The following is a 43,712-nucleotide window of genomic DNA, read 5'->3' as shown; positions in this document are numbered from 1 at the left end:
GCCCGGACTTGGGCACGGGCAGGGGTATGGACTGGGGCCCGGGCACGGGCACGGGAATGGCCTCGACCCGGGTAACGGCCACGGTCTCGATGCCGGCCACGAGCGCGGTCATGGGCGTGGCCGCGAGCACGGTCACGAACCCGGCCACGGCCGTGAGCGTGGCCCCGACTCCGAACGCGCCGCCGACGCCGAACGCGCCACCCAAGCCGGCGGCTGACCCGGTCCCGGTCGACCCCCGATGCGCCGGTCGACCCCCGGTACACCGGTACCGGATACACCGGTAGCCCTCGCTAGGAGCGTGTCTCAGTAACACAGAAGGGTGCGGCGCGGTGAGGCGCGGGTAGCGGCAGCGTCTGACCGGGCGGGATCGGTGTTCAGCTGACGGGAGTGCCCGCCTCGTCGGACAGGCCGAGGTGGTCCTGAAGCGTACGCCGGCCGATCTCGGTGAGAGCGACGGCGCGGCCGGTGCCGATCCGAGTGATCCAGTCGGAGTCGAAGGCGTGGCGGCACAGGGCGGCACCGACGGCACCGGCCAAGTGAGGGCGGCGTTCGGTCCAGTCCAGGCACGCGCGGACGGGCGGGCGCCGTGTGGCGGGCGGTAGCGCGATGCCGAGACCGGCCAGCCAGGCGATCCCGTTGCCGGTGAGCGTCAGCCCCTGCTCCCAGTCCAGCAGCCCCCGGTCGGTCATCGCCTCGGTGATCGCGACCCCGAGGGCGCCCGCGAGGTGGTCATAGCACGTGCGGGCGCGGGCCAGCGCCCGGCTCCGGTTGACGGCGGGCAGTGAACGGGGCGAATTGACGCTACGAGGCGCCATGGAGGCAAGGGTCTCGATCAGTTGGGCCGTCTCGGGATCGGCGAGGCGCACGTAGCGATGGCGGCCCTGACGCTCCTGGGCGAGCAGTCCTCCGCCGACCAGGAGGTTCAGGTGCTCGGTGGCCGTCGAGGCGGCCACCCCGGCATGGCGCGCCAACTCGGTCGCGGTCCATGCCCGGCCGTCCAGGAGGGCCAGGCAGAAGCTTGCGCGGGTGCCGTCCGCCAGGAGTCCGGCCAGAGCGGCGAGGTCCGGGCCCTCCAGGTGCGCGTCATGGTTTCTCATCGCCGTCCATCATCCACCAGCGATCCTTCGGTGAGGGCCGAAGTGTCTTCACCCTACGGTCGACTCCCATGGACACCGCTACACGCAGCACCACGCCCGGCAACACGTCGGCCGCCCATGTGACCATCGAGCCGAGCATCCTGTACTTCGGCACGCCGGTCGTACTGCTCTCGACGGAGAACGAGAACGGCTCCTTCAACCTCGCGCCGATGTCCTCGGCCTGGGCACTCGGCCACGTCATCGTCCTCGGTCTGGGCCCCGGGGGACAGACCGCGCACAATCTCCGCAGCCGACCCGATCTCGTGGTGAACCTCCCTGAGCCTGCCCAGTGGCCGGCGGTGGAGCGGCTGGCGCCGCTGACCGGACGCACCCCGGTACCCGTGGACAAGCGCGACACCTTCCGTTTCGAGCCGGACAAGTTCGCCGCAGCCGGCCTGCGACCTGAACCCTCCGAGCTGGTCCGGCCGCCCAGGGCCGCCGAATGTCCTATCCAGCTGGAGGCCCGCGCCGCCCGGGTCCAACCCGACGCCTCCGGGGCGTTCCTCATCGTCGAAGCCCAGGTGCTCAAGGTCCACGCCGATCCGCGTATCGTCGTCCCCGGCTCCCAGCACGTCGACCCGGCCGTGTGGAGCCCGCTGATCTACAACTTCCGTCACTACTTCGGGCTGGGCCCTGAACTCGGCCGCAGCTTCCGCTCCCAGACACCCCGGCAGAGCCACTGACCGATCTCGAAGCCGGTAAGCGCATGGGACAAGGGGGCCCGGAATAGGCCGCAACCAGCAGCCTGCCTCCGTTCTGTGATCATTCGTGCGGAATGATGTCGGTATGCGTGATGGGGAGGGCCTGTTCGAGGCCGAGCCGGTCGAGAAGAAGCGGCCACAGGCGCGTGCGGCGGCGGTGGACAAGCGGTTCAGGGCGTTCGACCCGCGCCAGGCGTTGCTGCTGCCGCCGTCGCTGGATGACTGGCTGCCGGAGGACCACCTGGCGCGGTTTGTCGCCGACCTGGTCGACCAGGCGCTCGACCTCTCGCCGATCCTGGCCGACTACACGAAAAGCGCGGCTACCCGCCCTATGATCCGCGGCTGATGGTGCGGCTGCTGATCTACGGCTACACCACTGGCGTCCGCTCCTCCCGGGCGATCCAGCGCAAGTGCGTCGACGACGTCGCCTTCCGGTCCCTGGCCGCCGACCAGGCCCCACCACGCACCCCCCGTCCACATCCCGGACCATCCGGTAAACCGAGTCGCCTACCCACCCCCCTCCTCCCATACGCTTGACCCGTGACCCCCGTCGAGCTCTCCCGCACCGTGCTGCGCGCCATGCGCCATGCCGTCGATGCCGGGGAGCTTCGCGTGGTCGTGCCCGAGGGGGACGCCGGGGTCGAGAGCGTGCGGGTGGAGCGGCCGCGGCCCGGGGGCTGCGGGGACTACGCCACCGGGGTCGCCCTGCGGATCGCCCGTGCCGCCGGGCACTCCCCGCGGCACGTCGCCGAGGTGCTGTCGCCCCGGCTGGCCGCCGAGCCCGGGATCGCCGGGGTCGACATCACGGGGCCCGGGTTCCTCAACATCACCCTCGCGGGCGTCCGCGCCGAAGGCCTCGTGGGAGAGGTCCTGCGGCAGGGGCGCTGCTACGGGCACGTCCACCCCGACACCGGGCAGCTCGCCCAGATCCACGTGCCCGGCGAGCTCCGCGCCCTCGTCGTCGCCGACGCCGCCCGCCGCGTCCTCCGCTCCCAGGGCACCCTCGTCCGCGTCACCTGCGACGAAGCCGTGGTCCCCGCGGAGCTCCGCGAGGCCCTGGAGGTCCTGGGGGTACGTGTCGACGCGTATGGGCGGCCTCCGCAGGCCCTTCCCGTCCTCCGCCCCGTCCCCGTGAAGGCCGAGCCCGTCCCCGTGAAGGCCGATGGCGGAGGCGCCGGCGGGGTGTGCGGAGAGCTCGGGGCCGACGCCACCCGTTGGGCCCTCCTGTATCCCGCCCCCCACGACCACCCCCGCGTCACCCCGGACCAGGGCGGCGACGCGCACCTCGTGCAGCGCGAGAGCAATCCCCTGTTCCGCGTGCGGTACGCACACGCCCGCTCGTGCGCCCTGAGGCGCAATGCCGCCGCGCTCGGGTTCGACCCCGTCCCCGGAGAGGTGGCGGGAGCCGAGGCCGAGGGGCTGCTCGACCAGCTCGACGCGTACCCCGTCGTCCTCGCCGCCGCGGCCCGCCACCGCGCCCCGGACCGCCTCGCGCGCCACCTCGTCGCCACCGCCGACGCGTTCCTCCTCTTCCAGACCGTCACCCGCAGCCCCGTGCTGCCCCGCGGTGACGAGAAACCCTCGGCCGCCCACCGCGCCCGGCTCGCCCTCGCCGAAGCCGCCGGGACGGTGCTCGCCGGTGGCCTGTCCCTGCTCGGCATCAGCGCCCCCGCCTACCTGTGACACCCGCCGAGAGCCGCGTGCCACCCGTGAGAGAGACGACCGAGTCATGAGCCGTTCCGCACACCCCGCCGGGCCCCGCCACGCCGACGTGCTGCCCGAGGGCCACTACTCCGCGCCGCCCACCGATCTGAACGCGCTGGACGCCAAGGTCTGGTCCCGCACCGTCACCCGCGGCGCCGACGGCGTCGTCAGCACCGGCGGCATCGAAGTGACGCGCCTGGCCGAGGAGTTCGGCACCCCGGCGTACTTCATCGACGAGGCCGACTTCCGCGCCCGCTGCCAGGCCTGGCGCGACGCCTTCGGCCCCGACGCCGACGTGTTCTACGCCGGCAAGGCCTTCCTCTCGCGCGCCGTCGTGCGGTGGCTGCACGAGGAGGGGCTCAACCTCGACGTGTGCAGCGGTGGCGAGCTCGCCACCGCCCTGGACGCCGGGATGCCCGCCGAGCGCATCGCCTTCCACGGCAACAACAAGACGCCCGAGGAGATCGAGCGGGCCGTCGCGGCCGGCGTCGGGCGCATCGTGCTCGACTCCTTCCAGGAGATCGCGCGCGTCTCTCACATCGCCGAGCGGCTCGGCCGGCGCCAGCCCGTGCAGATCCGCGTGACCGTGGGCGTCGAGGCGCACACCCACGAGTTCATCGCCACCGCGCACGAGGACCAGAAGTTCGGCATCGCGCTCGCGGGCGGCCAGGCCGCCGAGGCCGTGCGGCGCGCGCTCAAGCTGGACGGGCTCGAACTCATCGGGATCCACTCCCACATCGGCTCGCAGATCTTCGACATGGCCGGGTTCGAGGTCTCCGCCCGGCGCGTGGTGCAGCTGCTCGCCGAGGTCCGTGACGAGCACGGCGTCGAGCTCCCCGAGATCGACCTCGGCGGCGGCCTCGGCATCGCGTACACCTCGGACGACGACCCGCGCGAGCCGCACGAGATCGCCAAGGCGCTCCACGAGATCGTGACGAGGGAGTGCGAGGCCGCGAACCTGCGCACCCCGCGCATCTCCGTCGAGCCCGGCCGCGCCATCGTCGGCCCGACCGCCTTCACGCTCTACGAGGTCGGCACCATCAAGCCGCTGGAAGGGCTGCGTACGTACGTCTCCGTGGACGGCGGCATGTCCGACAACATCCGCACCGCGCTCTACGACGCCGAATACACCGTCGCCCTGGTCTCCCGCTCCTCCGACGCCGAGCCCATGCTGGTGCGCGTCGTGGGCAAGCACTGCGAGAGTGGTGACATCGTGGTGCGTGACGCGTTCCTGCCGGCCGACCTGGCGCCCGGCGATCTGATCGCCGTGCCCGCGACCGGCGCGTACTGCCGCTCGATGGCGAGCAACTACAACCACGCACTTCGCCCGCCCGTCGTCGCCGTGGGCGACGGCGCGGCGCGGGTGATCGTCCGGCGTGAGACGGAGGAAGATCTCCTGCGTCTCGACGTCGGCTGAAGAAAAAGATGAAATAGATGTCTCACGATCCGGACAATGGACAGAAAGTCCGTTCCGGTGGGTGAGACTTGTTCCACCGTAGATGTACGAGAAGTGAGGTCGGATGATGCGTACGCGTCCGCTGAAGGTGGCGCTGCTGGGCTGTGGGGTTGTCGGCTCAGAGGTGGCGCGCATCATGACGACGCACGCCGATGACCTCACAGCCAGGATCGGCGCCCCGGTGGAGCTCGCCGGGGTCGCCGTCCGCCGCCCGTCGAAGGTCCGGGACGGCATCGACCCCTCCCTGGTCACCACCGACGCGACCGCGCTGGTCAAGCGCGGCGACATCGACGTCGTGGTGGAGGTCATCGGCGGGATCGAGCCCGCGAGGACGCTCATCACCACGGCGTTCGAGCACGGCGCGTCGGTCGTCTCCGCGAACAAGGCGCTCATCGCCCAGGACGGCGCGGCCCTGCACGCCGCCGCCGTCGAGCACGGCCGCGACCTGTACTACGAGGCCGCCGTCGCCGGTGCCATCCCGCTCATCCGGCCGCTGCGCGAGTCCCTCGCCGGCGACAAGGTGAACCGTGTCCTCGGCATCGTGAACGGGACGACCAACTTCATCCTCGACGCCATGGACACGACGGGGGCGGGCTATCAGGAGGCCCTCGACGAGGCCACCGCGCTGGGCTACGCCGAGGCCGACCCGACCGCCGACGTCGAGGGCTTCGACGCCGCCGCGAAGGCCGCGATCCTCGCCGGCATCGCCTTCCACACGCGCGTACGCCTCGACGACGTGTACCGCGAGGGCATGACCGAGGTCACCGCCGCCGACTTCGCCTCCGCGAAGCGCATGGGCTGCACCATCAAGCTGCTCGCCATCTGCGAGCGGGCGGCCGACGGCGAGTCCGTCACCGCGCGCGTGCACCCCGCGATGATCCCGCTGAGCCACCCGCTGGCCTCGGTCCGCGAGGCGTACAACGCCGTCTTCGTCGAGGCGGAGGCCGCGGGACAGCTGATGTTCTACGGCCCCGGCGCCGGTGGCGCGCCCACCGCGTCCGCGGTCCTCGGCGACCTCGTCGCGGTCTGCCGCAACAAGCTCGCCGAGGCCACGGGCCCCGGCGACTCCGCGTACACCCAGCTGCCCGTGGGCGCCATGGGCGAGGTCGTCACGCGGTACCACATCAGCCTCGACGTGGCCGACAAGCCGGGCGTGCTCGCCCAGGTCGCGACGGTCTTCGCCGAGCACGGCGTATCGATCGATACGGTCCGTCAGACGGGCAAGGACGGCGAGGCCTCCCTCGTCGTCGTCACCCACCGCGCGCCCGACGCCGCCCTCACCGGCACCGTCGACGCGTTGCGCGAACTCGACACCGTGCGTGGTGTCGCCAGCATCATGCGGGTTGAAGGGGAGTAAGCAGCAATGACCCACCAGTGGCGCGGAATCATCGAGGAGTACCGGGACCGGCTCCCCGTCTCCGCTACGACGCCGGTCGTCACCCTGCGCGAGGGCGGCACGCCGCTCGTGCCCGCGCAGGTGCTCTCCGAGCGCACGGGCTGCGAGGTCCACCTCAAGGTCGAGGGCGCCAACCCCACGGGTTCCTTCAAGGACCGCGGCATGACGATGGCGATCACGAAGGCCAAGGAGGAGGGCGCCAAGGCCGTCATCTGCGCCTCCACCGGCAACACCTCCGCGTCCGCCGCGGCCTACGCCGTACGCGCGGGCATGGTCTGCGCGGTCCTCGTGCCCCAGGGCAAGATCGCGCTCGGCAAGATGGGCCAGGCGCTCGTCTACGGCTCGAAGATCCTCCAGGTCGACGGCAACTTCGACGACTGCCTGAACCTCGCCCGCGGCCTGTCCGAGAACTACCCGGTGGCCCTGGTCAATTCGGTCAACCCGTTCCGCATCGAGGGCCAGAAGACCGCGTCGTTCGAGATCGTCGACGCACTCGGCGACGCGCCCGACATCCACGTCCTTCCCGTCGGCAACGCCGGCAACATCACCGCCTATTGGAAGGGCTACAAGGAGTACGCGGCCGACTCGGTGTCGACGCACACCCCCCGGATGTGGGGCTTCCAGGCCTCCGGCTCCGCGCCGATCGTGCGCGGCGAAGTGGTCAAGGACCCGTCGACGATCGCCACGGCGATTCGCATCGGCAACCCCGCGTCGTGGGACCACGCCCTCGCCGCGCGCGACGAGTCCGGCGGCTTCATCGACGAGGTGACGGACCGTGAGATCCTGCGCGCCTACAAGCTGTTGGCCTCCCAGGAGGGCGTCTTCGTGGAGCCCGCGTCGGCCGCCTCGGTCGCCGGTCTGCTGAAGGCCGCCGAGCAGGGCAAGGTCGACAAGGGCCAGCGGATCGTCTGCACCGTCACGGGCAACGGCCTCAAGGACCCCGACTGGGCCGTCGCGGGCGCCCCGCAGCCGGTCACCGTCCCGGTCGACGCGGCCGCCGCGGCCGAACGCCTCGGCCTGGCATAACAGCGGGGAAACCCGGCAACTCCGTACAGGGGGTGCACAGGGGGCTTACGACACGCATCGTGCGCCTCCTGTGCGCCCTATGTCGCCACAGAACCTTCCTTCGATAGGCTGTACCGAACCCGCCCACCGCATATGCCGCGGTGCCGCCGTCGTCCGCGGCCTTCGGGTGTCCCGTACATGTGGCACGTAGTAGAACCACGCAGCCTCAAGAACACGCAGCTCAAGGAGAGTCATCGAGCGATGGCCGGTCCCGCGTTCCGCGCCGCCGCCGTCCGGGTGCGCGTCCCCGCCACCAGCGCCAACCTCGGTCCGGGCTTCGACGCCCTGGGTCTGGCGCTTGGTCTGTACGACGACGTGGTCGTCCGGGTGGCCGACTCCGGTCTCAACATCGACATCGCCGGGGAGGGCAGCGAGAGCCTCCCGCGCGACGAGTCGCATCTGCTCGTGCGCTCCCTGCGCACCGCCTTCGACCTGCTGGGCGGCCAGCCGCGCGGACTCGAGATCGTCTGCGCCAACCGCATCCCGCACGGCCGGGGCCTCGGCTCGTCGTCCGCCGCCATCTGCGCCGGCATCGTCGCCGCCCGCGCCGTGACCATAGGCGGGGAGGCCCGGCTCGACGACGCCGCGCTGCTCGAACTCGCCACGGAGATCGAGGGGCACCCCGACAACGTCGCCGCCTGTCTGCTCGGCGGCTTCACGCTGTCCTGGATGGACGGGGGAGCGGCGCGCGCGATCAGGATGGATCCCGCCGATTCCATCGTTCCGGTGGTTTTCGTCCCCGGAAAGCCCGTCCTCACCGAGACGGCCCGCGGCCTGCTCCCGCGCACCGTCCCGCACGTCGACGCGGCTGCCAACGCGGGCCGGGCGGCCCTGCTCGTCGAGGCCCTGACCAGGCGCCCCGAGCTGCTGCTGCCCGCCACCGAGGACCGCCTGCACCAGGAGTACCGCGCCCCGGCCATGCCGGAGAGCGCTGCCCTGGTCGAGCGGCTGCGCGCCGACGGCGTGCCCGCGGTGATCTCCGGCGCGGGCCCCACGGTCCTCGCGCTGGCCGAAGACAGTGCGGCCGACAAGGTCGCACGCCTGGCGGGCGAGGGCTGGGCGGCCAACCGCCTGACGCTCGACGCCACGGGAGCGAGCGTGCTGCCGCTTGCGCCCTGAGGCAGAGAACGCAGTGAATTCGGGGTATCCGGATTCGGAGAGGGGGAATGTTTGTTGGATCCGGTAGTGTTAATCTCAAGTCTGCACCCGACCCATCCATGGCGAGGTGCTTTGTGTCCCCGTCCGGGACAACCATTCTTCCGGGAGCCTCCCAATCTGCTTCGTGCCCCGCACTGAGCGGTCCTGAGCACGCTCCGGAACCGGCGTGACCGAGCCGGGTGACACCGCACTTCAGTGGCACCGCACCGGGAATCGCCATCACCAATGAATTCTTCCGCCGCCATGGCGGACCACCGCCCCGGCACGGTCCACAGAACAGCAAGGACCGCCGGACAGCACAACCGGTCGCCGAGCCAGACAGGCCGACGTCCGCTCCAGGGAAGGACCCTTCGTGAGCGACACCACCGATCTGATGGGCGTGACTGCCGACACGCCCGCCACGGACGCCTCTGCGGCGCCTGCCACCGGTGCTTCGGCCGGGTCCCGGCGGCGCCGCGGCACCGGCCTCGAGGGCATGGTGCTGGCGGAACTGCAGCAGGTCGCATCGGGCCTTGGGATCAAGGGAACCGGGCGCATGCGCAAGAGCCAGCTGATCGAGGTCATCAAGGAGGCGCAGGCAGGCGGCGGAGCCCCGGCGAAGAGCGCCGCGGCGTCCGGGGAGACCGCCGAGACCAAGCCCAAGCGCCGGGCCACCTCGAAGGCCCGTACCGGCGAGGACGCCGCCGACACCGCCGCCAAGGCGAGCAAGGCGGACAAGGCGGAGAAGGCCGAGGGCGGCAAGGCCGAGAAGGCCCCCGCCCAGCAGCAGATCGACATCCCGGGCCAGCCGGCCAGCGACGACCAGCCGGCCGGTGAGCGCCGCCGGCGCCGGGCCACCGCCGACGCGGGCAGCCCGGAGACGGTCACCGCCGAGGCGAAGGGCGAGGCGAAGGCCGACGCCAAGGGCGACGCCGAGGGCCGGGGCGGCGACGGCGACAACAGCGCCGAGGGCCGTCGTGACCGCCGCGACCGCCAGGGCCGTGGCCGCGACCGCGACCGTCGCGGCAACAAGGGCGACGACCAGCAGGGCGGCCGCCAGGACCGTCAGCAGGGCGGCCGCCAGGACCGCCAGCGGGACAACGGTCCGCAGGACGACGACGACTTCGAGGGCGGCCGGCGCGGCCGCCGGGGCCGTTACCGCGACCGCCGTGGCCGCCGTGGCCGCGACGACTTCGGCAACGAGCCGCAGGTCTCCGAGGACGACGTCCTGATCCCCGTCGCGGGCATCCTCGACATCCTCGACAACTACGCGTTCATCCGTACGTCGGGCTACCTCCCGGGCCCGAACGACGTGTACGTCTCGCTGGCCCAGGTCCGCAAGAACGGTCTGCGCAAGGGCGACCACGTCACCGGTGCGGTCCGTCAGCCCAAGGACGGCGAGCGCCGCGAGAAGTTCAACGCGCTCGTGCGGCTCGACTCCGTCAACGGCATGGCGCCCGAATCCGGGCGCGGGCGACCGGAGTTCAACAAGCTGACGCCCCTTTACCCGCAGGACCGGCTCCGCCTGGAGACCGACCCGGGCGTGCTCACCACCCGCATCATCGACCTCGTCTCGCCCATCGGTAAGGGCCAGCGCGGTCTGATCGTGGCCCCGCCGAAGACCGGCAAGACCATGATCATGCAGGCGATCGCCAACGCGATCACGCACAACAGCCCCGAGTGCCACCTGATGGTCGTCCTGGTCGACGAGCGTCCGGAAGAGGTCACCGACATGCAGCGGTCGGTGAAGGGCGAGGTCATCTCCTCGACCTTCGACCGCCCGGCCGAGGACCACACCACGGTCGCCGAGCTCGCCATCGAGCGCGCCAAGCGTCTGGTGGAGCTGGGTCACGACGTCGTCGTGCTGCTCGACTCGATCACGCGTCTGGGCCGTGCGTACAACCTCGCCGCCCCGGCCTCCGGCCGCATCCTGTCCGGTGGTGTCGACTCCACGGCGCTGTACCCGCCCAAGCGCTTCTTCGGCGCCGCGCGCAACATCGAGGACGGCGGCTCGCTGACCATCCTGGCCACCGCGCTGGTCGAGACCGGCTCGCGCATGGACGAGGTGATCTTCGAGGAGTTCAAGGGCACCGGCAACATGGAGCTCAAGCTCGACCGGAAGCTCTCCGACAAGCGCATCTTCCCGGCGGTGGACGTGGACGCGTCCAGCACCCGCAAGGAGGAGATCCTGCTCGGCAGCGACGAGCTCGCCATCACCTGGAAGCTGCGTCGCGTGCTGCACGCGCTCGACCAGCAGCAGGCGATCGAGCTGCTGCTGGACAAGATGAAGCAGACGAAGTCGAACGCCGAGTTCCTGCTGCAGATCCAGAAGACGACGCCGACGCCGGGCAACGGCAACGACTAGTCGTCCTCAGCGGTCCGGAAGGCCGCCCCGTCACGGACGTGACGGGGCGGCCTTTTCGGTGCGGAACGAGACCAAAGCGAGACCTTGGCCACACGCATAAGAGATTCTCACGGTCACCGGCAGTAGCCCCGCTCCCCACGAATGCGCAGGTGGGAGGCCAAAAGGCCGAAAAGAGCGGACACGGGGCGTGACCGGCGGACGCCGGGGCGCACACGGACGCCTGTGCAACCCTTCAAGCGGTTTCCACGTCTGACAAGTGAACGACGAACCAAAACCTGGCCCTGAAAGCAGGGGGTAACCGACCGCGAGGACTGAGGAGCACATGGCCGACGAGAGCACGCCGGCGGATCCGGCCGATACGAAGAGCAAGCGCCCGCGCGGCGGTGGCGGCCGACGCCGCAAGCCCCGCAAGCGCAACAAGGTGCTCGTCGTCGGCGCATGGACCGCGGCCTCCGTGGTGGTCCTCGGCGGAGCCGGGCTCGGCTTCGTGTACTTCAAGCTCAACGGCAACATCAAGGGCGTCGACATCAACGCCGCGCTCGGCACCGACCGCCCCCTGGACGTCGACAACGGCTCCCAGGACATCCTCGTCCTCGGCTCCGACTCGCGCTCCGGCGACAACGCCAAGTACGGCAAGGACGAGGGCGCGGCCCGCTCGGACACCGCGATGATCGTCCACGTCTACAAGGGCCACAAGACGGCCAGCGTCGTCTCCATACCCCGCGACACCCTGATAACCAGGCCCGAGTGCGCGACCGAGGACGGCAAGACCGACCCCGGCGGCCGGCGGCAGATGTTCAACACGGCGTACGAGGTGGGCGGCCCCGCCTGCGCCGTCAAGACCGTCGAGAAGATGTCCGGCATCAGGATGGACCACTACGTCGAGGTCGACTTCACGGGCTTCAAGAAGCTCATCGACACCCTCGGCGGCGTCGACATCACCACGAAGAAGGCCATCCACGACAAGGACAGCCACCTCGACCTGGAGGCCGGCACCCACACCCTGAACGGTGAGCAGGCCCTCGGTCTGGTCCGCACCCGGCACGGCGTCGGCGACGGCAGCGACCTCGGCCGCATCCAGCTCCAGCAGGCGTTCATCAAGGCCCTGCTCGACCAGGTCAAGGACGTCGGCGTCTTCAGCAACCCGAAGAAGCTCTTCGACCTCGCGGACGACGCGACCAGCGCCATCACCACCGACTCGGACCTCAACGACGTGAAGTCCCTCGCGAGCTTCGCCAACGGGCTCAAGGGCATCGGCGCGGGCGACATGAAGATGGTCACGCTGCCCATCCAGTACGACCCGAACGACCCCAACCGCGTGCTGCCCCTCGAAGAGGCCGACCAGCAGGTCTGGGACGCGCTCAAGGCCGACAAGCCCATTCCCAGGTCAGCCACCGAGAAGTCCGCCGGCGACAAGGGCTCCGCGGGCGACGTGGTGAGCAGCCACTAGCGGCCACGAGCAGCCAAGAGCGGCCACCGGCACCCGTCAGGAATAGATCGGCCCCCACCCCGGTTTTGGGAGATACGGCCGGTCCTGGCAGACTGGTACGTCGGCCCCGGTTCACGTACGAGCAATCCGCGCGTACGACCCGGTGCCCTCCCGAAACTAGGAGACACCTTGAAGCGCGACATCCACCCCGAGTACGTCGAGACGCAGGTCAGCTGCACCTGTGGCGCGTCGTTCACCACCCGCAGCACGATCTCCAGCGGCACCGTCCGTGCCGAGGTCTGCTCCGAGTGCCACCCGTTCTACACGGGCAAGCAGAAGATCCTCGACACCGGTGGCCGCGTGGCCCGCTTCGAGGCCCGCTTCGGCAAGGCTGCAGGCTCCGCCAAGAAGTAGCGAGCCACTGCGCCGGTCATCGGCCGTCCTCGGAAGGGGGCGGCCGGGACCGGCGCTTTTGCCGTCCCGCAGCCAATTCGCGTAGAACCACCGCGTAGAAAACCAGGAGCCCCCGATGTTCGAGGCGGTCGAGGAACTGATCGGCGAGCACGCCGATCTGGAGCAGAAGCTCGCCGACCCGTCGGTCCACGCCGACCAGGCCAACGCGCGCAAGCTCAACAAGCGCTACGCCGAGCTGACCCCGATCGTCGCGACGTACCGCTCCTGGAAGCAGACCGGGGAGGACATCGAGACGGCCCGCGAGCTGGCCGCCGACGACCCCGACTTCGCCGCCGAGGTCAAGGACCTGGAGCGGCAGCGCGAGGAGATCACAGAGAAGCTGCGGCTGCTGCTCGTGCCCCGGGACCCGTCCGACGACAAGGACGTCATCCTGGAGATCAAGGCGGGCGCGGGCGGCGACGAGTCGGCGCTGTTCGCCGGCGACCTGCTGCGCATGTACCTGCGGTACGCGGAGCGCGTCGGCTGGAAGACCGAGATCATCGACTCCACCGAGTCCGAGCTCGGCGGCTACAAGGACGTCCAGGTCGCCGTGAAGACCAAGGGCGGCCAGGGCGCCACCGAGCCGGGCCAGGGCGTCTGGGCGCGGCTGAAGTACGAGGGCGGCGTGCACCGCGTGCAGCGTGTGCCGTCCACCGAGTCCCAGGGGCGCATCCACACCTCCGCGGCCGGTGTCCTGGTGACGCCCGAGGCCGAGGAGATCGACGTCGAGATCCACGCGAACGACCTCAGGATCGACGTCTACCGCTCCTCCGGACCCGGCGGCCAGTCCGTCAACACCACCGACTCCGCGGTGCGCATCACGCACATTCCCACCGGAGTCGTGGCCTCCTGCCAGAACGAGAAGAGCCAGTTGCAGAACAAGGAGCAGGCGATGCGTATCCTGCGCTCCAGGCTCCTCGCGGCGGCCCAGGAGGAGGCGGAGAAGGAGGCCGCGGACGCCCGCCGCAGCCAGGTCCGCACCGTCGACCGCTCCGAGAAGATCCGCACGTACAACTTCCCGGAAAACCGGATCTCGGACCACCGCGTCGGCTTCAAGGCGTACAACTTGGACCAGGTGCTCGACGGCGAACTCGACGCGGTCATCCAGGCCTGTGTCGACGCCGACTCCGCCGCCAAGCTCGCCGCCGCGTAAGCCCACCCCTTCGTACGACCCGTCCCGGAGGACCAGCGTGAACCTGCTGCTCGCGGAAGTGGCCCAGGCCACCCAGCGGCTGGCCGACGCCGGCGTGCCCTCGCCGCGCAACGACGCGGAGGAGCTCGCCGCCTTCGTGCACGGCGTGAAGCGGGGCGAGCTGCACTCCGTCAAGGACGCCGACTTCGACGCCCGCTACTGGGAGACGGTCGCGCGGCGCGAGGCGCGCGAGCCGCTCCAGCACATCACCGGGCGGGCCTTCTTCCGCTACCTGGAGCTCCAGGTCGGGCCGGGTGTCTTCGTGCCGCGCCCCGAGACCGAGTCGGTCGTCGGGTGGGCCATAGACGCCGTGCGCGCCATGGACGTCGTCGAGCCGCTCATCGTCGACCTGTGCACCGGCTCCGGCGCCATCGCGCTCGCCATGGCCCAGGAGGTGCCGCGCTCGCGCGTGCACGCCGTGGAGCTGTCCGAGGACGCCCTGAAATGGACGCGGAAGAACGTCGAGGGGTCCCGGGTCAAACTCAGCCAGGGCGACGCCAGGGACGCCCTGCCGGAGCTCGAGGGACAGGTCGACCTGGTGATCTCCAACCCGCCGTACATCCCCCTCACCGAGTGGGAGTACGTCGCTCCGGAGGCCCGCGACTACGACCCCGAGCTCGCCCTGTTCTCCGGTGAGGACGGGCTCGACCTGATCCGCGGCATCGAGCGCACCGCCCACCGGCTGCTCCGCCCCGGGGGTGTCGTCGTCATCGAACACGCGGACACCCAGGGCGGCCAGGTCCCCTGGATCTTCACCGAGGAGCGGGGCTGGGCCGACGCGGCCGACCACCCCGACCTGAACAACCGCCCCCGCTTCGCGACCGCCCGCAAGGCGATGCCGTGAGCACCCAGACGTCACGTCAGCAGTACCTGTACGAGGAGGCCCGCTAAATGGCACGGCGATACGACACCAACGACGCGACCGACCGTACGACCGGTCTGCGCGAGGCCGCGTCCGCCGTCCGCCGTGGCGAGCTGGTCGTCCTGCCCACCGACACCGTCTACGGCATCGGTGCCGACGCCTTCTCGCCGGAGGCCTGCGCCGACCTGCTCGACGCCAAGGGCCGCGGGCGCAACATGCCCACCCCCGTCCTGATCGGCTCGCCGAACACGCTGCACGGCCTCGTCACGGACTTCTCCGAGATGGCCTGGGAGCTCGTCGACGCCTTCTGGCCGGGCGCCCTCACCCTCATCGCCAAGCAGCAGCCGTCCCTGCAGTGGGACCTCGGCGACACCCGCGGCACGGTCGCCATCCGCATGCCGCTGCACCCCGTCGCCATCGAGCTGCTCACCGAGTTCGGCCCCATGGCCGTCTCCTCGGCCAACCTCACCGGCCACCCGGCCCCCGAGGACTGCGACGCGGCCCAGGAGATGCTCGGCGACTCCGTCTCCGTCTACCTGGACGGCGGCCCGACCCCCGGCATCGTGCCGTCGTCGATCGTCGACGTCACGGGCAAGGTGCCGGTGCTGCTGCGGGCGGGCGCGCTCTCCGCCGAGGAGCTGCGCAAGGTCGTCCCCGACCTCGAGGTGGCGAATTGACAGCCCCTGAGACGGGGCGTGGCATAGCGGGCTTCCCGGGCTCTGCGGGAACCTTCCGCATCCTCCACGTCAGCACCGGCAACGTGTGCCGCTCGCCGATCACCGAGCGGCTGACCAGGCATGCCCTGGCCGACCGCCTCGGCGACCCCGCCACCGGCGGCCTGATCGTGGAGAGCGCGGGCACCTGGGGCCACGAGGGCGCCCCCATGGAGACCAACGCCGAGACGGTCCTCGCCGACTTCGGCGCGGACCCCACCGGCTTCATGGGCCGCGAGCTCCTCGACGACCACGTCATCCGGGCCGACCTCGTCCTCACCGCGACGCGCGACCACCGCGCCCAGGTCATCTCCATGGGCCACTCGGCGGGCCTGCGCACCTTCACCCTCAAGGAGTTCACGCGGCTCGTGCGGGCGATAGACCCGACGACCCTGCCGGACCCCGACGGGGACGGCGTCGTCGAGCGCGCCCGCGCCCTGGTGCGGGCCGCGGCGGCGCTGCGCGGCTGGCTCCTCGCGCCGAGCGTGGAGGCCGACGAGGTGTACGACCCGTACGGGGCGCCCCTGCCGTTCTTCCGTTCCGTGGGGGACGAGATCAACCAGGCGCTCGACCCCGTGGTGACGGCGCTGACCGGGGTGCCCGCGCACATGTAGCGGCGGGCCCGCGCGGGCCCGCCGCTACGGGCCTACATTGGATCTGAGGTCACCCCTGCGAGGCCCCGGAGCCCACGATGACGGTCACCACGGCAGCCAACGACGCCCCCGCGGCGTACACGGATCTCGACGCGCTGCGCCGACAGGACCCCGAACTCGCCGACGTCCTGGCCGGTGAGGTCGCCCGCCAGTCCGACGGGCTCCAGCTGATCGCCGCCGAGAACTTCACCTCGCCGGCCGTCCTCACCGCCCTCGGCTCCCCGCTCGCCAACAAGTACGCCGAGGGCTACCCCGGCGCGCGGCACCACGGCGGCTGCGAGCTGGTCGACGTCGCCGAGCGGATCGCCGTCGACCGCGCCAAGGCCCTGTTCGGCGCCGAACACGCCAACGTGCAGGCGCACTCCGGATCCTCCGCGGTCCTCGCCGCGTACGCCGCGCTGCTGCGCCCCGGCGACACGGTCCTGGCGATGGGCCTGCCGTACGGCGGCCACCTCACGCACGGCTCGCCCGCGAACTTCTCCGGGCGGTGGTTCGACTTCGTCGGGTACGGCGTGGACCCCGAGAGCGGCCTGATCGACTACGAGCAGGTGCACGCGCTGGCCCGCTCCCACCGCCCCAAGGCCATCGTGTGCGGCTCCATCTCCTATCCGCGGCACATCGACCACGCGGCCTTCCGCGAGATCGCCGACGACGTGGGGGCGTACCTCATCGCGGACGCGGCGCACCCGATCGGGCTGGTCGCCGGGGGAGCGGCGCCCAGCCCCGTGCCGCACGCCGACGTCGTCTGCGCCACCACCCACAAGGTCCTGCGCGGCCCCCGGGGCGGCCTGCTGCTGTGCGGCGCCGACCTCGCGGAGCGCATCGACCGGGCCGTCTTCCCCTTCACCCAGGGCGGCGCCCAGATGCACACCATCGCCGCCAAGGCCGTCGCGTTCGGCGAGGCGGCGACACCGGCCTTCACCGCGTACGCCCATCAGGTGGTCGCGAACGCGCGCATGCTGGCGGAAGGGCTGGCCGCGGGCGGGTTCGCCGTCACGACCGGCGGAACGGACACCCATCTGATTCTGGCCGATCCGGCACCCCTGGGAGTGGACGCGCACACCGCCCGGGGGCGGCTCGCGGCGGCCGGGATCGTGCTCGACGTCTGCGCGCTGCCGCACGGCGGGGCACGCGGGCTGCGCCTGGGCACCGCGGCCGTCACGACCCAGGGCATGACCGGGCCCGACATGGTCCGCATCGCCGGCCTGCTGGTCGACGCGGTGCGCGAGGAGTCGTCCGTACGAGAAGAGGTACGTGATCTGGTGGGAAGATTTCTGCCGTATCCGGGCTAGGACGGGGCAGGTGCGTCGGGAACCGGAGCACACTCGTGCAACCATCGTCGCTACCCGGAAGTCCCCAACCGTATGCGCGCAAAGCTAGGGTGTGGGGCTGAGATGGCCAGCGAGACCTGTGGGGAAGCCCGTGCGTGAATACCTGCTGACGCTCTGCATCACGGCCGCGGTGACCTATTTGCTGACCGGCCCGGTGCGGAAGTTCGCGATCGTGGCCGGCGCGATGCCGGAGATCCGCGCTCGTGACGTACACCGGGAGCCCACGCCCCGGCTCGGCGGGATCGCGATGTTCTTCGGCCTGTGCGCGGGCCTCCTGGTCGCCGACCACCTGCCCAACCTGAACGCGGTCTTCGAGAACTCCAACGAACCGCGGGCGCTGCTCTCCGGAGCGGCGCTCATCTGGCTGATCGGTGTCCTCGACGACAAGTTCGAGATCGACGCGCTGATCAAGCTCGGCGCCCAGATGATCGCCGCGGGCGTCATGGTCATGCAGGGCCTGACGATCCTGTGGATCCCGGTGCCCGGCGTGGGCACGGTGTCACTGACCTCGGGCCAGGGCACGCTGCTCACCGTCGCGCTCGTCGTCATCACCATCAACGCCGTCAACTTCGTCGACGGCCTCGACGGTCTCGCGGCGGGCATGGTCTGCATCGCCTCGGCCGCGTCCTTCATGTACGCGTACCGCATCTGGTACGGCTACGGCATCGAGGCCGCGGCCCCCGCCACCCTCTTCGCCGCCATCCTCATGGGCATGTGCCTGGGCTTCCTGCCGCACAACATGCACCCCGCCCGGATCTTCATGGGCGACTCCGGCTCCATGCTCATCGGCCTGATCCTGGCGGCGGGCGCGATCTCCGTCACCGGCCAGGTCGACCCGGCCGCGATGAAGCTGAACTTCGGCACCGGCCGCGACGCCACGCACGCGATGCTCCCGGTCTTCATCCCGCTCCTGATGCCGCTGACGATCATCGCCATCCCCTTCGCGGACCTGGTCCTCGCGATCGTCCGGCGCACCTGGAACGGCAAGTCGCCGTTCGCCGCCGACCGCGGTCACCTGCACCACCGCCTCCTGGAGATCGGCCACTCGCACAGCCGCGCGGTGCTGATCATGTACTTCTGGTCGGCGCTCATCGCCTTCGGCACGGTCGCCTACTCGGTGCACTCCACGAGCATGTGGATCCTGCTGCTCATCGTCGCGCTCAGCGCGGTCGGCCTCGTGCTGCTCCTGCTGCCGCGGTTCACGCCGCGCATCCCGCGGTGGGCCGAGACCTTCGTGCCGCCGCGCTACCGGCGCCGCCAGGGCGGCACGGTCGCGGCGCGCGGCGGCGTCGGGGCGGGCCCCGGCGGGGCCGGGGCGGACCAGGGTCAGACGGCCGCCGAGGAGCGGACGCCGGCCGCTGCGGGGGCCGCGTCGGTGGGCCTGAAACTGCACGGCAGCACGGCGCTCTCGGAGCGCTCCCGGGTCCGGTCGCACGAGCGCGAGTAGCGGAGCGGGGGCGTACGGGGAGAGCCGAGGGGCGCGCTCCGGTGCAGCTCAGCGCCGTCACCCGTCCGAGTGGCACCCCTCGGTCACCCTGTTCGACGGGAACCGGCATCATGATCGACGAGCCCGAAAAACCCCCGTGTCACGTTGATCCATTCGTGTGACGGTCGGCACACTTTCGGGTAAAGACTGCATCAAATAGTTTGTGATACGGTTCACGAGAACCCGAGATATATTGAGGCGGCCCCAGCGAGACCGGTCGCCCTGGTGAGGTGCGCCTCGTCCGTGTCCGGGCCAGGTCCCGCTCGACGACCGCAATGCAACGTCCCCAAATTTCGCCGGAGGAGCTGCCGTCATGCAGTCCAACGACGCCCGCACTCTCCTTCACTGTGCCCTGCCCACCGCTGCCGCGGGCGTGGCGGGAGTCGCGGTCAGTGCCGCCGTGGCCGGTGGCAAGGGTGCGCTCGGCGCCGCCTTCGGCACGCTTCTCGTCCTGCTCTTCATGGGCGGAGGCCTCGTGATCCTGCAGAGGAGCGCGCGCTCCTTCCCGCATCTGTTCCAGATGATGGGCCTGCTGGTCTACACCGTGCAGATTCTGTTGCTGATGGTCGTCCTGACGGCACTGCGCGGAACATCCGCGTTCAACCCCAAGGCCTTCGCCTTCACGCTCCTCGCCGCCACGTTGGTGTGGATCGGGGCGCAGCTGCGCGCCCACATGAAGGCCAAGGTTCTGTATGTGGAGCCGGAGTCGACCCGGGCGCAATCGTGACCTGTAGGGCCGACGTAAGGAGGCCTCTGCTCATTTGCTATGGTCTCGCCACAACTGCGGCAGAGCTGGCGCGGGCGGCAGCCGTGCCTGTGACGCCTTACGGCTCGGAGCCCAGCCGCCGCCCCCAAATCCGCAAGTCCAGTCCAGTGCCGTTCCGCGGACATCGACCGCGCCGACACATCGAGGTTGCCGTACCCATGCGCCACGTTGAAGGAGCTCGCGGTGAGTAACGCCCAGACGCTCGCCTTCGAGACCGATTGCCACATTTTTGAAGGGTGCGGTTTCCCGACCCCCGGCCTGCACTCCTTCCTCTTCGAGCCGATTTTCACCGTCGGTGGCATTGAGTTCAACAAGCCAATGCTGCTCGCCTTCCTGAGCTCGATCGTCGTCATCGGCTTCTTCTGGGCGGCTTTCAACAAGCCGAAGCTGATCCCCGGCAAGCTCCAGATGGTCGGCGAGGCCGGTTACGACTTCGTGCGTCGTGGGGTCGTCTACGAGACGCTCGGCAAGAAGGAGGGCGAGAAGTACGTCCCTCTCATGGTCTCGCTGTTCTTCTTCATCTGGATCATGAACATCTGGTCGATCGTTCCGTTCGCCCAGTTCCCGGTGACCTCCGTCATCGCCTTCCCGGCGGGACTCGCGGCCATCGTCTACATCCTTTGGGTAAGCCTGACCTTCAAGAGGCACGGCTTCGTCGGCGGCTTCAAGAACATCACCGGCTATGACCGCTCGCTCGGCCCGGTCTTCCCGATGGTCATGTTCTTCGAGTTCCTGTCGAACATGATCATCCGGCCCTTCACCCACGCGGTCCGGCTCTTCGCCAACATGTTCGCGGGGCATGTCCTGCTGGTGATCTTCACCATCGCGAGCTGGTACCTGCTGAACGGAATCGGCATCGCCTACGCGAGCGTCTCGTTCGTGATGGTCATCGTGATGACGATCTTCGAGCTGTTCATCCAGGCGCTCCAGGCCTACGTCTTCATCCTGCTGTCCTGCAGCTACATCCAGGGCGCGCTCGCCGAGCACCACTGAGCACGCTCCTCCCCCGATACATCCGGTGGCCAACCCCCACCGGCCCGTGAAAAGAAGGAAGTTACGGCATGTCCGCTCTCGAGACCCTCGCCGCGGTCAACATCCAGGGCAACTTCGGCGCGATCGGCTACGGCCTCGCCGCGATCGGCCCCGGCATCGGCGTCGGCGTCATCTTCGGTAACGGTACGCAGGCCCTCGCCCGTCAGCCCGAGGCCGCCGGCCTCATCCGCCAGAACCAGATCCTCGGCTTCGTGCTCTGTGAGGCCCTGGCGCTGATCGGTCTGGTCATGGGCTTCGTTTACCCGGTTCCTTCCTGACCCGGTCTCGTTGACGAGAAACTTCAACGGAAGGCACTGATGTGATCTCCCTGGTACAGCTGGCGTCGGAGGAGCCTCAAAACCCTCTGATTCCGCCGATCCCTGAGCTCGTCATCGGCCTGATCGCGTTCGTCATCGTCTTCGGCTTCTTCGCGAAGAAGTTCCTCCCGAACATCAACAAGGTTCTGGAAGAGCGTCGCGACGCGATCGAGGGCGGTATCGAGAAGGCCGAGGCCGCGCAGACCGAGGCCCAGAGCGTGCTCGAGCAGTACAAGGCTCAGCTTGCCGAGGCTCGGCACGAGGCCGCGCGCCTGCGCCAGGAGGCGCAGGAGCAGGGCGCTCAGCTCATCGCCGAGATGCGGGCCGAGGGCCAGCGTCAGCGCGAGGAGATCGTCGCCGCCGGTCACGCGCAGATCGAGGCCGACCGCAAGGCCGCCGCTCAGTCGCTGCGTCAGGACGTGGGCCAGCTGGCCACCGACCTGGCCGGCAAGCTCGTCGGTGAGTCCCTCGAGGACCACGCCCGGCAGAGCCGCACCATCGACCGCTTCCTCGACGAGCTCGAGGAGAAGGCCGAGGCGGCTCGATGACAGCGCACGGAGCCAGTCGCGAGGCCCTGGCCGCCGCGCGCGAGCGCCTCGACGCGCTGACGGACAGCACCTCGGTCGACGCCAAGCAGCTCGCGGACGAGCTCGCCGCCGTCACCGCGCTGTTCGGCCGTGAGGTCTCGCTGCGTCGGGTCCTGACCGACCCGGCGCAGTCCGGCGAGGCCAAGGCCGAGCTCGCGGGACGTCTGCTGGGCACCCAGGTGGGCGGCGCGACCGCCGACCTGGTGGCCGGCATGGTGCGCTCGCGCTGGTCGCGGTCGCGTGACCTGGTCGACGCTCTCGAGGAGCTCGCCAACGTCGCCGACCTGACCGGCGCGCAGAAGGCCGGCGCGCTGGACAACGTCGAGGACGAACTGTTCCGGTTCGGCCGAATCGTCTCTTCCAGCACCGAGCTGCGGGCCGCGCTCGTCGACCGTTCCGCCACCGGCAAGGCCAAGAGCGAGCTGCTGCGCAGCCTGCTCGGCGGTCGCGCCGAGGACATCACGGAGCGGCTCATCGAGCGTCTTGTGACCGTGCCCCGTGGCCGTAGCCTGGAAGAGGGACTCGAGTCCCTCTCCAAGCTGGCTGCGGACCGTCGCAACCGCATGGTCGCCGTCGTCACTTCCGCCGTTCCGCTCACGGACCAGCAGAAGCAGCGTCTCGGCGCCGCCCTTGCCAAGGTGTACGGACGCCCGATGCACCTGAACCTCGACGTGGACCCCACGGTCCTCGGCGGGATCACGGTCAAGGTGGGCGACGAGGTCATCAACGGCAGCATCGCGGACCGCATCGAGGAAGCCGGCCGCCGCGTGGCCGGCCAGTAACTCAACACAGCATTACCGACGGCCCTAGTTGGGCCGTGCAGAGGATTCCTGGGGGTCGCCCCCAGACCCCCAAAGAAACTTCGGGCCCAACAAGGAGAGCAGGGAACCCAGATGGCGGAGCTCACGATCCGGCCGGAGGAGATCCGGGACGCGCTGGAGAACTTTGTCCAGGCGTACAAGCCGGACGCGGCCTCGCGCGAGGAGGTCGGTACGGTCACCCTTGCCGGCGACGGCATCGCGAAGGTCGAGGGCCTGCCCTCGGCCATGGCCAACGAGCTGCTGAAGTTCGAGGACGGGACCCTCGGTCTCGCGCTGAACCTGGAAGAGCGCGAGATCGGTTCGATCGTCCTCGGTGAGTTCAGCGGCATCGAGGAGGGCCAGTCGGTCAGCCGTACCGGCGAGGTGCTGTCGGTCGCCGTGGGCGAGGGCTACCTCGGCCGCGTCGTCGACCCGCTCGGCAACCCGATCGACGGCCTCGGCGAGATCGAGACCAGCGGTCGTCGCGCCCTCGAGCTGCAGGCCCCCACGGTCATGCAGCGCAAGTCGGTGCACGAGCCGATGGAGACCGGCTACAAGGCCGTCGACGCGATGACCCCGATCGGCCGTGGTCAGCGTCAGCTGATCATCGGTGACCGCCAGACCGGCAAGACCGCCCTGGCCGTCGACACGATCATCAACCAGCGCGACAACTGGCGCTCGGGCGACGTGAACAAGCAGGTCCGCTGCATCTACGTCGCCATCGGTCAGAAGGGCTCCACCATCGCCTCCGTGCGCGGTGCCCTGGAAGAGGCCGGCGCCCTGGAGTACACGACCATCGTCGCCGCCCCGGCGTCCGACCCGGCCGGCTTCAAGTACCTCGCGCCGTACACCGGTTCGGCCATCGGCCAGCACTGGATGTACGAGGGCAAGCACGTCCTCATCGTCTTCGACGACCTCTCGAAGCAGGCCGACGCCTACCGCGCCGTGTCCCTGCTGCTCCGTCGCCCGCCGGGGCGCGAGGCCTACCCGGGTGACGTCTTCTACCTGCACTCCCGCCTCCTCGAGCGCTGCGCGAAGCTCTCGGACGAGATGGGCAAGGGCTCGATGACCGGTCTCCCGATCGTCGAGACGAAGGCGAACGACGTGTCGGCGTTCATCCCGACCAACGTCATCTCCATCACCGACGGCCAGTGCTTCCTGGAGTCGGACCTGTTCAACGCCGGTCAGCGTCCCGCGCTGAACGTCGGTATCTCCGTCTCCCGAGTCGGTGGTTCCGCGCAGCACAAGGCGATCCGCCAGGTCTCCGGCCGACTCCGCGTCGACCTCGCCCAGTTCCGTGAGCTGGAGGCGTTCGCCGCCTTCGGTTCCGACCTGGACGCCGCGTCGAAGGCGCAGCTGGAGCGCGGTCAGCGCATGGTCGAGCTGCTCAAGCAGGCGCAGTACGAGCCGATGGCGACCGAGGACCAGGTCGTGTCCGTGTGGTCCGGTACCACCGGCCGCATGGACGAGGTGCCCGTCAAGGACATCCGCCGCTTCGAGCGCGAGCTCCTGGAGTACCTGCACCGCAAGGAGCAGGGCCTCATGACCTCCATCAAGGAGGGCGGCAAGATGTCCGACGACACGATCACCGCCATCGGTGACGCCGTGGCGGAGTTCAAGAAGCAGTTCGAGACCTCGGACGGGAAGCTTCTCGGCGAGGACGCTCCGGCCGCCGCCGGTAAGTGACGACGGAAGGGACCTGACTCATGGGAGCCCAGCTCCGGGTCTATAAGCGTCGCATCAAATCCGTCACCGCGACCAAGAAGATCACCAAGGCGATGGAGATGATCGCCGCCTCGCGTGTCGTCAAGGCGCAGCGCAAGGTGACGGCCTCCACGCCGTACGCGACCGAGCTCACCCGCGCGGTCTCGGCGGTCGGCACCGGCTCGAACACCAAGCACCCGCTGACCACCGACGCGGAGAACCCGACCCGTTCCGCGGTCCTGCTCCTCACGAGCGACCGCGGTCTGGCCGGCGCCTTCAACTCCAACGCCATCAAGGCGGCGGAGCAGCTCACGGAGCGTCTTGAGGCCGAGGGCAAGGAGGTCGACACGTACATCGTCGGCCGCCGTGGTCTGGCCCACTACAACTTCCGCGAGCGCAAGGTCGCGGAGTCGTGGTCGGGCTTCACCGACGAGCCCACGTACGCGGACGCCAAGAAGGTCGCGGTGCCGCTGATCGAGGCCATCGAGAAGGAGACGGCGGAGGGCGGCGTGGACGAGCTCCACATCGTCTACACCGAGTTCGTCTCGATGATGACGCAGACGGCCATCGACAGCCGGCTGCTGCCGCTCAGCCTCGAAGAGGTCGCGGAAGAGGCGCCCGCCAAGGGCGAGCTGCTTCCGCTGTACGACTTCGAGCCGTCGGCGGAGGACGTCCTCGACGCCCTGCTGCCGCGGTACGTCGAAAGCCGTATCTACAACGCGATGCTCCAGTCGGCTGCCTCCAAGCACGCCGCCACGCGCCGCGCGATGAAGTCGGCCACCGACAACGCCGGGGATCTGATCAACAGCCTCTCCCGGCTTGCCAACGCGGCCCGCCAGGCCGAAATCACCCAGGAAATCAGCGAGATCGTCGGCGGCACCGCAGCCCTGGCCGACGCGACCGCGGGGAGTGACAAGTAATGACGACCACTGTTGAGACGGCCGTTGCCACGGGCCGCGTCGCCCGGGTGATCGGCCCGGTCGTCGACGTGGAGTTCCCCGTCGACGCGATGCCGGACATCTACAACGCGCTGCACGTCGAGGTCGACGACCCGTCGACCGAGGGTGCGAAGAAGACGCTGACCCTCGAGGTCGCCCAGCACCTGGGCGACGGCGTGGTCCGCGCGATCTCGATGCAGCCCACCGACGGCCTGGTCCGCCAGGCTCCGGTCACCGACACCGGCGCGGGCATCTCGGTGCCGGTCGGCGACGTGACCAAGGGCCGCGTCTTCAACACCCTCGGTGAGGTGCTCAACGACGACCCGTCCACGGTCGCCGGTTCCGAGCGCTGGACGATCCACCGCAAGGCCCCGGCCTTCGACCAGCTCGAGTCCAAGACCGAGATGTTCGAGACCGGCCTGAAGGTCGTCGACCTCCTCACCCCGTACGTCAAGGGTGGAAAGATCGGTCTGTTCGGTGGTGCCGGTGTCGGCAAGACCGTTCTGATCCAGGAAATGATCGTCCGTGTGGCCAAGCTGCACGACGGTGTCTCCGTCTTCGCCGGCGTCGGCGAGCGCACCCGTGAGGGCAACGACCTCATGGTCGAGATGGAGGAAGCCGGCGTTCTGGACAAGACCGCGCTGGTCTTCGGTCAGATGGACGAGCCGCCGGGCACGCGTCTGCGCGTCGCCCTGGCCGGTCTGACCATGGCGGAGTACTTCCGCGATGTGCAGAAGCAGGACGTGCTGTTCTTCATCGACAACATCTTCCGCTTCACGCAGGCCGGTTCCGAGGTCTCCACGCTGCTCGGCCGCATGCCGTCCGCCGTGGGTTACCAGCCGAACCTGGCCGACGAGATGGGTCTCCTCCAGGAGCGCATCACGTCGACCCGTGGTCACTCGATCACCTCGATGCAGGCGATCTACGTCCCCGCGGACGACCTGACCGACCCGGCCCCGGCCACCACGTTCGCCCACCTCGACGCGACGACGGTTCTCTCCCGTCCGATCTCCGAGAAGGGCATCTACCCGGCCGTGGACCCGCTGGACTCCACGTCCCGCATCCTGGACCCGCGCTACATCGCGCAGGACCACTACGACGCCGCCATGCGCGTCAAGGGAATCCTGCAGAAGTACAAGGACCTCCAGGACATCATCGCGATCCTCGGCATCGACGAGCTCAGCGAAGAGGACAAGCTCGTCGTCGCCCGTGCCCGTCGCGTGGAGCGCTTCCTGTCCCAGAACACCCACGCCGCCAAGCAGTTCACCGGTGTGGACGGTTCGGACGTGTCCCTCGACGAGTCGATCGCGGCCTTCAACGCGATCTGCGACGGCGAGTACGACCACTTCCCGGAGCAGGCCTTCTTCATGTGCGGTGGTCTCGACGACCTCAAGAAGAACGCCAAGGAGCTCGGCGTCTCCTGAGCCCAGTAGCTCGAATCGGAGAGGGGCGGGTGCACCCCGCACAGGGGCCGTGTCCCGCCCCTCTTCGTACGCCCACTAGAATTTGACCCAACACCCGGCTGAACCGCCGGGTGGTGACCCGAGGAGCCACCCTTGGCTGCTGAGCTGCATGTCGAGCTGGTCGCAGCGGACCGCAGTGTCTGGTCCGGTGAGGCCACCCTGGTCGTCGCGCGTACTACGTCCGGCGACATCGGCGTCATGCCCGGTCACCAGCCGCTGCTCGGTGTGCTGGAGTCGGGCCCGGTGACCATTCGTACGAGCGACGGCGGCACGGTCGTCGCCGCTGTCCACGGCGGATTCATTTCCTTCGCGGACGACAAGCTGTCGCTGCTGGCCGAGATCGCGGAGCTGTCCGACGAGATCGACGTCCAGCGCGCGGAGCGGGCGCTGGAGCGCGCGAAGTCGGAGGCCGACGCCTCCGCCGAGCGGCGCGCCGACGTCCGACTGCGTGCGGTGGCGACGCGCTGACCCCAGCGCGCGGCGTAACGTGACTCAGCCGCGGCCAGGTCCGGGAACAAAACCGGACCGGGTCGCGGCTGAGGCAATGCGGGTGCAATGTAGTGGTCCGTTTTCGAAGAGGCGAGGAGGTCGGTGCCGATGATCCTCACTCTGCTCGTGTGCGGACTTGCTGTGATCGCGCTGGTGTTGGTGGGACTCTTCGTCTTCGGGCTGCGACGCCGGCTGATCCAGCGGTCCGGGGGCACGTTCGACTGCAGCCTGCGCTGGAACGCCCCGGAGAAGGGCGACACCTCCGGCAAGGGCTGGGGCTACGGCGTCGCCCGCTACAACGGTGACCGGATCGAGTGGTTCCGTGTCTTCTCGTACGCTCCCCGGCCGCGCCGGGTTCTCGAGCGTTCGGCCATCGAGGTCGTCGACCGCCGCGCACCCGACGGCGAGGAGGAGCTGGCCCTGCTCTCCGACGCCATCGTCCTCGGCTGTCTACACCGGGGCGTCCGCCTCGAACTGGCGATGAGCGAGGACGCGCTCACGGGCTTCCTGGCCTGGCTGGAGGCGGCGCCTCCGGGGCAACGGGTGAACGTGGCGTAGTCGCCGTACGGCATGAAGAAGCCGGGGGAGACAGGGGGCGATCCTGTCTCCCCCGGCTTCGTTCGGGGGGTGCTGTCCGGGCTACTTCAGCCCGTCGTTGATGGCGCTCACCAACTCACCGTTGGCCGTGTCACCACTGAACTCCCAGAAGAACGCGCCGCCGAGGCCCTGGTTCTTGGCCCAGGTCATCTTGGCGCGGACGGTGGCCGGAGTGTCGTAGGACCACCAGTTCGTGCCGCAGTGGGCGTAGGCCGTGCCGGCGACCGTGCCGTTCGACGGGCAGGAGTTCTTGAGGACCTTGTAGTCCTCGATGCCCGCCTCGTAGGTGCCGGGCGCCGCGCCCGTCGCCGTGCCGCCCGGCTCCTTCTGGGTGACGCCGGTCCAGCCGCGGCCGTAGAAGCCGATGCCGAGCAGGAGCTTGGCCGAGGGCACGCCCTTGGCCTTCAGCTTGGCGATGGCGTCGGCGGAGTTGAAGCCGTCCTGCGGGATGCCCGGGTAGGACGTGAGCGGGGAGTGCGGGGCCGTCGGGCCCTTGGCCGCCCAGGCGCCGAAGAAGTCGTACGTCATGACGTTGTACCAGTCGGCGTACTGCGAGGCGCCGCCGTAGTCGGCCGAGTCGATCTTGCCGCCGTTGGAGGCGTCGGCGGTGATGGCCGCCGTCACCAGGCTCTTGGCGCCGAACTCGGTGCGGAACGCCTGCATCATGTTCTTGAAGACGGCCGGGCCCGAGGTGTCACAGGACAGACCGCAGGCGTTGGGGTACTCCCAGTCCAGGTCGATGCCGTCGAAGACGTCGGCCCAGCGCGGGTCCTCGACCAGGTCGTGACAGGACTTGGCGAAGGCCGCCGGGTTCTTCATGGCGTCCGTGAAGCCGCCGGACCAGGTCCAGCCGCCGAAGGACCAGAGGATCTTGATGTTGGGGTACTTGGCCTTGAGCTTGCGCAGCTGGTTGAAGTTGCCGCGCAGGGGCTGGTCCCAGGTGTCGGCGACGCCGTCGACGGACTGGTCGGCGGTGTAGGCCTTGTCGGTCGCCGCGTAGGCGTCGCCCATGGTGCACTTGCCGCCCTGGACGTTGCCGAAGCTGTAGTTGATGTGCGTGATCTTGTCGGCCGAGCCGGAGGTCGCGATGTTCTTCGCGTGGTAGTTGCGCTGGTAGACGCCCCACTCCGTGAAGTAGCCGAGCTTGACCTTGTCGCCGGGGCCGGGGCCCGGGTCGGTGCCGCCCTCGGTGCGGACCTTGACGGCGCCGCTGGCGGGTCCCGTCTGGTCGGCGGTGTCGCGGGCCTGGACCGTGTACGAGTAGTCGGTGCCGGCGGTGAGGCCGGAGTCGGCGTACGTGGTGCCGGTGACCGTGGCGACCTTCGCGCCGTCGCGCAGCACGTCGTAGTTCTTGACGCCCTTGTCGTCGGTGGCGGCCTTCCAGTCGAGCTTCACCGACGTCTTGGTGATCTCGGAGGCGACCGGGGTGCCGGGGGCGCTCGGCGGGTTGTCGCCGGGGACGCTGCCGCCGTCGCAGCTGCCGCCGTTCAGGGTGCACTTGGAGGGGGCGCCGGGGCCGGTGCCGTTGAAGCCGAAGGAGACCGAGGCGCCGGGGGCGAGCGTCCCGTTCCAGCCGAGGTTCTTGGCGGTCCAGCGGGTGCCGGAGTTGGTGACGGTGGCGTCCCAGGCGGAGGTCACCTTGGTGTCGGCGGGGAAGTCCCACTGGACGTTCCAGGAGCTGAGCGTGGTGGTGCCGGTGTTCTTGATGGTCCACTTGCCCTCGAAGCCGTTGCCCCAGTCCTGGGTCTTGGCGTACGTGGCGGTGGCCTCCGGGGCCGCTTCGGGGGCCGCCTGCGCGGCGCCGCCGAGGGCGACCAGGGTGGCGAGCGGGAGCAGCAGGGTGGTGACTCCCGCCACGGCTCTGTGCCTGAATCCGATTCTCGAACGTGCCTTGCTCTTCGTGAAGCGCACGAGGTGCTCCTCGGGTGAGTTCCGGGGGTTAGGGGTGGGACCCTGCGCCGCCCGTGAGCACGTGGACACGTGGGGGAGTGCTCACCGCAGTGCGGCGAGAATAGAAAGGTCTGGACCATCGGTCAAGAGGTCTGAACCAATGGCCGAATTGTGCCCCTCTGGCGCCCCTCAGATGCCCAACTCCTGCGCGAGCACGGCGGCTTGGACCCGGCTGCGCAGCTCAAGCTTGCCCAGCATCCGGCTCACGTGCGTCTTCACCGTCGCCTCCGCCATGGACAGGCGGGCCGCGATCTCCGCGTTCGACAGGCCCTCGCCGATGCAGGACAGGACCTCGCGCTCGCGCCGCGTGAGGCTCTCGACGACGGCCGGGTCGGGCGCGTTCTCCCTGCGTACGACCTGTGCGGGTGCGGCGAACTCGGCGATCAGGCGGCGGGTCACGGCCGGGGCGATCAGGCCCTCGCCGCGCGCGACCGTGCGGACGCCCTCGATGAGGTCCTTGGCCTCGGTGTTCTTCAGGAGGAACCCGGACGCGCCCGCCCGCAGCGCCCCGAAGACGTACTCGTCGAGGTCGAAGGTGGTCAGGACGAGGACGTCCGCAAGACCCTCGGAGACGACCTGGCGCGTTGCCGACACCCCGTCCAGACGCGGCATCTGAATGTCCATCAGGACCAGGTCGGGGCGGAGCTCGCGGGCGAGTGCGACGGCCTGCTCGCCGTCCGACGCCTCGCCGACGACCTCGATGTCGGACGCGCTCCGCAGGATCAGCACGAGTCCCGCGCGCACGGCTGACTGGTCTTCGGCGACAAGCACCCGGATCATTCCTTGGCTCCTTCGTCTGCGGGGTCGACGGGCAGGGTCGCGAAGACGCTCCACACCTTGCCGTCGTGGTCGGTGTCGGCGCTGGTCTCGGGGCCCGCCTCGAAGGTGCCGCCGAGCAGTTCGGTGCGCTCGCGCATGCCGACGACGCCGGCGCCCGAGCCGGGGGCGCGGGGCCCCGACGGATCTCCGTACGGACTGGTCACGCGGATCGTCAGGGCGCGGGGCTCCTGGGCCAGGGACACGGTGACGAGGCCGGGCGCGGCGTGCTTCAGCGCGTTCGTCAGGGACTCCTGGACGATGCGGTACGCGGCCAGCTCGACGGGCGCGGGCAGCTTCGGGCCCTCCGGGGCACGGGCGTCGTCCAGGGCCACGTCCAGGCCGTTGGTGCGGGCGCCCGCGACGAGCGCGCCGAGGCCGTCGAGGGTGGGTGCGGCGGCCGGCTCCAGGTCGCCGCTGTCGGAGCGCAGGATGCCGATGAGGCGGCGCATCTCGGCCAGCCCCTCGACGCTGTTCTCGCGGATGACGGCGAGCGCGTCCTTGCTGGTCTCGGGGTTGTCCAGGGACAGCGCGGCCGTGGAGTGGATGGCGATCGCCGAGAGGTGGTTGGCGACCATGTCGTGCAGCTCGCGGGCCATCCGGGCGCGCTCGGCGGTGACGGCCTGGACGCGGTCCATCTCGGCGAGCAGCGCGGTCTGCTCGGCCCGCAGCTTGGCGGCCTCGGTGGCCTCGCGGTGGTTGCGCACGAGGACGCCCGTGGTGGCGGGGCCGAAGGAGACCACGCCGGTGAGGACGCCGATGAGGATGGCCTCCGGCTTCTGGAACCAGGCCAGGAAGCCGATGGTGACGGCCACCGTCACCAGGCCGGTGGTCAGCGGGATCCGCCGGGCGGCGGCCGGGGTGCCGTACACGACGGCCGCGTACACGATGTCCGTGAACATCATGAGCGACGCGAGATTGCCCTCGGTGAACTGGTCGGCGACCATCGCGAGGGTGCCGAGGGCCAGCGCGGTCTGGGGCGCCGTCCTGCGGACCAGCTCCAGACAGGCCAGGACGGCCAGTGGGATCAGCGCCCAGGTGCCGTCCAGCATGCGGCCCGGCGAGGTGTGCAGCCCGAGCGACCACAGCACGACCCCGCAGACCAGACTGAGCGCGGCGATGGAGACGTCGACGCGGTGCGGGCGGGGCAGGGACACGGCCATGCCCCCATCCAACACGGTCCGCCGGGGCGAAGGCCTGGTCCTGGGGGAGGACCCCGGCCCTTGGCGACTACATCGAACTGCCTACCGCGGCCGTGGCACGGCTCCGGCTACATCGAAGGATGCAGCCCCACTTCGTCACTGACGACGACGCTTCGCGGCCGGCGCGACGGGAGCCTTGAAGGGTGATCGAGAGAACGAACCCGAGGAGCGAGCCGTGATCGTCGCACTGATCGTCATCTGCGAGGTGGGCTTCTGGGTCCTGCTGGCCGCCGGGCTCGCCGTGCGCTATCTGCTGCGGATGCCGCGCCTGGGCGCGGCCATCCTGCTGTGCGAGCCGCTCCTGGAGGTCCTGCTCCTGGTGGTGACCGCGGTCGACCTGAAGAACGGCGCCGACCCGAGCTGGAAGCACGGCCTCGCCGCCGTGTACATCGGCTTCACCGTGGGCCACGGCCACCGCACCGTGAAGTGGCTCGACGGCCACGCCGCCCACCGCTTCCAGGGCACGCCGGTGCCCCGCCCGCCGCGCTACGGGCGGGCCAGGGCCGTGCACGAGGGCAAGGTCTGGCTCGGCACCGTCGTGGCGGCGGCCGTCGCGAGCGGACTCCTGCTGATCGCCATGTGGTACGTCGACGACCCGAGCCGCACGTCGTCCCTGCAGTCGTGGATGTACACGGCCTGGCGCGCGGCGGGCATCCACGGTCTGATCGCCCTCAGCTACACGCTCTTCCCGAAGAAGGCCCCGGCGGGCGAGTCCGGGAGGTCCGAGCACGGGAAGGACGACCGGCCGAACTCGCTGACCAGGCTCTAGCGGTCGCCGCCCGGGACCCACAGCACGTCCCCGACCTCCTTGTTGGCCGCACGGGCCAGGATGAACAGGAGGTCGGAGAGGCGGTTGAGGTAGGTGGCCGTCAGCGGGTTCATGACGTCGCCGTGGACCTCGAAGGCCGCCCAGGTCGAGCGCTCGGCGCGGCGCACCACCGTGCACGCCTGGTGCAGCAGCGCGGCGCCCGGGGTGCCGCCCGGCAGGATGAAGCTGCGCAGCTTCTCCAGCTGTTCGAGGAAGCGGTCGCAGTCGGCCTCCAGCTTGTCGACGTAGGCCTGCTCGACGCGCAGCGGCGGGTACTCGGGGTCCTCGACGACGGGCGTGGAGAGGTCGGCGCCCACGTCGAAGAGGTCGTTCTGGACCCGTACGAGGACCTTCACGACCTCTTCGTCGAGGTTGCCGAGCGCGATGGCCGTCCCGATGGCCGCGTTGGCCTCGTTGGCGTCGGCGTACGCGGCGATCCGCAGATCGGTCTTGGTGGTGCGGCTCATGTCCCCGAGGGCCGTCGTCCCCTGGTCGCCGGTCCTGGTGTAGATGCGCGTCAGATTGACCATGCGGCCAGCGTAGTTACGCCCCGGCCTTCTGGAAGACACGTGTGCCGACCGTCACGGCGAGCAGCACGAAGGCGAGGGCCATCAGGACGCCGTACAGCATCGTCGTCGACGCGTAGTCGCCCACGTACCCGGCCCGCACCGCGTCCACCAGATAGCGGAACGGCATGAAGTGGGAGAGCACGTCCAGCCAGGTGGGCGCGAGCGCCATCGGCAGCATCAGGCCCGAGAGCAGCATCGAGGGCATGCTGATGGCGTTGACCGCCGGGCCGAACTCGTGCGGCTCGGCGACCTTCATCCCGAGCGCGTACGAGAGCGAGGAGAGCCCCGCGGTCAGCAGCGCCACGAACGCGAACCCGATGAGGACACCGGCGAGCGGCGCGCGCAGCCCCATGACGAGCGCGGCGAGCACCAGCAGCACCGCCTGGAAGACGAAGAGCGCGGCGTCGCGCAGGATCCGCCCGAGCAGCAGCGCGAGCCGGCTGACGGGCGTCACCCGCATCCGCTCCACCACGCCGAACTGCTTCTCGATGATGAGCGCGAAGCCGCTGAAAGTGGCCCCGAACAGGCCGAGTTGGAGCAGCAGGCCCGGCACGAGGACCTGCCAGGAGTCGCCCCGCGAGGCGAGCGGCAGATCGGTGAGCAGCGGCCCGAAGAAGAGCAGATAGAGCAGGGGAGTGAGGACGCCGAAGAGGATCTGGAACGTGGAGCGCAGCGTCTGCCGGGCGTACCGCCCGAAGATCAGCGCGGTGTCGGAGAGCAGTGCGGGCATCGAGGGGGTCCTGGGGTCTCAGACGGCGACGGGCGCCGTGTCCTTGGGGGTGACGTCGCGCCCGGTGATGGCGAGGAAGGTGTCCTGGAGGGTGGCGTCGATCGAGCCGCCGTACCGGAGCTTCAGCGCGCTCGGGGTGCCGTCGGCGGCGACGACGCCCTGGTCGACGACGACCAGCCGGTCGGAGAGCGCGTCGGCCTCGTCGAGGTAGTGCGTGGTGAGGAAGACCGTCGTGCCGTGCTCGTCGCGCAGCTGCCGCACCAGGCGCCACAGGTCGGCGCGGCTGCCCGGGTCGAGCCCCGTGGTCGGCTCGTCGAGGAAGAGCACCTCGGGCCGGTGCGTGAGCCCCATGGCGATGTCGAGCCGCCTGCGCTGGCCGCCGGAGAGCGCCGCGCAGGGGCGCTCCAGCAGTTCGGTGAGGCCGAGTTCGCCGGCCAGCTCCTCGGCGCGCGCGACCGCCCGAGGCTTCGTCAGGCGGTAGAGCCGCCCCTGGGTGACGAGCTCCTCGCGTACGGAGACGCTCAGGTCGACGCCCCCGGACTGCGCGACGTACCCGATCCGGGCGCGCACCCCGGCCGGGTCGCGGGCCAGGTCGCGACCGGCGACGGTGGCGGTGCCGCCGGTCGGCGCCAGCAGCGTGGTCAGCATCCGCAGCGTGGTGGTCTTGCCCGCGCCGTTCGGCCCGAGGAAGCCGAGGATCTCGCCGCGCTCGACGCTCAGGTCGATGCCGCGCACGGCCTCCACGGGGCCGCTCCTGGTCGGGAAGGTCCGGGCGAGCCCGGAGGTCCTGATGATTGCCATGGCGACCACAAAAACAGAGTCCATGAAATTTTGCAATGCCCCCAAGTTTTCGTGCGGTGCAAAATTTGAGGGTGGCCAACGACGCCTACGATGGGCGGATGACTGAAGGGCTCAGGGAGCGCAAGAAGCGCCAGACCAAGCAGCGGATCTCGGACGTCGCGACGGGGCTCTTCCTGGAGCGCGGCTTCGTCGCGGTGACCATCGCGGAGATCGCGGAGGCCGCGGACGTCTCCGTCAACACGGTCTACAACTACTTCCCGGCGAAGGAGGACCTCTTCCTCGACCGGGGCGACGACGTCGTCGACCGGCTCGCCCGTCACGTGCGCGGCCGCCGCGAGGGCGAGTCCGCCGCCGACGCCGTCCTGCGCGAGCTGCGCGCCGACGTGGAGAGCGTCTCGCCGACCGTCGGGCTCTTCCCCGGCTGGGCCGACTTCATGAAGGTCATCACCGAGGCCCACGCCCTGCGCTCCCGCCTCTGGGCCATCCAGCAGGAGGCCCTCGACAGCCTCACCGCCGCCCTCGCCAAGGAGTCCGGCGCCGCCGAGGGCGACCCGCTGCCCGGCCTGATCGCCGGCCAGCTCTCCTGGGTGCACAGCACCCTCGTGGCCTGGATCGGCGAGGAGATGACCAGGCGCCGCGCCCCCGCCGAGGTCTCCCGCGAGGCCCTCGCGCTGCTCGACGAGATGGAGGACCTGCTCAGCGAGAAGGTCCTCAACTACGCGGTGCGCGGCGCCGAATGAGCCGTACCGGTGTGATGTCCGTCATCTGAGACGTGACGCGCATCTCTTCACGGTCACAGGCGCGCTCACGACCGCTAACGTGCGCCGAAGAGGCAAACGTAAACAGCGTGTAAGCCAAGCGTGATAAGCGGTAGGGGAGTCGGAACAGTGGCACGCAAGCTCGCCGTCATCGGCGCCGGACTCATGGGGTCCGGCATCGCTCAGGTCTCCGCCCAGGCGGGCTGGGACGTCGTCCTGCGCGACGTCACCGACGAGGCCCTGACCCGTGGCACCGACGGGATCAAGGCGTCGTACGAGAAGTTCGTGAGCAAGGGCAAGCTCGCCGCCGACGACGCCGAGGCCGCCCTCGGCCGCATCACCACCACGACCGACCTGGACGCCGTCGCCGACGCGGACGTCGTCGTCGAGGCCGTGTTCGAGAAGCTCGAGGTCAAGCACGAGATCTTCCGCACGCTCGACAAGCTCGTGCGCGAGGACGCCGTACTCGCCTCCAACACCTCCGCCATCCCGATCACCAAGATCGCGGCCGTGACGGAGCACCCGGAGCGCGTGGTCGGCGCCCACTTCTTCTCGCCCGTGCCGATGATGCAGCTCTGCGAGCTCGTCCGCGGCTACAAGACCAGCGACGAAACCCTCGCCCGCACCCGTGAGTTCGCCGAGTCCGTCGGCAAGACCTGCATCGTCGTCAACCGCGACGTCGCCGGCTTCGTGACGACCCGTCTGATCTCGGCGCTCGTCGTCGAGGCCGCCAAGCTCTACGAGTCGGGCGTCGCCACCGCCGAGGACATCGACATCGCCTGCAAGCTCGGCTTCGGCCACGCCATGGGCCCGCTCGCGACCGCCGACCTCACCGGCGTCGACATCCTGCTGCACGCCACCGAGAACATCTACACGGAGTCGCAGGACGAGAAGTTCGCGCCGCCGGAGCTGATGCGCCGGATGGTTGACGCCGGTGACATCGGGCGCAAGAGCGGGCAGGGGTTCTACAAGCACTGAACCAGTACTGACGTACGCCGTCTGACGGCTCGTCTGACGTTGAGACGCTCCGGGGGTCACCCCTCGGAGTGAATTCGGTATCGGTTCGCTTACAGACGGCAACTTCCTCGCCCACGCGGCAGTCAGTTGCAGTGACATACGCAGAACGCGTTACGGAACAGACGTCACAGCAGACACAGCACTCTCGGGGAGCGCATATGCACATCAGGGGCGACCAGGCCCAGCTGGTCGTCGGGGGACGCCTCGACGTACGCAGCGCGGCGGACGCCCGTACGGTCCTGCACTCGGCCGTCGACGACGGAGCCGGCGACCTCGTGCTCGACCTGTCCGAACTCGACTCGTGGGACGCCACGGGACTCGGCGTGATCATGGGCGCGCACCGCCGCGCCGGACGGTGCGGACGCAGACTCGTCCTGCGCCACGTGCCGCCGCAGATGCAGCGCCTGCTCGTCGCCACGAGGCTGCACCGCATCCTCGCGATCGAGGGCGGCATCGGAGTCGAATCGCTCCCCAGAGTCTGACGCGCGTCGGCCCACAAGGGCCGAGAGCGCACAATCCTCACGAACCTGTGACGTCTCGGACGGGGCGGTACCCCGCCCTCTCGTAGATACTGAGCAAAGGTCTAGGGTTCGGTCGCCCACCGATATACGAACCCGCACGGGGGCGCCGGACCAGAAGCGACAGCGCAGTGTGCACGAAGGCCGGAGGGGGCTCTGCACACCACGCATCTGGGGGGCTAAGACCATGGACCCGATGAACCGGGGACCGGAAGAGTACGGCCACGACGGCATCGACGACGACGCGGCGGGCCCCGGGCGGCCGCCGCGCGAACCCATGACACCGGACTTCGGCCAGCCCGCGCCCGCGCTGGCCCGCACCGTGCAGCTCGTCTCGGGCGACTTCCTGCTCACCGTCAATCCCGTCGACGGCAGCGAGATCGAGCCCTGCCCGCCCGGCGAGCGGCCCGCGCGCCCCACCAAGCGCACCGCCGCCGAGCGCGCCGAGCTGCGCCGCGCCGCGCAGCCGCCCGTGCCGCCGGGGCCCGCGCTGCCCCGGCTGCCGCTCCTGGAGCGCCAGGAGGACCGCGAGCGCCTCGTACGGCTCCTCGCGCGCGGCCGATCCGTACGGCTCACCGGGCCAGCCGGATCGGGCCGGACCACACTCCTGAACGCCGTCGCCGACGACTGCGCGGACCTCGCGCCCGACGGCGTCGTCCACCTCTCCGGGTACCGCAGGACGCCCACGGAGCTGCTCCACGACCTCTTCGCGACCGTCTACGACGCGCCGCTGCACCGCCCCGACCGTGCCCTCCTGCTCGAACTCGTCCGCGAGATCGGCGCCGTCGTCGTCCTGGACGACCTGGAGTTCGGCGGCGCGGCCCTGCAGGAACTGCTGGACGCCACGCCCGAGTGCGCGTTCCTCGTCTCCGCGACGCCCGACGTCGCCGCGCCCTCCGCCGACTCCCACCTCGAAGAGGTCTTCCTCGGCGGCCTCGGCCGCGGCGGCGGCCTCGAACTCCTGGAGCGCGCCGTCGGCCGGATCCTCGACGACGAGGAGGCCAACTGGGCGGGCGACCTGTGGTTCGAGTCCGAGGGCCTGCCGCTGCGCTTCGTGCAGGCGGGCGCCCTGCTCCGCCAGCGCGACCAGCTCCGCGCCGACCCGCACGCCTTCGAGGAGCACGGCTACTTCGGCGACGCCCCGGTCGACGCGCCCTTCGACGCCGCGGACGACCCTCCGCTGCCCTCGCTCGCCGACGGCGCGGCGCCCGCGGCCCTGCTCGCCTCGCGCCTGAGCCCGTCCGCCCGCGCCACCCTGCGGTTCGCCGTCGCGCTCGGCGGCGAACTGCCGCACCAGGCCCACCTGCCGGCCCTGGTCGGCGACACCCACGCGGACGCCGCCCTCGCCGAGCTGGTGAGCTGCGCCCTGGTCACCCCCGTCGGCGCGCACTACCGCCTCGCCGCGGGCGTGCGCACCCAGCTGGAGACCGCCGGGTACGCCGACGACGCGGCCGACCACGCCCGCACCGCCGCCCAGCACTACGCCTGGTGGGCCGGGCACCCCTCCGTCACCCCGGAGCGGGTCGCCGCCGAGGCGGACGCCGTGCACGCCGCACTGAGCGCCCTGGTCACCTCGGAGAGCGGCGCCGCCGTGCTGCTGGCCCGCACCGCCGCGCCCGCCTTCGCCGGCGGACTGGACTGGGGCGCCTGGGAGCGCGCCCTGCGGTCCGGCCAGGAGGCGGCGCGCAATGCCGGGGAGGTCGCCGAAGAGGCGTACTTCCACCACGAGTTGGGGATCCTCGCGCTCTGCGGCGGGCAGCTCGACCGGGCCCGCGCCGAGCTGGAGGCCTCCATAGGGCTGCGCGGCGCGCTCGCCGACAAGCGCGGCATGATCTCCGGGCGCCGGGCCCTCGCGCTGGTCGCCGACCGCTCCGGCGGCGCGCTGCCCGGCGACCGCTCGGCCGCCGGTGAGGAGGTCCCCGACGCGCGGTACGAGGAGTCGGCGTCGCCGCCCGGCGGCGTCCCCGCGGCCTTCGCGCAGCCCGCGCCGCCCGCGGAGCCGGACACCCTGGTCACCAGCCGTATCGCCCCCGCGGCGGCGGGTGCGGGCGCCGGTTCGGGCGCGGCACCGAGCCGCCGCTCCCTCATCAGCGGCACCCGGCGCAACCTCGTCGCGGCCGGCGCGGGAGCCCTGCTCGCCGCCGTCCTCGGCACCGTCGTCACCCTCGGCGCCACGTCCGGCAACGACGACCCGCCCGCGAGCGACAAGGTCAAGACGGAGCAGTCGGCGAAGGAGGACCGCGACGGCGGCGGCCTGACCGCCGACAAGCCGCAGAAGGACTCCACGAGCCGCCCCGACGACCCGGGCAAGGACGGCGTGGTGGGCACGTCGGACGACCCGGAGCCGACCGGAAGCGGCGAGCCGTCGGACGAGCCGAGCGGCAGCGCGGACCCGTCGGACGAGCCGACCGACAAGCCCACGCAGAAGCCGACGGACAAGCCCACCGACAAGCCGACGCACAAGCCGACCGACAAGCCCACGGACAAGCCGACCGAGCCGACGGACAAGCCCACGGAACCGACGGACAAGCCGACGGAGCCCACGGACAAGCCGACCGAGCCGACGGATCAGCCGTCGTCCCCGCAGACGAGCAACATCCCGCCCTCCTCGCCGAACACCTCGACCTCGGCGAGCGGCCCGGCGAGCTCCCCGGCGTCCGCGAGCGGGTCCTCCGCGTCGGCCTGACGCACCGGGCGCGCCCACGGGACACACGGGACACGAAGAGGGCCGGGTCCCTCAGGACCCGGCCCTCTTCTCCGTCGTACGTACGGTCGTCCGTGGGTCAGAACAGCCGCAGCTTGTCGTCCTCGATGCCGCGCAGCGCGTCGTAGTCCAGGACGGCGCAGCCGATGCCGCGGTCCGTGGCGAGGACGCGGGCCTGCGGCTTGATCTCCTGGGCGGCGAAGATGCCCTTGACGGGCGCCAGGTGCGGGTCGCGGTTCAACAACTCCAGATAGCGGGTGAGTTGCTCGACGCCGTCGATCTCGCCGCGCCGCTTGATCTCGACGGCGACGGTCTGCCCGTCGGCGTCGCGGCAGAGGATGTCCACCGGGCCGATCGCCGTCATGTACTCGCGACGGATGAGTGAATATCCCTCTCCGAGTGTCTCGATCCGGTCGGCGAGGAGCTCCTGAAGGTGTGCTTCCACGCCGTCCTTGATGAGGCCCGGGTCCACGCCCAGTTCGTGCGAGGAGTCGTGCAGGATCTCCTCCATCGTGATGATGAGCTTCTCGCCCGCCTTGTTCACGACGGTCCAGACTCCGGCGTCGTCCCCCGAACCCTCCTTCAATGTGCAGGGCGGGGACATCCAGTTCAGCGGTTTGTAGGCCCTGTCGTCGGCGTGGATGGACACGCTGCCGTCCGCCTTCACAAGGATCAGACGGGGTGCCGACGGGAGGTGGGCGGTGAGCCGGCCCGCGTAGTCCACGGAGCAACGGGCGATGACGAGACGCATGGTGCGCAACGCTACTCGACTCGGGGCGGTGCACGCGATTCCCCCGTCCACCACCCCCCACCACCGTTCCGGGGGCACACGACTTGTCCGTCGATGGACGTGTTCGATCCTGGCCGGTTATGCGCCCAATCTTCTGGTGCGGTTACCGCCCGTTGCCTACCGTAGACAGCGGGAGGTCGTCGTCCGTGCACGCTGCGTATGCGAACTCCCTCCCTGTCCGTAAGCCCCCGCTCACCGGGGGCGCGAGAGGAGAACCCATGTCGCTCGACGTCTCACCGGCACTGTTGGAACAGGCCGAGCGAGGCGAGGTGGACGAAGCAGCATTCGTCGACTGCGTCCGGACCTCCCTGCCCTACGCGTGGGAGATGATCAGCTCCCTGGTGGCCCAGCTGAAGGTCGACGGCGGAGAGTTCGCCGACAACCAGACGCCGCCGCCGGACGAGCAGGCACGCGGCCAGCTGCTGCGCGCCCTCGCGAGTGACGCCATTCGTGGCGCCCTGCAGCGGCACTTCGGTGTGCGTCTGGCGTTCCAGAACTGCCACCGTGTGGCCGTGTTCCCGTTGGACCCGTCAGTGGACGACCGGCTCGCCCGTTTCACCTCGATCAGGGGCCAGCTGCTCAACCAGTCGCCTGAACTGCGGGACTGCTGACGCTTGTTGCTGCCGCTCCGTACGCGGGAGGTGGTTCAGTCCGGAGCGGCAGCTCCGCACGACGGAAGCAGGGTTCTCACCTGAGCTGGGGCAGCACTTCGGCACCCAGCCGCCGTACGTTCTCCTCCGTGGCCGCGAGGTCGCCCGAGCCTTCCACGAGCAGTGCGAAGCGCGTGATGCCCGTGCGCTCCGACGTGGCGGCGATCCGGTCCGCGCACACCTGCGGGGTGCCCACGGGGTGCAGCCCGCAGAGCAGTTCCGTGTAGGCCTGCGGGTCCCGCATGGCGCGGTGGCGGCCGTCGACCGTCACATGGGCGTCCAGCCCCTGCTTCAGCCAGCCGGGCATCGCCTTCTGCAAGGTCTCGGCGGCCTCCACGCGCCGGTCGGCGATCTGTGCGACGCCGGCGGAGACGTGGGAGGCCCCGGCGATCTTCTCGGGACCGTGCCCGGCAGCACGCGCCCGCCGATTCCACAAGGCCACCATTTCGGCCTTCTCGTCGTCGCCCACGTGCATGCCGAGGAGCATGGGCAGACAGCGCTCCGCGGCGAGCCTGACGCTGGACGGCGAGGTGCAGGCGACGACCACCTCGGGGCCGCTCTCGCCCTGGCCGCCGAGTGCCTCCTGCGGGCGGGGCACGACGGCCACCTCGCGGAAGGAGTACCGCTCGCCGGAGCTGCCGACCCGGGGCTCGCGCAACCACGTGAGCAGCAGGTCGAGGGATTCCGGGAACCCCTTCTCGTACGCCTCCAGACCCGACCCGAAGACCTCCAGGTCCACCCAGGGGCCGCCGCGTCCGACGCCGAGCGAGAACCGTCCGCCCGACGTGAGATGCAGCAGTGCCGCCTGCTCGCCGAGCGCGACGGGGTGCACGGTCGGGAGCACGCTCACCGCCGTGCCGACGCGGATCCGCCGCGTCCGCCCGAGCAGCAGTGCCGCGAGGGTCACCGCCGACGGGCACGTGCCGTACGGCACGAAATGATGTTCGGCGAGCCAGACCGAGTCCAGCCCCGCCTCCTCGGCCACCTCGGCGGACCGCACCGCGCGGTGCAGCGCCTCCCCCTGCCCCTGTCCCGGGAACTGGGCGGCCAGAACAAAACTACCTACACGCATCGAACTCCTGCCTCCTTGGCGCCGACGCAGGCACTCCCCCTACGGGCAACAACGCATGACACGTGCCAAAGGCACGGCCTGGCATGAAGATTGTTGGATTTTCCGCGCAATGCCGGGGGTCCCGGGCCGCCGCCGTGGATCGAGTACCCCTCGACCGGGCGCGTAGGCTGGTCACACCCCCTGCCCGCCGTCCAGCTCGTGAGGTGTTCTGTGTCCCCCCGTCGCAACCGGCCCAAGGGCGCCGGAGAGCCGAGGACGTCCGCGGACGCGGAACCGTCGGGCCGCTACGGCGGCTTCCAGAGCAGTGAGAGCTGGCAGGGCGAGGAGTGGAGCGTGCGCCATGTCGCGGGCGCGAGGGCGGCGGGCAAGCGGTACCGCTGCCCCGGATGCGACCAGGAGATCCCGTCGGGGCTCGCGCACGTGGTGGCCTGGCCGGAGCACTCCGGCGTCGACGAGCGCCGGCACTGGCACAAGGCGTGCTGGAACGCGAAGGACCGCCGCACCACGCGGGTGCAGCGGTCCCGTAACGCGCCGAGGCACTAGCCCTCGTACGGCGAGGCGTCGCGCCTAGACGTCGCGCTTCTCCAGGAGCGCGAAGGCGCCCGCGACGGCGACGGCCGTGACGACCACGAGCAGCACCAGCTGCGAGGTGCCGGTGGAGTCCGCGCCGTCCGCGCCGAAGATCTTGGCGAGCGAGTTGATCGCGTTGTACTCCGACATCTTCTCGCCGAGCTTCTGCGTGCTCTCCCAGATCATCAGGAACGCGGGCAGGATCGCCGGTACCAGGACCACGCCGAGCATCGCGGTGATGGCGCCCGCGGAGTGGCGCAGGATGGAGCCGACCGCGAGGGCGAGGACGCCGAGCAGCGAGACGTACAGACCGCCCTTGAAGACCGTGCCGATCCAGGGGTTGTCGCCCGACTCGGGGCCGCTGTGAGCGCCCGACGCGGCCAGGCCCACCAGCAGGATGGAGCCCGCGGAGACGACGAAGGCGACCACGAAGTAGATCAGGATCTTCGCCAGCAGGACGCGGCTGCGCTGCGGGGACGCGGTGAACGTCGTGCGGATCATGCCCGTGCCGTACTCGGACGAGGTGACCAGGACGCCCAGCGTGATCAGGCAGATCTGGCCGAGCATCAGGCCGAAGAAGGCCGGCACGGTGAACGGCATGTCCTGGTAGTCGCTCGACTGCGTGTTCGCCACGGCGAGCAGGCCGATGCCGATGACCAGGAGCAGGAAGATGCCCAGGGTCCACATCGTCGAGCGGACCGACTTGATCTTCGTCCACTCGGACGAGAGGGCGTTGCCGAGGTGGGTCTTCTTGACCGGGATCGGCGAGGTGTAGGCGTTGTTCATCGCCTGCTGCCAGGCGGACGGCGGCGCGGGGGCGGCCGGCGCCGGGGCCGCGGGGACGCCCTGCGCCGGGCCGCCGGGGGCGGGGACGCCCGCCTGCGCGTACGCCTGCTGGGGCTGTGCCTGCGGCTGCGGCTGCTGCTGCGGAGTCGGAGGCGTGGTCATCGCTGGTCCTCGCTGTCGCGCTTGGTCATGTCGGAGG

42 protein-coding genes and 1 pseudogene are annotated in these 43,712 nt (G+C 70.3%); 33 read left to right on the top strand and 10 right to left on the bottom strand.

What is annotated here, in order from left to right; all coding sequences use genetic code 11:
* Window positions 1–374: 374 nt before the first annotated feature.
* On the bottom strand, window positions 375–1,097 hold the full coding sequence (locus tag AOK22_RS02295; RefSeq protein WP_055696822.1) for a helix-turn-helix domain-containing protein: 723 nt from the start codon (window positions 1,095–1,097) through the stop codon (window positions 375–377).
* Window positions 1,098–1,165: 68 nt separating this feature from the next.
* Between AOK22_RS02295 and AOK22_RS02290 the strand changes: the two genes are divergently transcribed.
* From AOK22_RS02290 to AOK22_RS02165, 26 genes and pseudogenes are all read left to right on the top strand, one after another.
* Window positions 1,166–1,819 (top strand): flavin reductase family protein, encoded by a 654-nt coding sequence (locus AOK22_RS02290; protein WP_055696821.1) that lies wholly within the window; start codon window positions 1,166–1,168, stop codon window positions 1,817–1,819.
* A gap of 175 nt (window positions 1,820–1,994) precedes the next feature.
* A pseudogene (locus tag AOK22_RS02285) lies at window positions 1,995–2,296 on the top strand (transposase); the annotation flags it as partial.
* Between the two features lie 81 nt (window positions 2,297–2,377).
* Window positions 2,378–3,520 carry an ArgS-related anticodon-binding protein NrtL gene (gene nrtL, locus AOK22_RS02280; RefSeq protein WP_055696819.1) on the top strand — a complete coding sequence of 381 codons (1,143 nt, stop codon included), beginning with the start codon at window positions 2,378–2,380 and terminating at the stop codon, window positions 3,518–3,520.
* A 46-nt stretch (window positions 3,521–3,566) separates the two neighbouring features.
* Window positions 3,567–4,958, top strand: coding sequence for a diaminopimelate decarboxylase (lysA, locus tag AOK22_RS02275; protein WP_055696818.1), 1,392 nt, complete (start codon window positions 3,567–3,569; stop codon window positions 4,956–4,958).
* 106 nt (window positions 4,959–5,064) lie between these two features.
* A complete protein-coding gene (locus AOK22_RS40645; protein ID WP_055696828.1) occupies window positions 5,065–6,354 on the top strand; it encodes a homoserine dehydrogenase in 1,290 nt (429 codons plus the stop codon).
* A gap of 6 nt (window positions 6,355–6,360) precedes the next feature.
* A complete protein-coding gene (thrC, locus tag AOK22_RS40640; RefSeq protein WP_055696817.1) occupies window positions 6,361–7,419 on the top strand; it encodes a threonine synthase in 1,059 nt (352 codons plus the stop codon).
* A 240-nt stretch (window positions 7,420–7,659) separates the two neighbouring features.
* Window positions 7,660–8,577, top strand: a complete 918-nt coding sequence (gene thrB / locus AOK22_RS02260) for a homoserine kinase (protein ID WP_055696816.1) — start codon at window positions 7,660–7,662, stop codon at window positions 8,575–8,577.
* A gap of 391 nt (window positions 8,578–8,968) precedes the next feature.
* Window positions 8,969–10,960: a transcription termination factor Rho gene (gene rho / locus AOK22_RS02255; RefSeq protein WP_055696815.1), complete on the top strand. Its 1,992-nt coding sequence runs from the start codon at window positions 8,969–8,971 to the stop codon at window positions 10,958–10,960.
* Window positions 10,961–11,282: 322 nt separating this feature from the next.
* On the top strand, window positions 11,283–12,410 hold the full coding sequence (locus AOK22_RS02250; protein WP_055696814.1) for an LCP family protein: 1,128 nt from the start codon (window positions 11,283–11,285) through the stop codon (window positions 12,408–12,410).
* Between the two features lie 168 nt (window positions 12,411–12,578).
* Window positions 12,579–12,803: a 50S ribosomal protein L31 gene (gene rpmE / locus AOK22_RS02245; RefSeq protein ID WP_055696813.1), complete on the top strand. Its 225-nt coding sequence runs from the start codon at window positions 12,579–12,581 to the stop codon at window positions 12,801–12,803.
* A 115-nt stretch (window positions 12,804–12,918) separates the two neighbouring features.
* Window positions 12,919–13,995 (top strand): peptide chain release factor 1, encoded by a 1,077-nt coding sequence (prfA, locus tag AOK22_RS02240; protein WP_055696812.1) that lies wholly within the window; start codon window positions 12,919–12,921, stop codon window positions 13,993–13,995.
* Between the two features lie 37 nt (window positions 13,996–14,032).
* On the top strand, window positions 14,033–14,878 hold the full coding sequence (prmC, locus tag AOK22_RS02235; protein WP_055696811.1) for a peptide chain release factor N(5)-glutamine methyltransferase: 846 nt from the start codon (window positions 14,033–14,035) through the stop codon (window positions 14,876–14,878).
* A 47-nt stretch (window positions 14,879–14,925) separates the two neighbouring features.
* Window positions 14,926–15,573: an L-threonylcarbamoyladenylate synthase gene (locus AOK22_RS02230; protein ID WP_055696810.1), complete on the top strand. Its 648-nt coding sequence runs from the start codon at window positions 14,926–14,928 to the stop codon at window positions 15,571–15,573.
* A complete protein-coding gene (locus tag AOK22_RS02225) occupies window positions 15,570–16,223 on the top strand; it encodes an arsenate reductase/protein-tyrosine-phosphatase family protein (protein ID WP_055696809.1) in 654 nt (217 codons plus the stop codon). Before AOK22_RS02230 ends, AOK22_RS02225 begins: the two co-directional genes overlap by 4 nt.
* 77 nt (window positions 16,224–16,300) lie before the next feature.
* Window positions 16,301–17,554 carry a serine hydroxymethyltransferase gene (locus AOK22_RS02220; protein WP_055696808.1) on the top strand — a complete coding sequence of 418 codons (1,254 nt, stop codon included), beginning with the start codon at window positions 16,301–16,303 and terminating at the stop codon, window positions 17,552–17,554.
* A gap of 130 nt (window positions 17,555–17,684) precedes the next feature.
* Window positions 17,685–19,040, top strand: coding sequence for an MraY family glycosyltransferase (locus tag AOK22_RS02215; protein WP_193433246.1), 1,356 nt, complete (start codon window positions 17,685–17,687; stop codon window positions 19,038–19,040).
* Window positions 19,041–19,392: 352 nt separating this feature from the next.
* Window positions 19,393–19,806, top strand: a complete 414-nt coding sequence (locus AOK22_RS02210) for a Cg1360 family ATP-synthase-associated protein (protein ID WP_055696806.1) — start codon at window positions 19,393–19,395, stop codon at window positions 19,804–19,806.
* Between the two features lie 222 nt (window positions 19,807–20,028).
* Window positions 20,029–20,838, top strand: coding sequence for a F0F1 ATP synthase subunit A (gene atpB, locus AOK22_RS02205; RefSeq protein ID WP_055696805.1), 810 nt, complete (start codon window positions 20,029–20,031; stop codon window positions 20,836–20,838).
* 68 nt (window positions 20,839–20,906) lie between these two features.
* The gene (locus AOK22_RS02200; RefSeq protein ID WP_030792134.1) at window positions 20,907–21,155 is read left to right on the top strand and encodes an ATP synthase subunit c family protein; all 249 of its coding nucleotides are present in this window, start codon (window positions 20,907–20,909) and stop codon (window positions 21,153–21,155) included.
* Window positions 21,156–21,196: 41 nt separating this feature from the next.
* On the top strand, window positions 21,197–21,742 hold the full coding sequence (locus AOK22_RS02195) for a F0F1 ATP synthase subunit B (RefSeq protein ID WP_107101828.1): 546 nt from the start codon (window positions 21,197–21,199) through the stop codon (window positions 21,740–21,742).
* A complete protein-coding gene (locus AOK22_RS02190) occupies window positions 21,739–22,563 on the top strand; it encodes a F0F1 ATP synthase subunit delta (protein ID WP_055696804.1) in 825 nt (274 codons plus the stop codon). Before AOK22_RS02195 ends, AOK22_RS02190 begins: the two co-directional genes overlap by 4 nt.
* Window positions 22,564–22,674: 111 nt before the next feature.
* Window positions 22,675–24,267 carry a F0F1 ATP synthase subunit alpha gene (gene atpA, locus AOK22_RS02185; RefSeq protein ID WP_055696803.1) on the top strand — a complete coding sequence of 531 codons (1,593 nt, stop codon included), beginning with the start codon at window positions 22,675–22,677 and terminating at the stop codon, window positions 24,265–24,267.
* 20 nt (window positions 24,268–24,287) lie between these two features.
* Window positions 24,288–25,205 carry a F0F1 ATP synthase subunit gamma gene (locus AOK22_RS02180; RefSeq protein ID WP_055696802.1) on the top strand — a complete coding sequence of 306 codons (918 nt, stop codon included), beginning with the start codon at window positions 24,288–24,290 and terminating at the stop codon, window positions 25,203–25,205.
* Window positions 25,205–26,647 (top strand): F0F1 ATP synthase subunit beta, encoded by a 1,443-nt coding sequence (atpD, locus tag AOK22_RS02175; protein ID WP_055696801.1) that lies wholly within the window; start codon window positions 25,205–25,207, stop codon window positions 26,645–26,647. Before AOK22_RS02180 ends, atpD begins: the two co-directional genes overlap by 1 nt.
* Before the next feature lie 132 nt (window positions 26,648–26,779).
* Window positions 26,780–27,154 (top strand): F0F1 ATP synthase subunit epsilon, encoded by a 375-nt coding sequence (locus tag AOK22_RS02170; RefSeq protein ID WP_055564402.1) that lies wholly within the window; start codon window positions 26,780–26,782, stop codon window positions 27,152–27,154.
* Between the two features lie 129 nt (window positions 27,155–27,283).
* A complete protein-coding gene (locus tag AOK22_RS02165) occupies window positions 27,284–27,733 on the top strand; it encodes a DUF2550 domain-containing protein (protein WP_055696800.1) in 450 nt (149 codons plus the stop codon).
* An 81-nt stretch (window positions 27,734–27,814) separates the two neighbouring features.
* Here the strand turns inward: AOK22_RS02165 and AOK22_RS02160 are convergent, their stop codons facing one another.
* The 3 genes from AOK22_RS02160 to AOK22_RS02150 all read right to left on the bottom strand — a co-directional run bounded on the left by AOK22_RS02160 (window position 27,815) and on the right by AOK22_RS02150 (window position 31,701).
* Window positions 27,815–29,650, bottom strand: a complete 1,836-nt coding sequence (locus tag AOK22_RS02160; RefSeq protein WP_055696826.1) for a glycoside hydrolase family 18 chitinase — start codon at window positions 29,648–29,650, stop codon at window positions 27,815–27,817.
* A 201-nt stretch (window positions 29,651–29,851) separates the two neighbouring features.
* A complete protein-coding gene (locus AOK22_RS02155) occupies window positions 29,852–30,502 on the bottom strand; it encodes a response regulator (RefSeq protein ID WP_055696799.1) in 651 nt (216 codons plus the stop codon).
* Window positions 30,499–31,701 carry a sensor histidine kinase gene (locus AOK22_RS02150; RefSeq protein WP_055696798.1) on the bottom strand — a complete coding sequence of 401 codons (1,203 nt, stop codon included), beginning with the start codon at window positions 31,699–31,701 and terminating at the stop codon, window positions 30,499–30,501. Before AOK22_RS02150 ends, AOK22_RS02155 begins: the two co-directional genes overlap by 4 nt.
* A gap of 214 nt (window positions 31,702–31,915) precedes the next feature.
* On the opposite strand from AOK22_RS02150, the gene AOK22_RS02145 reads away from it, so the two are divergent.
* Window positions 31,916–32,509, top strand: coding sequence for a hypothetical protein (locus AOK22_RS02145; protein ID WP_055696797.1), 594 nt, complete (start codon window positions 31,916–31,918; stop codon window positions 32,507–32,509).
* Here the strand turns inward: AOK22_RS02145 and AOK22_RS02140 are convergent.
* Genes AOK22_RS02140 through AOK22_RS02130 form a run of 3 tightly spaced genes read right to left on the bottom strand, consistent with a single transcriptional unit; the run spans window position 32,506 to window position 34,648 of the window.
* Window positions 32,506–33,078, bottom strand: coding sequence for a cob(I)yrinic acid a,c-diamide adenosyltransferase (locus tag AOK22_RS02140; protein ID WP_055696796.1), 573 nt, complete (start codon window positions 33,076–33,078; stop codon window positions 32,506–32,508). The two genes, AOK22_RS02145 and AOK22_RS02140, sit on opposite strands and share 4 nt — an antisense overlap.
* A 13-nt stretch (window positions 33,079–33,091) precedes the next feature.
* Window positions 33,092–33,847 (bottom strand): ABC transporter permease, encoded by a 756-nt coding sequence (locus tag AOK22_RS02135; protein WP_055696795.1) that lies wholly within the window; start codon window positions 33,845–33,847, stop codon window positions 33,092–33,094.
* 18 nt (window positions 33,848–33,865) lie between these two features.
* Window positions 33,866–34,648, bottom strand: a complete 783-nt coding sequence (locus AOK22_RS02130) for an ABC transporter ATP-binding protein (protein ID WP_055696825.1) — start codon at window positions 34,646–34,648, stop codon at window positions 33,866–33,868.
* Between the two features lie 98 nt (window positions 34,649–34,746).
* On the opposite strand from AOK22_RS02130, the gene AOK22_RS02125 reads away from it, so the two are divergent.
* The 4 genes from AOK22_RS02125 (at window position 34,747) to AOK22_RS02110 (ending at window position 39,627) form a co-directional block, all read left to right on the top strand.
* The gene (locus AOK22_RS02125; protein WP_055696794.1) at window positions 34,747–35,388 is read left to right on the top strand and encodes a TetR/AcrR family transcriptional regulator; all 642 of its coding nucleotides are present in this window, start codon (window positions 34,747–34,749) and stop codon (window positions 35,386–35,388) included.
* A gap of 147 nt (window positions 35,389–35,535) precedes the next feature.
* A complete protein-coding gene (locus AOK22_RS02120) occupies window positions 35,536–36,384 on the top strand; it encodes a 3-hydroxyacyl-CoA dehydrogenase family protein (protein ID WP_055696793.1) in 849 nt (282 codons plus the stop codon).
* Between the two features lie 197 nt (window positions 36,385–36,581).
* Window positions 36,582–36,905 carry an STAS domain-containing protein gene (locus AOK22_RS02115; RefSeq protein WP_055696792.1) on the top strand — a complete coding sequence of 108 codons (324 nt, stop codon included), beginning with the start codon at window positions 36,582–36,584 and terminating at the stop codon, window positions 36,903–36,905.
* A 223-nt stretch (window positions 36,906–37,128) separates the two neighbouring features.
* Complete coding sequence (locus AOK22_RS02110; RefSeq protein ID WP_055696791.1) at window positions 37,129–39,627, top strand: AAA family ATPase; 2,499 nt, start codon at window positions 37,129–37,131, stop codon at window positions 39,625–39,627.
* A gap of 97 nt (window positions 39,628–39,724) precedes the next feature.
* Here AOK22_RS02110 and nucS read toward each other — a convergent pair whose 3' ends face one another.
* On the bottom strand, window positions 39,725–40,396 hold the full coding sequence (gene nucS / locus AOK22_RS02105) for an endonuclease NucS (protein ID WP_055696824.1): 672 nt from the start codon (window positions 40,394–40,396) through the stop codon (window positions 39,725–39,727).
* Between the two features lie 257 nt (window positions 40,397–40,653).
* Here nucS and AOK22_RS02100 point away from each other — a divergent pair, with 257 nt between their 5' ends.
* Window positions 40,654–41,046 (top strand): SCO5389 family protein, encoded by a 393-nt coding sequence (locus AOK22_RS02100; protein WP_005480204.1) that lies wholly within the window; start codon window positions 40,654–40,656, stop codon window positions 41,044–41,046.
* Window positions 41,047–41,122: 76 nt separating this feature from the next.
* Here the strand turns inward: AOK22_RS02100 and AOK22_RS02095 are convergent, their stop codons facing one another.
* A complete protein-coding gene (locus AOK22_RS02095) occupies window positions 41,123–42,157 on the bottom strand; it encodes an LLM class flavin-dependent oxidoreductase (protein WP_055696790.1) in 1,035 nt (344 codons plus the stop codon).
* Between the two features lie 210 nt (window positions 42,158–42,367).
* Between AOK22_RS02095 and AOK22_RS02090 the strand changes: the two genes are divergently transcribed.
* On the top strand, window positions 42,368–42,700 hold the full coding sequence (locus AOK22_RS02090) for a hypothetical protein (RefSeq protein ID WP_055696789.1): 333 nt from the start codon (window positions 42,368–42,370) through the stop codon (window positions 42,698–42,700).
* A 24-nt stretch (window positions 42,701–42,724) separates the two neighbouring features.
* On the opposite strand, the gene AOK22_RS02085 is transcribed toward AOK22_RS02090, so the two are convergent.
* The gene (locus tag AOK22_RS02085; RefSeq protein ID WP_055696823.1) at window positions 42,725–43,513 is read right to left on the bottom strand and encodes an ABC transporter permease; all 789 of its coding nucleotides are present in this window, start codon (window positions 43,511–43,513) and stop codon (window positions 42,725–42,727) included.
* Window positions 43,514–43,712 lie beyond the last annotated feature (199 nt).

Origin of the sequence: Streptomyces silaceus (genome assembly GCF_001419745.1) — a bacterium.
Lineage (GTDB): Bacteria > Actinomycetota > Actinomycetes > Streptomycetales > Streptomycetaceae > Streptomyces > Streptomyces silaceus.
Note: the sequence above shows the minus strand (reverse complement) of the source record. Positions and strands in the feature narration are given on the sequence as shown.

Bases quoted from the DNA above. Each gene is read 5' to 3' on its own strand.
- AOK22_RS02295 (WP_055696822.1), bottom strand. From the start codon at position 1,097: ATGAGAAACCATGACGCGCACCTGGAGGGCCCGGACCTCGCCGCTCTG.
- AOK22_RS02290 (WP_055696821.1), top strand. From the start codon at position 1,166: ATGGACACCGCTACACGCAGCACCACGCCCGGCAACACGTCGGCCGCC.
- lysA (WP_055696818.1), top strand. From the start codon at position 3,567: ATGAGCCGTTCCGCACACCCCGCCGGGCCCCGCCACGCCGACGTGCTG.
- AOK22_RS40645 (WP_055696828.1), top strand. From the start codon at position 5,065: ATGCGTACGCGTCCGCTGAAGGTGGCGCTGCTGGGCTGTGGGGTTGTC.
- thrC (WP_055696817.1), top strand. From the start codon at position 6,361: ATGACCCACCAGTGGCGCGGAATCATCGAGGAGTACCGGGACCGGCTC.
- thrB (WP_055696816.1), top strand. From the start codon at position 7,660: ATGGCCGGTCCCGCGTTCCGCGCCGCCGCCGTCCGGGTGCGCGTCCCC.
- AOK22_RS02250 (WP_055696814.1), top strand. From the start codon at position 11,283: ATGGCCGACGAGAGCACGCCGGCGGATCCGGCCGATACGAAGAGCAAG.
- prfA (WP_055696812.1), top strand. From the start codon at position 12,919: ATGTTCGAGGCGGTCGAGGAACTGATCGGCGAGCACGCCGATCTGGAG.
- AOK22_RS02230 (WP_055696810.1), top strand. From the start codon at position 14,926: ATGGCACGGCGATACGACACCAACGACGCGACCGACCGTACGACCGGT.
- AOK22_RS02220 (WP_055696808.1), top strand. From the start codon at position 16,301: ATGACGGTCACCACGGCAGCCAACGACGCCCCCGCGGCGTACACGGAT.
- AOK22_RS02210 (WP_055696806.1), top strand. From the start codon at position 19,393: ATGCAGTCCAACGACGCCCGCACTCTCCTTCACTGTGCCCTGCCCACC.
- AOK22_RS02200 (WP_030792134.1), top strand. From the start codon at position 20,907: ATGTCCGCTCTCGAGACCCTCGCCGCGGTCAACATCCAGGGCAACTTC.
- AOK22_RS02190 (WP_055696804.1), top strand. From the start codon at position 21,739: ATGACAGCGCACGGAGCCAGTCGCGAGGCCCTGGCCGCCGCGCGCGAG.
- atpA (WP_055696803.1), top strand. From the start codon at position 22,675: ATGGCGGAGCTCACGATCCGGCCGGAGGAGATCCGGGACGCGCTGGAG.
- AOK22_RS02180 (WP_055696802.1), top strand. From the start codon at position 24,288: ATGGGAGCCCAGCTCCGGGTCTATAAGCGTCGCATCAAATCCGTCACC.
- atpD (WP_055696801.1), top strand. From the start codon at position 25,205: ATGACGACCACTGTTGAGACGGCCGTTGCCACGGGCCGCGTCGCCCGG.
- AOK22_RS02165 (WP_055696800.1), top strand. From the start codon at position 27,284: ATGATCCTCACTCTGCTCGTGTGCGGACTTGCTGTGATCGCGCTGGTG.
- AOK22_RS02155 (WP_055696799.1), bottom strand. From the start codon at position 30,502: ATGATCCGGGTGCTTGTCGCCGAAGACCAGTCAGCCGTGCGCGCGGGA.
- AOK22_RS02150 (WP_055696798.1), bottom strand. From the start codon at position 31,701: ATGGCCGTGTCCCTGCCCCGCCCGCACCGCGTCGACGTCTCCATCGCC.
- AOK22_RS02140 (WP_055696796.1), bottom strand. From the start codon at position 33,078: ATGGTCAATCTGACGCGCATCTACACCAGGACCGGCGACCAGGGGACG.
- AOK22_RS02135 (WP_055696795.1), bottom strand. From the start codon at position 33,847: ATGCCCGCACTGCTCTCCGACACCGCGCTGATCTTCGGGCGGTACGCC.
- AOK22_RS02130 (WP_055696825.1), bottom strand. From the start codon at position 34,648: ATGGCAATCATCAGGACCTCCGGGCTCGCCCGGACCTTCCCGACCAGG.
- AOK22_RS02125 (WP_055696794.1), top strand. From the start codon at position 34,747: ATGACTGAAGGGCTCAGGGAGCGCAAGAAGCGCCAGACCAAGCAGCGG.
- AOK22_RS02115 (WP_055696792.1), top strand. From the start codon at position 36,582: ATGCACATCAGGGGCGACCAGGCCCAGCTGGTCGTCGGGGGACGCCTC.
- AOK22_RS02110 (WP_055696791.1), top strand. From the start codon at position 37,129: ATGGACCCGATGAACCGGGGACCGGAAGAGTACGGCCACGACGGCATC.
- nucS (WP_055696824.1), bottom strand. From the start codon at position 40,396: ATGCGTCTCGTCATCGCCCGTTGCTCCGTGGACTACGCGGGCCGGCTC.
- AOK22_RS02100 (WP_005480204.1), top strand. From the start codon at position 40,654: ATGTCGCTCGACGTCTCACCGGCACTGTTGGAACAGGCCGAGCGAGGC.
- AOK22_RS02095 (WP_055696790.1), bottom strand. From the start codon at position 42,157: ATGCGTGTAGGTAGTTTTGTTCTGGCCGCCCAGTTCCCGGGACAGGGG.
- AOK22_RS02085 (WP_055696823.1), bottom strand. From the start codon at position 43,513: ATGAACAACGCCTACACCTCGCCGATCCCGGTCAAGAAGACCCACCTC.